Annotated in this window: 53 protein-coding genes (2 of these 53 only partly in view); 21 read left to right on the top strand and 32 right to left on the bottom strand. The window is 40.5% G+C overall.

The annotated features are described in order from the left end of the window. Positions 1-752, top strand: partial view of a YeiH family protein gene (locus C9J48_RS10800; protein WP_006229839.1) — the 3' portion only. The gene continues 229 nt to the left of window position 1, outside the view; only the last 752 of its 981 coding nucleotides appear in the window; the start codon falls outside the window, past its left edge; it ends in the stop codon at positions 750-752. Between the two features lie 48 nt (positions 753-800). Here the strand turns inward: C9J48_RS10800 and C9J48_RS27880 are convergent, their stop codons facing one another. The 3 genes from C9J48_RS27880 to C9J48_RS10785 all read right to left on the bottom strand — a co-directional run bounded on the left by C9J48_RS27880 (position 801) and on the right by C9J48_RS10785 (position 2,880). Further along, the gene (locus C9J48_RS27880) at positions 801-1,043 is read right to left on the bottom strand and encodes a hypothetical protein (RefSeq protein WP_036802694.1); all 243 of its coding nucleotides are present in this window, start codon (positions 1,041-1,043) and stop codon (positions 801-803) included. Between the two features lie 146 nt (positions 1,044-1,189). Then, positions 1,190-2,494 (bottom strand): Y-family DNA polymerase, encoded by a 1,305-nt coding sequence (locus C9J48_RS10790; protein ID WP_006229837.1) that lies wholly within the window; start codon positions 2,492-2,494, stop codon positions 1,190-1,192. Further along, positions 2,494-2,880, bottom strand: coding sequence for a LexA family protein (locus C9J48_RS10785; protein ID WP_006229836.1), 387 nt, complete (start codon positions 2,878-2,880; stop codon positions 2,494-2,496). The genes C9J48_RS10790 and C9J48_RS10785 overlap by 1 nt, the downstream gene beginning before the upstream one ends. 249 nt (positions 2,881-3,129) lie before the next feature. Between C9J48_RS10785 and C9J48_RS10780 the strand changes: the two genes are divergently transcribed. Beyond that, a complete protein-coding gene (locus C9J48_RS10780; RefSeq protein ID WP_006229835.1) occupies positions 3,130-3,546 on the top strand; it encodes an SPOR domain-containing protein in 417 nt (138 codons plus the stop codon). A gap of 122 nt (positions 3,547-3,668) precedes the next feature. Here C9J48_RS10780 and C9J48_RS10775 read toward each other — a convergent pair whose 3' ends face one another. From C9J48_RS10775 to C9J48_RS10750, 6 genes are all read right to left on the bottom strand, one after another. Further along, positions 3,669-4,238, bottom strand: a complete 570-nt coding sequence (locus C9J48_RS10775; RefSeq protein ID WP_006229834.1) for an Lcl C-terminal domain-containing protein — start codon at positions 4,236-4,238, stop codon at positions 3,669-3,671. 12 nt (positions 4,239-4,250) lie between these two features. Next, positions 4,251-5,729 carry an Lcl C-terminal domain-containing protein gene (locus tag C9J48_RS10770; RefSeq protein ID WP_107281115.1) on the bottom strand — a complete coding sequence of 493 codons (1,479 nt, stop codon included), beginning with the start codon at positions 5,727-5,729 and terminating at the stop codon, positions 4,251-4,253. Between the two features lie 14 nt (positions 5,730-5,743). Beyond that, a complete protein-coding gene (locus C9J48_RS10765; protein ID WP_006229830.1) occupies positions 5,744-8,056 on the bottom strand; it encodes a proprotein convertase P-domain-containing protein in 2,313 nt (770 codons plus the stop codon). Between the two features lie 11 nt (positions 8,057-8,067). Continuing rightward, positions 8,068-10,185 carry a TonB-dependent hemoglobin/transferrin/lactoferrin family receptor gene (locus C9J48_RS10760; RefSeq protein ID WP_006229829.1) on the bottom strand — a complete coding sequence of 706 codons (2,118 nt, stop codon included), beginning with the start codon at positions 10,183-10,185 and terminating at the stop codon, positions 8,068-8,070. Positions 10,186-10,202: 17 nt separating this feature from the next. Beyond that, a complete protein-coding gene (locus C9J48_RS10755) occupies positions 10,203-12,212 on the bottom strand; it encodes a prolyl oligopeptidase family serine peptidase (RefSeq protein ID WP_006229828.1) in 2,010 nt (669 codons plus the stop codon). A 207-nt stretch (positions 12,213-12,419) separates the two neighbouring features. Further along, positions 12,420-13,829 carry an MATE family efflux transporter gene (locus C9J48_RS10750; protein WP_006229827.1) on the bottom strand — a complete coding sequence of 470 codons (1,410 nt, stop codon included), beginning with the start codon at positions 13,827-13,829 and terminating at the stop codon, positions 12,420-12,422. A 169-nt stretch (positions 13,830-13,998) separates the two neighbouring features. On the opposite strand from C9J48_RS10750, the gene C9J48_RS10745 reads away from it, so the two are divergent. Further along, entirely contained in the window at positions 13,999-14,967 is a 969-nt protein-coding gene (locus tag C9J48_RS10745) for a LysR family transcriptional regulator (RefSeq protein WP_006229826.1), read from the top strand. Positions 14,968-15,095: 128 nt separating this feature from the next. Here C9J48_RS10745 and C9J48_RS10740 read toward each other — a convergent pair whose 3' ends face one another. Continuing rightward, the gene (locus C9J48_RS10740; protein WP_036802691.1) at positions 15,096-16,439 is read right to left on the bottom strand and encodes a DEAD/DEAH box helicase; all 1,344 of its coding nucleotides are present in this window, start codon (positions 16,437-16,439) and stop codon (positions 15,096-15,098) included. 287 nt (positions 16,440-16,726) lie between these two features. On the opposite strand from C9J48_RS10740, the gene C9J48_RS10735 reads away from it, so the two are divergent. Beyond that, positions 16,727-17,332, top strand: coding sequence for a DUF2238 domain-containing protein (locus C9J48_RS10735; RefSeq protein ID WP_006229824.1), 606 nt, complete (start codon positions 16,727-16,729; stop codon positions 17,330-17,332). A 117-nt stretch (positions 17,333-17,449) separates the two neighbouring features. On the opposite strand, the gene galE is transcribed toward C9J48_RS10735, so the two are convergent. Beyond that, on the bottom strand, positions 17,450-18,466 hold the full coding sequence (gene galE, locus C9J48_RS10730; protein WP_006229823.1) for a UDP-glucose 4-epimerase GalE: 1,017 nt from the start codon (positions 18,464-18,466) through the stop codon (positions 17,450-17,452). Positions 18,467-18,814: 348 nt separating this feature from the next. Between galE and C9J48_RS10725 the strand changes: the two genes are divergently transcribed. The 4 genes from C9J48_RS10725 to C9J48_RS10710 all read left to right on the top strand — a co-directional run bounded on the left by C9J48_RS10725 (position 18,815) and on the right by C9J48_RS10710 (position 22,429). Further along, entirely contained in the window at positions 18,815-19,735 is a 921-nt protein-coding gene (locus tag C9J48_RS10725; protein ID WP_006229822.1) for an alpha/beta fold hydrolase, read from the top strand. A gap of 126 nt (positions 19,736-19,861) precedes the next feature. After that, complete coding sequence (locus tag C9J48_RS10720) at positions 19,862-20,911, top strand: GGDEF domain-containing protein (RefSeq protein WP_006229821.1); 1,050 nt, start codon at positions 19,862-19,864, stop codon at positions 20,909-20,911. A gap of 159 nt (positions 20,912-21,070) precedes the next feature. Then, on the top strand, positions 21,071-21,598 hold the full coding sequence (locus C9J48_RS10715) for an NUDIX hydrolase (protein WP_006229820.1): 528 nt from the start codon (positions 21,071-21,073) through the stop codon (positions 21,596-21,598). Positions 21,599-21,856: 258 nt separating this feature from the next. Further along, positions 21,857-22,429 carry a hypothetical protein gene (locus tag C9J48_RS10710; RefSeq protein ID WP_006229819.1) on the top strand — a complete coding sequence of 191 codons (573 nt, stop codon included), beginning with the start codon at positions 21,857-21,859 and terminating at the stop codon, positions 22,427-22,429. Positions 22,430-22,578: 149 nt separating this feature from the next. On the opposite strand, the gene C9J48_RS10705 is transcribed toward C9J48_RS10710, so the two are convergent. Then, positions 22,579-23,130, bottom strand: a complete 552-nt coding sequence (locus C9J48_RS10705; protein ID WP_006229818.1) for a GNAT family N-acetyltransferase — start codon at positions 23,128-23,130, stop codon at positions 22,579-22,581. A 181-nt stretch (positions 23,131-23,311) separates the two neighbouring features. Here C9J48_RS10705 and C9J48_RS10700 point away from each other — a divergent pair, with 181 nt between their 5' ends. Beyond that, positions 23,312-24,415, top strand: a complete 1,104-nt coding sequence (locus C9J48_RS10700; protein WP_006229817.1) for a YdcF family protein — start codon at positions 23,312-23,314, stop codon at positions 24,413-24,415. 132 nt (positions 24,416-24,547) lie between these two features. On the opposite strand, the gene C9J48_RS10695 is transcribed toward C9J48_RS10700, so the two are convergent. The 3 genes from C9J48_RS10695 to cobU form a co-directional block, all read right to left on the bottom strand. Then, a complete protein-coding gene (locus C9J48_RS10695; RefSeq protein ID WP_006229816.1) occupies positions 24,548-26,026 on the bottom strand; it encodes a cobyric acid synthase in 1,479 nt (492 codons plus the stop codon). A gap of 104 nt (positions 26,027-26,130) precedes the next feature. Beyond that, on the bottom strand, positions 26,131-26,751 hold the full coding sequence (locus tag C9J48_RS10690; RefSeq protein ID WP_006229815.1) for a histidine phosphatase family protein: 621 nt from the start codon (positions 26,749-26,751) through the stop codon (positions 26,131-26,133). 58 nt (positions 26,752-26,809) lie between these two features. Beyond that, the gene (cobU, locus tag C9J48_RS10685; RefSeq protein ID WP_006229814.1) at positions 26,810-27,388 is read right to left on the bottom strand and encodes a bifunctional adenosylcobinamide kinase/adenosylcobinamide-phosphate guanylyltransferase; all 579 of its coding nucleotides are present in this window, start codon (positions 27,386-27,388) and stop codon (positions 26,810-26,812) included. A gap of 215 nt (positions 27,389-27,603) precedes the next feature. On the opposite strand from cobU, the gene C9J48_RS10680 reads away from it, so the two are divergent. After that, complete coding sequence (locus C9J48_RS10680) at positions 27,604-28,446, top strand: CPBP family intramembrane glutamic endopeptidase (protein ID WP_006229813.1); 843 nt, start codon at positions 27,604-27,606, stop codon at positions 28,444-28,446. A 95-nt stretch (positions 28,447-28,541) separates the two neighbouring features. Then, positions 28,542-28,934, top strand: a complete 393-nt coding sequence (locus C9J48_RS10675; protein ID WP_006229812.1) for a YgiW/YdeI family stress tolerance OB fold protein — start codon at positions 28,542-28,544, stop codon at positions 28,932-28,934. A gap of 139 nt (positions 28,935-29,073) precedes the next feature. On the opposite strand, the gene C9J48_RS10670 is transcribed toward C9J48_RS10675, so the two are convergent. Beyond that, on the bottom strand, positions 29,074-29,574 hold the full coding sequence (locus C9J48_RS10670) for a ComEA family DNA-binding protein (protein WP_006229811.1): 501 nt from the start codon (positions 29,572-29,574) through the stop codon (positions 29,074-29,076). 120 nt (positions 29,575-29,694) lie between these two features. Here C9J48_RS10670 and C9J48_RS10665 point away from each other — a divergent pair, with 120 nt between their 5' ends. Further along, positions 29,695-30,150, top strand: a complete 456-nt coding sequence (locus tag C9J48_RS10665) for an Mpo1 family 2-hydroxy fatty acid dioxygenase (RefSeq protein WP_006229810.1) — start codon at positions 29,695-29,697, stop codon at positions 30,148-30,150. A gap of 102 nt (positions 30,151-30,252) precedes the next feature. Here the strand turns inward: C9J48_RS10665 and C9J48_RS10660 are convergent, their stop codons facing one another. The 7 genes from C9J48_RS10660 to C9J48_RS10630 all read right to left on the bottom strand — a co-directional run bounded on the left by C9J48_RS10660 (position 30,253) and on the right by C9J48_RS10630 (position 37,211). Then, complete coding sequence (locus C9J48_RS10660; protein ID WP_006229809.1) at positions 30,253-31,068, bottom strand: alpha/beta fold hydrolase; 816 nt, start codon at positions 31,066-31,068, stop codon at positions 30,253-30,255. A 102-nt stretch (positions 31,069-31,170) separates the two neighbouring features. Then, positions 31,171-32,520 (bottom strand): MATE family efflux transporter, encoded by a 1,350-nt coding sequence (locus tag C9J48_RS10655; protein WP_006229808.1) that lies wholly within the window; start codon positions 32,518-32,520, stop codon positions 31,171-31,173. Positions 32,521-32,662: 142 nt separating this feature from the next. Further along, entirely contained in the window at positions 32,663-33,241 is a 579-nt protein-coding gene (locus C9J48_RS10650) for a nucleoside triphosphate pyrophosphohydrolase family protein (RefSeq protein ID WP_006229807.1), read from the bottom strand. 251 nt (positions 33,242-33,492) lie between these two features. Then, a complete protein-coding gene (locus C9J48_RS10645; RefSeq protein ID WP_006229806.1) occupies positions 33,493-34,284 on the bottom strand; it encodes an HAD-IIB family hydrolase in 792 nt (263 codons plus the stop codon). An 18-nt stretch (positions 34,285-34,302) separates the two neighbouring features. Beyond that, positions 34,303-35,586 (bottom strand): TRAP transporter large permease, encoded by a 1,284-nt coding sequence (locus tag C9J48_RS10640; protein WP_036802687.1) that lies wholly within the window; start codon positions 35,584-35,586, stop codon positions 34,303-34,305. A gap of 9 nt (positions 35,587-35,595) precedes the next feature. Next, entirely contained in the window at positions 35,596-36,075 is a 480-nt protein-coding gene (locus C9J48_RS10635; RefSeq protein ID WP_006229803.1) for a TRAP transporter small permease, read from the bottom strand. Between the two features lie 119 nt (positions 36,076-36,194). Continuing rightward, on the bottom strand, positions 36,195-37,211 hold the full coding sequence (locus C9J48_RS10630) for a C4-dicarboxylate TRAP transporter substrate-binding protein (protein WP_006229802.1): 1,017 nt from the start codon (positions 37,209-37,211) through the stop codon (positions 36,195-36,197). A 292-nt stretch (positions 37,212-37,503) separates the two neighbouring features. On the opposite strand from C9J48_RS10630, the gene C9J48_RS10625 reads away from it, so the two are divergent. The 4 genes from C9J48_RS10625 (at position 37,504) to C9J48_RS10610 (ending at position 42,438) form a co-directional block, all read left to right on the top strand. Further along, on the top strand, positions 37,504-38,208 hold the full coding sequence (locus C9J48_RS10625; RefSeq protein ID WP_006229801.1) for a glycerophosphoryl diester phosphodiesterase: 705 nt from the start codon (positions 37,504-37,506) through the stop codon (positions 38,206-38,208). 11 nt (positions 38,209-38,219) lie between these two features. Continuing rightward, positions 38,220-38,960: a DeoR/GlpR family DNA-binding transcription regulator gene (locus C9J48_RS10620; protein ID WP_006229800.1), complete on the top strand. Its 741-nt coding sequence runs from the start codon at positions 38,220-38,222 to the stop codon at positions 38,958-38,960. A 331-nt stretch (positions 38,961-39,291) separates the two neighbouring features. Then, positions 39,292-40,575, top strand: a complete 1,284-nt coding sequence (locus C9J48_RS10615; RefSeq protein WP_006229799.1) for a cation:proton antiporter — start codon at positions 39,292-39,294, stop codon at positions 40,573-40,575. Positions 40,576-41,142: 567 nt separating this feature from the next. Further along, positions 41,143-42,438 (top strand): DEAD/DEAH box helicase, encoded by a 1,296-nt coding sequence (locus C9J48_RS10610; RefSeq protein ID WP_006229797.1) that lies wholly within the window; start codon positions 41,143-41,145, stop codon positions 42,436-42,438. Positions 42,439-42,527: 89 nt separating this feature from the next. On the opposite strand, the gene C9J48_RS10605 is transcribed toward C9J48_RS10610, so the two are convergent. After that, a complete protein-coding gene (locus C9J48_RS10605) occupies positions 42,528-43,364 on the bottom strand; it encodes a carbohydrate kinase family protein (RefSeq protein ID WP_006229796.1) in 837 nt (278 codons plus the stop codon). Between the two features lie 198 nt (positions 43,365-43,562). Here C9J48_RS10605 and C9J48_RS10600 point away from each other — a divergent pair, with 198 nt between their 5' ends. Both C9J48_RS10600 and C9J48_RS10595 read left to right on the top strand, forming a co-directional pair. Continuing rightward, a complete protein-coding gene (locus C9J48_RS10600) occupies positions 43,563-44,402 on the top strand; it encodes a PhnD/SsuA/transferrin family substrate-binding protein (RefSeq protein WP_006229795.1) in 840 nt (279 codons plus the stop codon). An 8-nt stretch (positions 44,403-44,410) separates the two neighbouring features. Continuing rightward, complete coding sequence (locus tag C9J48_RS10595; RefSeq protein ID WP_107281141.1) at positions 44,411-46,264, top strand: response regulator; 1,854 nt, start codon at positions 44,411-44,413, stop codon at positions 46,262-46,264. Between the two features lie 110 nt (positions 46,265-46,374). Here C9J48_RS10595 and C9J48_RS10590 read toward each other — a convergent pair whose 3' ends face one another. Continuing rightward, positions 46,375-48,243: a beta-ketoacyl synthase gene (locus C9J48_RS10590; RefSeq protein ID WP_006229792.1), complete on the bottom strand. Its 1,869-nt coding sequence runs from the start codon at positions 48,241-48,243 to the stop codon at positions 46,375-46,377. Positions 48,244-48,413: 170 nt separating this feature from the next. On the opposite strand from C9J48_RS10590, the gene C9J48_RS10585 reads away from it, so the two are divergent. Continuing rightward, the gene (locus C9J48_RS10585; protein ID WP_006229791.1) at positions 48,414-49,394 is read left to right on the top strand and encodes a GlxA family transcriptional regulator; all 981 of its coding nucleotides are present in this window, start codon (positions 48,414-48,416) and stop codon (positions 49,392-49,394) included. Between the two features lie 164 nt (positions 49,395-49,558). Further along, the gene (locus C9J48_RS10580; protein ID WP_006229790.1) at positions 49,559-50,083 is read left to right on the top strand and encodes a hypothetical protein; all 525 of its coding nucleotides are present in this window, start codon (positions 49,559-49,561) and stop codon (positions 50,081-50,083) included. A gap of 28 nt (positions 50,084-50,111) precedes the next feature. On the opposite strand, the gene C9J48_RS10575 is transcribed toward C9J48_RS10580, so the two are convergent. After that, positions 50,112-50,609: a methylated-DNA--[protein]-cysteine S-methyltransferase gene (locus C9J48_RS10575; RefSeq protein ID WP_006229789.1), complete on the bottom strand. Its 498-nt coding sequence runs from the start codon at positions 50,607-50,609 to the stop codon at positions 50,112-50,114. Positions 50,610-51,071: 462 nt separating this feature from the next. On the opposite strand from C9J48_RS10575, the gene dcuC reads away from it, so the two are divergent. Continuing rightward, entirely contained in the window at positions 51,072-52,451 is a 1,380-nt protein-coding gene (gene dcuC, locus C9J48_RS10570) for a C4-dicarboxylate transporter DcuC (RefSeq protein WP_107281114.1), read from the top strand. A gap of 79 nt (positions 52,452-52,530) precedes the next feature. Here the strand turns inward: dcuC and eutH are convergent, their stop codons facing one another. From eutH to C9J48_RS10540, 6 genes are all read right to left on the bottom strand, one after another. Then, the gene (eutH, locus tag C9J48_RS10565; RefSeq protein WP_006229887.1) at positions 52,531-53,649 is read right to left on the bottom strand and encodes an ethanolamine utilization protein EutH; all 1,119 of its coding nucleotides are present in this window, start codon (positions 53,647-53,649) and stop codon (positions 52,531-52,533) included. Positions 53,650-53,877: 228 nt separating this feature from the next. Continuing rightward, complete coding sequence (locus C9J48_RS10560; protein WP_006229886.1) at positions 53,878-54,426, bottom strand: BMC domain-containing protein; 549 nt, start codon at positions 54,424-54,426, stop codon at positions 53,878-53,880. Between the two features lie 68 nt (positions 54,427-54,494). Further along, positions 54,495-55,826, bottom strand: coding sequence for a 4Fe-4S dicluster domain-containing protein (locus C9J48_RS10555; RefSeq protein WP_006229885.1), 1,332 nt, complete (start codon positions 55,824-55,826; stop codon positions 54,495-54,497). Positions 55,827-55,840: 14 nt separating this feature from the next. Then, on the bottom strand, positions 55,841-56,497 hold the full coding sequence (gene eutL, locus C9J48_RS10550) for an ethanolamine utilization microcompartment protein EutL (RefSeq protein WP_006229884.1): 657 nt from the start codon (positions 56,495-56,497) through the stop codon (positions 55,841-55,843). Positions 56,498-56,511: 14 nt separating this feature from the next. Further along, positions 56,512-57,414 (bottom strand): ethanolamine ammonia-lyase subunit EutC, encoded by a 903-nt coding sequence (gene eutC, locus C9J48_RS10545; protein ID WP_006229883.1) that lies wholly within the window; start codon positions 57,412-57,414, stop codon positions 56,512-56,514. Between the two features lie 10 nt (positions 57,415-57,424). Then, on the bottom strand, positions 57,425-57,671 hold the 3' end of the coding sequence (locus C9J48_RS10540; RefSeq protein ID WP_006229882.1) for an ethanolamine ammonia-lyase subunit EutB. 1,118 nt of this gene lie beyond the right edge of the window; the window shows 247 of its 1,365 coding nt (coding positions 1,119-1,365); its start codon lies beyond the right edge, outside the window — the gene reads right to left on this strand; its stop codon occupies positions 57,425-57,427.

The following is a 57,671-nucleotide window of genomic DNA, read 5'->3' as shown; positions in this document are numbered from 1 at the left end:
GTCTTGGCTTTGGTATTCATCTCGACCAAGCAATAGCAGCAAGTACACAAGGTTTTGGTTTAATTGTTGGCTCAATATTTTTCACTCTGACTTTCGGCTGGTTTCTTACAAAAGCGCTACGTTTAGACCAAAAGACCGGACACTTAATTGCTTCAGGTACGGCTATTTGTGGTGGTAGTGCCATTGCTGCAGTCGCCCCTGCGATTAATGCTCGAGACGATCAAACCTCTTTAGCATTAGCAACAGTATTTGTACTGAACTCCATTGCACTGTTCATCTTCCCTGCGATTGGTCATTTACTTGAAATGAGCCAACACGCTTTTGGCACTTGGGCTGCTATTGCTATTCACGATACATCATCTGTGGTGGGTGCTGCGGGCGCTTACGGTGATGAAGCATTACGAACGGCCACAACCATTAAGCTGGCACGTGCATTATGGATTGTACCCATTGCCTTTTTGAGTGCATTACTGTTCAAAGGTGACAACAAGAAAATTAGTATTCCTTACTTTATTTTGTTTTATTGCCTTGCGATTGTATTCGCGCACTTTGTTCCGTCTTTAGAAAGTATTTATAGCCATATCTTCGTTGCCTCTAAACGGCTATTAGTTGTGTGCTTATTCTTAATCGGTTCAGGCATTACCATTCAAAAGCTACGCGCTTCAGGGGTGAAGCCGCTGCTATTAGGCGTTTTACTCTGGGTGGCTATTGGCATGGGCTCTTTAAGCTATATCTTGCTCAATGTAGCCTAAATAAGCTACAAAAAGACAAAACAAAACGAGTGCAGCCGCACTCGTTTTTTATGGGGTAATATCGATATTTTTACTGTTGGTATAATCTGCTTTAAAAACGGGTGTGCTCTCGTTCCCATTATCACTTTCGTTATTCTGTTTCTTATCTGATGATTTAACAGCCCGAATCCACACCAAGGCTAATAAAACCAAAAAAGCGGTAAGATCTAATAATGCCGTAACTAAGCCTGATGTCATCAAAGACCCAAGTATCAACAATAAAACAACCACGGCACCAATCCATTTATACATAAATACTATCCTTCTTTTCTGTTCTATCATTATCGTTAAAGATCAGAGAGAAAGAAAAATACCGTTTACCTCTATGACATAAACAAAGGCTATAAGTGAAGCGGTCTTAATATCTGTTTTGATATAAGAATAACCAAAAAAAGACCCTAGCACTTCGCGATAGGCAATTCGTCAAGCCTCGTTGTCCAGCGGTTAGAGCGAAAAGCTTGCCGCATATGCCAGTTTGTTGACCCAATAACAGATGCTGGCTTAATACCGTTTTTAAATCGAGCATTCACTTGATCGGTAATTACCATAAGATCCCGCCGTTTATGTTCATCAAGTACACTGGTATCAAACATGTCCAATTGAAATCTATCGTTCTTCGCCTCTGTTAATTCATTAAGAATCACACCAATTTTTTGGTATTCATAGCCAGAACGATAGAGCTGCTTTAACTGCAACAAAGCAAGATCAAGAAACTTGTAAGTATCTTGGCTGGGGCACATTAATGGCATTGCGCTACTTCTATTATGCTGTGGTAGGCTTTTATGCTTATTCGTACGTAAAAACACACCCACAACATTGGCTTGGCTACCTTGCTTACGCAGTTTCTCTGCTGCGCGCTGACAATGAAAAGCTAATGCTGCTTTTAATTCATCAAAATTAGAAATACCCGATCCAAAACTTCGGCTCGATAAAATCTGCTTCCGCTTTTCGTCAATGTCTCCAGGATCGATACACGCAACGCCTTGCAGCTCCATAACTGTGCGCGCTAAACCAACATTCCACAGTCGACGCATATCTGCAGGGGTCTTGTTCGCCAGTTGCAGCGCGTTATCTATACCTGTTGCACGTAACCGTGACGCAGTTTTAGCACCTATCCCCCATATATCTTGTATATCTGTTCGTTCAAGAATCCATTGGCGACGTACATCCGAATCAATTTTAATGACACCTTCCACTCGACATTCAAATTGCTTCGCTGCCTGATTGCCTAATTTGGCCAAGGTCGGCGTTGCACCGATACCCACACGCACTGGCAAACCAATATTCTCGCGAATGGTTTTTCGTATTGTTGAACCGTATTGTTCAAGGGTATCAAGCCTGAAGCCATCTAAACGCACAAAGGCTTCATCTATTGAATATTGCTCTACATGAGGGGAAAAACGGTGTAGCTCTTCTATAAACCGCCGGCTCATATCTGCATACAAGGTGTAGTTAGAACTGCGAACTTGTACACCTAGCAGCCGTGCTTCTCGCTCAATTTTGAACCAAGGAGCCCCTCGCTGTATACCTAATGCTTTCGCTTGCTCTGAAACGGCGACACAACAACCATCATTATTCGACAATACCACCACGGGTTTATTAACTAACGAGGGATCAAAAAGCTGCTCACAAGAACAATAAAAGCTCTTTACATCGACCAGTGCCCATACCTGATTTTTATACCCATTAAGGTGATGTGCCATTATACTTTCAACAAGTCATGTATGTTACGTGTAACCACACCAAATATTTCAGCATCTTCTGGTATCGGAAAGGCTCTAAATGTTGGATTCTCAGCTTTTAACCACCATGCATCGTTGTAACGCATTAAACGTTTACAGGTAAATTCATCATAAATGCGCACAATCACAACTCGCCCTGCAACAGCCTGCTCTGCCCGATCAACCACCAGCAAATCCCCGTCAAAAATACCAGCACCGATCATCGATTCACCAGACGCCCTTAACAGAAACGTTGCATTCGGATTTCGAATTAAATATTCATCAAGTTCTAATTGTTCTTGATACCCATCGGCTGGTGATGGAAAACCGCATTTCACCGATTCCATAAATATAGGCAGCGTAAGCATAACGTCCTCGTGTACTTCTCTTGTGCTCGCATTACACGGCAACTGTATATATATACAGTTTAATATTAACTTCGTATAATAGTCACTTCTTGTGAGCCTTTTTTTCTTCACATGAGCAATATTTCACCTAAGCCATTGGTTCGTTTGTATTGGTTCCTTGGTTTTATCTCGATATTATTCGAGATTTGACTTTATTTTTTTAACCATTGGCCGTTATAAACACTATAAAGATCTGTATGGAGACAATTGATGCGTAATGTAATAATTCTTGTAGCGCTGCTATTTCTTTCTGGCTGTGCCACCAGCGAGGCTGAGAGTAATGCCTCAAAAGACTCTTCTCAATGCGTGGGGGTAATGACCACCACCGAAGCATATGGGCATATGGACCCAACACGCTTTACCATTCAAATACTCGCGATAAGCGAAGAACGTGATGTGCGAGGCTATATCAGCGAGATCAAAGGTCAAGATCCTATTTGGGTGAATTGGAAACAGAGCCGTGGTCAAAACTGGTACGCTGTTATTTATGGTGATTTCGCAACAAAAGATGAAGCAAAAAGCGTCATTGATGGTCTATCTTCTAGCATTCGTCAACAAGGCCCTTTCGTACGCAGTTTTGCCGATGTACAAAGTGATAAGAAAACAGACGTGTTCCGCATGCGTTAACTATTGTGGGCTAAGTATTTCTATAAGTACTTATAAGAACGGCAACTAACGAAACAGATACAAAAACGCCAACTCCTACACTGAGCTGGCGTTTTTATTTCAACTAATTTTTTAAACGGTTCTTATTTATTAGCCACTAATAACATTGAATATTCAGCCCAGGCAGAACTACCATCTCGTCGACTAACAGAGCCATCACCTACACCAAACACAAAGAGATCTTTCGACCAATGCGCCGGAGTTGATGACCATACCGTACTAGCATTCGAATAAATATCTTTACCTATATTAGGAAATGCATATTCATTGAGTGCTGGTTGGTAGCATGACGACTCATGAATACTTTGCAGCTCTTTAATATTCGGTAAACGCCACTCTGTAACCCCACCAAATTGATATAAATAATGCTTAGTATTGGTATTAATGTTTTTTACTGTTTGGAGGGCTGGCTGCCACGTTTGCAATAAAGGATCGTTAATACAGCTAGTGCCGTCCCATTTCATACCAACTAAACAACGCATCCATGTTAGATCTGTTTTCAAATCTTTCACTGTACCGTTTTGGCTTACTTCAAAACGGCCATCAGGTGCGGTACGAGGTGCTTGAATACAAATTTGAGCTTCTGTGGCCGCTTGTACATGGCTAGAGCACGCAGAAACAACCAATAATGCAGCCGTTAATATCTTATTCATTTTTCTTATCCCTTATTCTGTAACCAAGCGAACCAATAGCGCATTCTCGTAATAACAACCATCTTCATCAACGGCTTTATCGCTCTTACAAAGATCAATGCCGTAAGTCAGATCCCCAATGGTATCTCCTGCTTGATCTACACTGGTATAAATAAGCGCTTCGGGATCATCCGTTGTAAAACGGGTCGTATTCCAATACCAACCCAGATCATCATTACCACCATTTATATATGGGAAAAAATTCAAGTTCATCCCCGTTAATAAATCAGCATCGTGCAGTCTGCGCGATTCACTCAGATCCAGTAAATCAAATTGCTCGTTAGCGGTGGGTAAACGCCAATCACTGTTGCCACACAGCTTAATTGTATTGATGTGGTTAACATATTGCTCGGTGTTACAAAAATCACTATTTCCATCTGTACTGCACGTCGCAAGAGCGTGATCGTTTTTGTTAGGTGTATAGGTTGCCGTTTTCAGTTCATAGCTTCGGGCTTTATGGCGTGGGCTCGTTACATCATCAACCTTCACTTCCCACATCAAACCAGTATTAAGATCTTTTACACAATCCCAATTCTCGGCACTTTGTGTAAGTTCGTTACCTTTATTATCAATTTTAACCAAATTGAACCCTGACTCTCCATTGCTATCAAGACCATAATCGGCATCTTGCCCAGGAAACTCATCACTGGCTTGAGCTTGCATTTCACCATTTACAAAATGTTGAGTTACACCTGTATCATTAGAACCAAAGGCTTTAAGGGTATTATTTTTAATTTTACTTTTAACTATCGTGATCGCATCTTTATCATTGGCAGCAAAAGCTTTTACAACATATTCAGCTTCAGTACCGACTTTCAATAAGTTTGATTTAAACTCTCCGTTTGCATCAAGTTCTTTCATATACTGTACAAAATTGTCATTAAAATGATTGAGTTTCTGCTTTTCAGCCTCATCAGATAATTCGATTGCGAAAATGTTATCAATATCACTGCTGATATGTGTATTAAGAGATTGTTTAACGCTTTTCACTGCACCTGAAAACAGTAACGGGTTTATCGCATCATTCATTTTTGAAAAAACAAGGGATGATACGGCTGAAACCGTAATAACCTTACCTTCTCCAAACTCTTTCGATGCTGGGCTTACAAGCTTAAAATCATACCCATTAGATAACTTCACTGAATTTACGTTACTGCCATAAACCACGACAGGTTTGGTTAATAACGAAGAGCTGTCACTTTTTAGTGTAAAAGTGCCATCCGTAGATTCGATAACAATATCATTATTATCACACGTCAAATCACTATTAAGATCGACACAAGCCATTATGCCGTCACTGAAACCCTCGCTAATTTTACCTGTTAACGTATACGTTAATTTAGAGTCTGTGCCGCCAGTAGAAACACCATCTAAAACAGAGTCGGAAGATCCATTACAACCGGTTAGTGCAATGCTGACAATTGCACCAACGATGGAAAGTTTAAAATTCATTATTTCACCTATTATTACGGAGTATTTTTTCTTAATTTATTAATGACGACAAGCATAAACAACGACAACCAACCTAGGCTTCCTCCACCCGATCCGCTGTTATTGTCCGTCGCTCCGTTGTTTCCATTGTTATTGTTATTGTTATTATTTGTTTCATCTGTTGCTGTTTCTGGTTTGCTATAACCTGAAATATTCGCGATGCCCCAAGAAACCAGCTCGCCGCTTTCACCCACGACGCGATCAGTTACTTTTAACGTCCAAGTGCCTTCAAGTGATTCACCTTTCAAACGATTAACTTCCTGATTAAATCGGGACATCAATTGTTGATTAAAGTCATCTTGCTGAATGTTGTCATAAGCGAGCAAAGTAATTTCACGGTCGCCGACTGGTGGCGTTAGCGTGACTTTTAAATCAGATATGCGCTTATGTTTGATATGCAGCGAAACTGAAAAATCATTATCCAGCACGGCGGTATCAGTTAAGGTCAGTAAATACGATTTAACGCCAATTTTATTACCCCCAAGCCCCCCTACTGTAGAAGTTGCATCGCTCAAGGCTGAGTTTTCCACTTTTGGAGTGTGCGTCAGTTTAGGTGTACACACGACAAACGGAATGCTGTATTCACCTTGAGTAGGAATTTGCTGGTTATTAAAATCTGTAACCGTTTCAGCATTAAAGGGGAATGCTTCACCACACTGCGTACTATCAGGCACTTTTACTGTGACCGAGGTACGCGCAGCAGTATCAAACGAAGCAATACTACTAAGCGAAACGACATCATCAGACTGTTCAAAGCGGCCAGTAAATGTATGAATGTTTTTACCTGAGATATTAAATAGATCTAATGCAACCTTGGCTTTTCCATCTTTAACCATCAAAAACTGCGGCGCATAAAAAGCGACCGTATTCGTTAAAATATTATGCGCTTTAAACTGCTTAACAAATAAATCACTGTAATTGCTTTGAGGATAGAGCCGTTCTGCCGCTTTTACGATACTTAAAGCAGCGTCAGGCATTGTTACTCCGCCACCTAATGCCGCGATACCTTCCCAAATAATACGGTCGATATGTTCATGTGCGAGTTCACCGTGCTCAGCAACCGCAAGCTTCAATACTTGAAATAAAGGCGTTGACCATAACTGATCGACATTAGAACCATTTCTGACCACATGCGCAGGATACGACACACCGGGTACATAGCGTGCTTCAGCATCATTCAAAATACGCGTACTTGTTTTCGAGGTATTTACCCCATCCCAACTGAATACGATATCGGGTTGAAATGTTTTATTAGTGCGGTAGCGAGAAGAAGCCGCCCAATAATCTCCCAATCCTTCACCAATCGCCCCGGTATCACCGTCACGCCAGCGCTTAACTAAAGAGAAGTTAATCATATGACCCAGCTCATGCAGAATCACATCGGCATCTTCTGCATCTGCAGATACGCCATTGCCAAATACAATCACATTTTGGGCTAAGTACGCAGTTGAATTATCTTTATTACCAAAAAATGCATCAAATTGAACAGGTTCGCTGAAAATGTCGAAACCAAGTTGCTGTAAATACTGCACTGATTTATCAATGTGATAAAACGCCATAGTATCTAAGAACTGTGTATGCTTATTTTCATAATCCTTTATATCTCGCTCTATAGTAAAATCACTTGCCGACGTTATGATCCCTTGCTGGCTAACATCAGCTTCCAAGGCACCATCGCCATCAAGGTCAAAAGCACGTACATCGACAGCCCTAACACGGCTATTTTCTAAATACCGTGTACCAGCCACTTCTGTCACTTCAATATCGGAATACAGTGAATAGGCCGCATTTGATATCACATCGGAATATTCCAATGTTATATCTTCCAATGCCGTTAATGGATCAGGATCAAAAACATTAAGTGACGTGGTAACAATCTGTTTTGCGTTACCCGCAGCAACAAAAGGACCATAAGCTTGCTCTGGTGTATTAAGATCAATCGCTCGATTATCTTCTTTTGCAGATTGGCATTCACTTTCGTCTAAAAGGTGCGTGTAAATTTGCACCACTTCTTTGGTGTTTGTATCGACAGTAACAACCACCGAACTACTACACGCTACAGCGTTAGCAAAGCCTTGATAAAATCGATATTGCGTAGACAACAAGCTCGTTGAAACGCTTTCATTCACTAAGCCAGTTAATGTATAACGCTGCGCGAGTAATTGCTTGGCTTCATCGCTAGACGTTACATAAACAGGGTCTGACGGAAAGTCGATCATACTTGCTAACGGTGAAGAGCAGTAAGAGCCTACAATAGGGAGCAAGAGTGCTAAAAGGTGCTTTTTCATTACAACACCCCTTAAAAGTTATACTTCACGAAGACATTGAAATTACGTCCCGCTTCAGCATTGTATTTTGATTGCGCATCCGACATACCACCTACATCTTGGTAACGTACATATTCGCGATCAAAAAGGTTATTAAGGTTGCCACTAATGAATAGATCGGTAATAGGCTCATAACTTAGGCCTAAATCAACCGTTCCCCAGCCAGCTGTTGTTACACATTCACCATCAGAGCAAGTTGGTACTTTATTCATCGCTGCTGCGAAACTCCACCGCACAAACGCATCAAAATCTTGACTGTAATGAAGCGCTAAATTACCTTCCCATGGGGTCGATGTTTCAACATATGCGCCGTTCTCTTCTTCAGCGGTCACTACGCCAACACTACCAGAAGCGGTTACTGTTTCGCTTATGTCAGCACTTGCCCCCATCTCAAAACCGTATGACTTCACTTTGTCGAGATTCACATATTGAATGGTTAGACGACCATTATCACTGTTCATACCCGTTTGTTTCGTGCGAATGAAATTCTCAAAATCGCTGTAAAACACCGCCGCATTGACACTATAAATACCCATGCGAGATTTCACACCGATCTCAAAGTTGTCGCTGGTTTCAGCTTTCAGATTATAATTCGGTACTATCTCAAATGGCGGTACACCATCATGAGGTACATAGCCATAGACTTTGGCATAATTAGGTGAATTGAAGCCGTGGTTATAGCTAAAATACGTCTTCAGCTCATCGGTAAAGTTATAACCAATCGAAAATGACGGTGATATTTCACTTGATGTGGTATCACTAAGTGCGAAGTTATAGCCATTGCTGGCTAGTTGGTTTTTATCTTTCGGGGTTAACTGGTGAAAATCATATCGAACGCCGAAACCGATATCCCACGCATCCCACATAATGTCATCGTGCGCATACAGTCCAATATTAAACGTATTAGCATCAGCAAAAGGGTTCGTTTGGGAAGTAGATGTAGAGCCATCGCTAATAATGGCTTTTCCAAGCGTTCTTGAGTGTTCTTTAAAAACAGTATCAACACCCCATACTATATTTTGGTTATCAAGGTGACGTTGGAATTCTGTTTTCAACCCCACTTTTTCTTCATCAAACTGACCGTTCTCAAGTAACAGAAATTTGTAATTTATATTTTGAACTAGCTTAGTTTTATACCGTGTTTTATTATTGTTGCTTTTGGTAGATTGGTAGTAGCCTAGCACTTTCGCGTCATCAAATAATACAAAGTCAGCATCGTTGTACAAATACGTCGCTTGATATTTATTAGACGAGGTAACTGTGTTTTCGTTAAAATCACCAGACTTATAGTTATCATGATCATTACGATCCATTGTATCTTCGTAATAAGAAACTTTGGTTTTAATTTCTTGATGTTCACCAATATAAAAATTACTGGTTAAAGAAAGATCAAATCCGTCAACATCTCGATCATATACTTCGCCCGTATAATTCTCAGATTCACCGCCCATCCATTGGCTATAACGAATTAGATGTTCAGAAGAGCCAATACGCTGTGCAAAATTTACTGTGCCTTTTATTTTGTCACTTTCACCCACATAATTAGTGCTGACTTCAACCGCTGTATTTTTACTTGGCGTTAAATAGTCTGATGCATCTTTGGTCGTTATTACTATTAGACCACCAAGGGCACCAGAACCATAAAGGGAGGATCCTGCACCTTTTACTACTTCGAGCTGTTTCGCCGCAGACAGATCAAAACTATTGCGGCCCACTTTGTCGCTTAAATCATCAGCACCGTAACCGTCTCCCGTCTCAACACCATCTTCAATGATTTTAATACGGTTACCACGCATACCACGGATCGTAATATTCTGAGGGCGCCCCGCACCACCGCTTACACTGACACCAGGAATATTCTTCAAACTATCATAAAGTTCTGTTGCACCTTCGCGCTCCAGCTCGTCGGATGTAATAACCGTTACGGAGCCATTCACTTCATAAGGTTCTTTTTCAATTTTTTGAGCGGTTACCATCACGACATTTGTTTGAGAAACAGATGTATTTTGCGATTGTGTTGATGACATATCAGCAGCGTGTACATTTCCGCAGAGTGCAGAAACCGCTACAGCGAGCACTGTCTTATTCATGGGTATACTACTTATTATTATTTATTAAGGTTGGTCAGATTGAGCAAAAATGCGTAATCCATCGCTTGTTGGCGTAGTGCCTTAGTGCGGTCTGTACTGTGTCCAGACTGCAAATCTGTAACTAATAAATAAGGGTTATTAGCTGTCGATAATGCTTTAATACGGGCGGTATATTTAGCTGCTTCCCAGTAAGGTACGCGACTATCAAATAAGCCACTTCGCACCAACATCGCGGGATAGTCTTGTGCTGAAATATTGTCAAACGGACTGTAAGCACGCATCACATTACGTTCTTCAGGCTTATTCGGGTTTCCCCATTCTGCATATTGTTGGCGAGTTAATGGAATAGATTCATCAGACATACTACTTAGTACATCAACAAATGGCACCTGCAGTGCAGCTCCTTTAAATAATTCAGGATGCTGGTTGATTGCTGCAGCGACAAGCGTACCACCGGCACTACTACCTAGTGCTAAAATGTCTCGGTCCACGACCTTTGCGGATGATGACTCTATACGAAATTGCTTCATAACCTGAGCGACAGCAGTAAAATCTTGAATACTATTAAGTCGGTTTACGCCTTTGCCTGCCTGATACCAATCATCACCTTTAAATCCACCACCACGAACATGTGCAATGGCATACACTGCACCTCGATCGACTAATGAAATAATCTGCGGCATAAAATATGGACGCATGGTGACGCCATAAGCACCATAACCGTAAAGAAATACTGGTGAATCATCGGTAAGCATATCCTTGCGGTATACCAGAGATACAGGCACCTCTACACCTTGATGTTTTACACTTATTAATTCTGATACGTAATTATTCGTATCAAATTGGTTATATACATCAGCCTCTGAACTGACTGTTTCACCAGTCTCTATATCAAGCTTTGTCCATGCTGGTGGTTGGCTTAACCCCATGGTACGTACATTAATCGTCTGACTCGCTGGGTTCGTATTTCGAGCCATCCACCCAACAGATGCAGCTTTTGACTGATTATTACTGAATACTTTTTGGCCCTGAAGATCAAAACCTTCCAGTAATGTTATTCCTTGTTTTTTCTCTTCAATCACAATACGGCGACTAGCAAGATACCAACGGGTGAGATCCCCTTTAGGTTCGATAATAGGCGTCCATTCACGTTGCACATCCTGCGCAGTGTAAATTGCAAATTTCCCACCTTGATTCGACTTTATGTAATACTTTCCATCCAACACATCAACATAATATTCGACGCCATTTTTGCGAGGTTTAACTAATCGAAGCGCGGTCTTTGGATCAATACCCGGCTTTTCTTCTGATCGTAATAGGTATTGAACGCTCGTATTATGATTATTACTCTGAATAAGAATGCTTTTCGCATCGGATGCCGTATAAGCAGAAACTAACCAAGCAGGGTTTGTTTCTTGGTATAACATGACTGATGTGTTTGTCTTCATATTTTGCAATACTACTTTATATGGTCGATATGTATTGGCTTCATTTTCAACAACAATCACTTCATTATCTGATTTCCACACCAAGGTATCAGCATACTCACCCAAAAATTGAGTTACTATTTCACCTGATGCTATATCGATTATTGAAATACTATAATTATCATCACCTACCGTATTCTCTGCGATAGCAACTAAACGGTTATTGGGACTAACACTCCAATTCCCTAAACGATAATAAGCATGGTTTTCAGCACGCTGATTCATATTAATCACAACATCTTCACGTTGTTGATTTTTCCGAACCACTACGCCACGAACACCTTTATTAAAGGTTTTATAGTGGTATCCATTAATATCGAACCAAGGTTTTTCTGCTTTATTTCCAGCCATAGCTTCCCATTCATTGAGCAGCTTTTCCTGTGTGCCCATCAATGGTTTTAAATAGTATTCAGATGTCTTATTTTCATTTTTTAAATACGTCAATACCATCGCGTTTTTACGACTATCATCACGTAACCAACATACATCACAAAGAGGATTCTGTAGCATCGAAGCTAACAACACAGAACTTAACAACATAATAAACTTATAGAAGCGATTTTTTGCAAATAATACACATCAATACGAATGAGATCAAGAATGATTCTCATTTAAATTAATTAATGCCCCTTCACGCATTCACGTTAGATATGCTTAAGCAATAAAAAAACCGTTGCTTATCGAAGCAACGGTTTAATAAAAACAACAATATAAGTTACAGTGAACGTTTACTGCTTTTTGATGAAATTACAGTACTGTAATCGTTTGCGGGGTTATATTATCGTTCTTATTAAGGTTATACGCATCTTCATCATTTTGTTTTCTAATCTGGTTTTCAAAGCGTGTTAATGATTTAAATAGCAATATAACTAACATTAAGCCTGTTGCAGCTAAACCAATCGCAAAACCGGCCCATACACCTTTTACACCCATTAATTTCATGAGTAACCATGCCGCAGGTAAACCAATAAGCCAATAGCCGATCACAGTCGAAATCGTTGGCGCTATTACTACCTTCATACCGCGTAATACACTAATCGCTGTTAGCTGCCATGCATCAACAATAAAACACAATGCAACCATAATCATCACTGCAGGTAAGGCTGCAACTAACTCTTGCGCCATTACATCCCCTTCTATGCTGAATACTTGTGTTAAAAACTCAGGCCAAATAATCAAGAACAAACCAATGACGGCACTGGTCGCGGTTACAATAAATAGCCCTTGTTTAGCATACAGCCTTACCATATTTGGTTCACCACGACCAAAATGCTGGCTAACTAAAATAGAAGCCGCTTGTGAAAACCCAAAGGCAATATTCCATGATAAGTTCAAACACTGCATCGCTATCTGATGAATAGCTAATGAAACGGCACCCAACGTACCGGCTAATAATGCGCCACCAGAAAATAAGGCATGCTCAAGTAGTGTCGCGATCATAATCGGCACACCAATGGCCAATAATGGTTTGATGGTACCCAAACGGTATTCATGTAACTTGGAAAATGGATTAAATTGGCGATAACGAGGACGATTAAATACCCAATGCCCATAAACAGCCATAATAATCAACGACGCCAACGACGAACCATAACCTAAACCTGCAATTCCCATGTCCATTCTGAATGCGAGTACATAGCTAATAGGCACATTCAAAATAACCGTTGCAATCGACATCACCATTATCGAACGCGTATCACCAAACGCACTAACAAGGCTTCGTAATACTAACAACATTAAGGTTGGAAGCATTGACCACTTTAATGCATTTATGTAATCCATAGCCAAGGCAACAGCTTGTGGATCTTGATCGGCCATTAATAACCAATCTTTAAGCATGACAAAAAATGGCTGAAGTGTAACGGTAAGTAGTAAAGATAGCAGTATTCCGCCCTTTACTGCGGTGCGAATTTCAGTGTTACCCGCATCAGGTTGTCGTACTCGCTTACCATACGCGATAGCAATTAAATTCGCGACACACCCGACGGTACTACCCGCAATAATAAAGACAAATGAATAAACCGATGCGCCTAATCCGCCACCAGCAATCGCCAGTACGCTCATTTTTGCCATCATCCAGACATCGGTAAAGACCAGTAATTGCGCAACCAGTTGAGAAATAATAAGAGGTATAGCAAGGGTGAGCAGTTTTTTCATTTATTACCTAATCGAAGTAACTAACCATGCTTATTCATTAAGTGGTTATGCACTTACTATTTGAATCCAAGAAACATTATCAGCTAATGTAAAAAAAGTAGCCTTGCTTTTCAAACGACTTTTATGGCACTTTAGCATTCTAAAAACTCATGCGAAGAAATGATGACTAATGATTAAAAGACATACGCTACTACCTTCGTCATTAAATGGGCTACGCGTGTTCGAAGCAGCAGCGAGGCACCTTAGTTTTACCATTGCAGCCCAAGAGCTAAACGTGACACAAAGTGCGGTTAGCCGTCAGATACGTTTATTAGAAGAACAGCTTGGATTTTCACTCTTTATTCGTCAGCACCGTGCTTTAATACTGACAGAAGAAGGCAAAGAAATTGCCTTGCTACTAACTCGCCAATTTAGCGAGCTAAATAACACCATTCACCAGCTTAAACAGCAGGAAGATAACACCCTAAAATTAAATGTTTCAATGAGCTTTGCGGTACGTTGGTTGATCCCCCGTTTGCATTCCTTTAAAGAACAGAATCCCGATTTAGACATCATTATTTCATCAAATATTGGTAATAACGGTAATTATGGTGATCAACTGAATCTCGATTCTGATGATTACGATATTGCGATTTCAAACTACCAAGATCCCACAACAATCAAACAACCTATCGTCTTTTTACGTAAAGAATATTTAGCGCCTGTTTATTCAATGTTATTAGTAAAGGGTGATGCACAACTAACGATTGATGAATTACTAACGTACCCTCGCCTACATCCCACAAAAGATCGTTCTGATTGGCGGGCTTGGTTTGTACAAACGGGGATACAGCAGCCACTCGGTAAGACGGAACTCACTTTCGATACATTAGACATGGCGCTAACATCATGCTTATCAGGACAAGGGGCAACAATTACCGATCTGCTTTTTGTGACGAGCGAACTGAAACAAGGGTTCTTAAAACTGCCCCTTGAAGCAAAAATTATTTATAGCCCATGGAAATATTATTATTACTGCCGAACAAAAAGTGACAAGGTCACAAACTTTATCAATTGGTTAATCAAGGAAATAGACGAAGAAACTGAGCAGCTACTTAATCTTATCAACCAGTATAATTGGCATCCAGCAGAAAGGTGACCGCGTCACTTAATTACAACTCTAATCTTGATAAAAACCACGTACAAAAAAGGCGTCACTGTTAATAACAGTTAACGCCTTTCTTTATTACACGTTACACCGAGGTAGAAACGGGGTAATTAATGTATTTACGCGTCGTCTTTACTTACATCAGTATCACGCTTTTTCTTAGGCTTAAATACATTTTCGCCCACAGCAACGTTATCGTAAAAACGCTTATCAACTTTCTTCTTCGCTTTAGGCGCTGTTGATTTCTTAGCGGCAGATGCTTTTTGATCTGTTGGTTTCTTCTTAATGAACTTTTTCTTCGGTGCAGGTTTAAGACCTTTAAACTTACCCGTTAAACCTTCAAGTATACTGAAAGAAATAGATTGTTGTAAGTAGGCTTCAACACTTTTAAAGCTCTTCCAGTCTTTTGGGCCAACAAGTGAAATTGCGTCACCTTTGTTACCAGCACGACCAGTACGACCCACACGGTGAACATATTCTTCAGCGTGTTTTGGCATATCAAAGTTGATAACGTGCGATACACCATCGATATCTAGACCACGAGAAGCAACATCTGTTGTTACCAAAATCTTATGACATACACGTTCAAACTGACTCATGATGCTGTTACGTTGATTCTGATTTAAGTTGCCGCTTAGTGCGACAGCTTTCAGTTTACGTTCATTCAGCTCAGCCGTTAAACGATCAGTATCTGCACGGGTTGCCGTAAAGATAATAACCTGATTGTAATCTTCAGTCTCAAGCACTTTATCTAGTAGTGCTTGTTTATGATCTAGATGATCACACAAGTAGAAACGTTGTGTAATATCTGTATGTTCTTCGTTTGAATTACCAACAGAAAGACGCTTAGGTGCATTTAGCATCTCTGACGCCATTTCAATCACATCTTCATTATCCATTGTTGCAGAGAACATTAGAGTTTGACGACGACGGTGATTAGCCAATTCGTGAATACGGCGCAATTGAGGTGCGAAACCCAGATCAAGCATACGGTCTGCTTCATCAAGAATCAGCATTTCAAGACCATCAAGGCTTGTGCTACGGTGCTCAAGGTGATCGGCAAAACGACCTGGTGTTGCTACAACAAACATTGGGTCTTTACGGAATTCTTTCACTTGATCGTTGAAGTTTTCACCACCAACAATCAGCGCGCCATCATACGGTGTACCCGCATTTAACGTACGTAATTGAGCAAACACTTGTTTTGCTAACTCACGCGTTGGCGTTAAAATAAGTACACGTTGATCGCGACGAGTAAATGGCTTACCACGATACATACGCTGCATAGCAGGCAATAAAAACGCCAGTGTTTTACCAGAGCCTGTTTTCGACGAGGCTAGCACGTCTTTCCCCATAATAGCCACGGGGACGGCTGTTCGCTGAATTTCAGTTGCTCGATCAAACCCAAGGTGTGTCAGTTTCTTAAGAAGGCGTGGGTCTAATCCAAGATCTTTAAAATGCAAAATGATGCTCCGGTAAAAACGCTCTGATTCAGAGTTTACAATCAATAATATCTCGACCTTTATGTGATTAAGTTCACACAAAAGTGAAAAATGTTAGCTGCAGATTATAGCACAGTATTTCTAAGGTACATCTAAACCTCATGATATAAACTGCAATAAAACACGTAATTTCTGTAATTGCACACTATTTTGTTAATCGGTAGATTAGTGATACTGACCTGCTAAGCGATTAAGTAACAAAAGAAACACTTTATATTGCTTACTATTAACCAAGGAGCTGTTAACCGATGACATTGAATAGATCACTTTACGCTTGGGTGTTAATTTTCTTCACCGTGCTGATTTGGTCTGGTATTCAACCTAAAGACACCTTCACATGGTTTCTTGAGGTTGTACCTGCCATTATTGGATTTATCATATTAGCACTCACCTATCGCTCTTTTCGGCTCACACCATTGGTGTATCAATTGATTTTGATACACTGCGTTATTTTGATGGTAGGTGGACATTACACCTATGCTGAAGTCCCACTTTTTGATTACATTAAAGATGCGTTTGAATTAAGCCGCAACAATTACGACAAAGTTGGGCATTTTGCTCAAGGGGTAATTCCTGCACTAATCTGTCGAGAAATTGTTATTCGAAACAATGTTATCAATGGTCGCTGGTGGCAGTTTTTCTTCGTTGTCTGCTTTTGTTTAGCATTCAGTGCTTTTTACGAATTGATTGAATGGTGGGTTGCTGCGGCTTCAGGGGAAGATGCCGAAGCTTTCTTGGGCACACAAGGTTATGTGTGGGATACCCAATCAGATATGATGCTAGCCTTGATCGGTGCAGTAACAGGCTTACTCACATTACGTCGATGGCATGATAAACAGCTATCGACAATCTAATTCAGTTATTACTCGTGCCAACGAGTTCTAATCATTAAAAAGCCGCTATTCAATCTGTTTTCACAATTGATATAGCGGCTTACTTATTCTAATGTAGTTAACGCATCAATAGACTCGTTATACGTCAGGGTAACCGTTCGGGTTATTTGACTGCCAACGCCATGTATCTGTCGTCATGTCTTCAATCGAAAGCTTTGCTTCCCAATGAAGTTCTACCTTTGCTTTTGCAGGATCTGCCCAACATTCAGCAATATCACCAGGACGACGTGGTGCGACTTTATAGGCAACTTCAACACCTGATGCTTTTGAGAATGCATCAACCATTTGGATTACGCTGCTGCCATTACCAGTACCAAGGTTGTAGATATGCAAACCGGCTTCTGAACCTTTGTAGTTCAATGCCGCTAAATGGCCATCAGCCAAATCAACAACGTGAATATAATCACGCACACCGGTACCATCAACAGTTGGGTAGTCATCACCAAATACAGATAAGAATTCACGACGGCCAACTGCAACCTGAGAGATAAACGGCATTAAGTTGTTTGGAATACCTTGCGGATCTTCACCCATTGTGCCCGATTTATGAGAGCCAACTGGGTTAAAGTAACGTAGGAGCGTAATACTCATTTCTGGATAAGCCAACTGAATATCGGTTAGGCACTCTTCAACCATTAACTTACTGCGACCATACGGGTTGGTGGCACTCGTTGGGAAACCTTCAGTAATAGGCACAGAGGCAGGATCACCATACACCGTTGCAGAAGAACTAAAGATAAGGCTATTAACACCAGCAGCACGCATTGCTTCAACTAGTACCAAGGTACCGTGCACGTTGTTATCATAGTATTCTAAAGGCTTAACAACAGATTCACCTACCGCTTTTAAGCCAGCGAAATGAATAACAGCATCGATTTCATTTTCAGAGAGAACTTTATCTAAAAAAGCACGGTCACGAATATCACCTTGAAAAAACGCAGGCATAACACCCGTTAATGCTTCAATGCGAGCCAATACTGTTTCTTTACTGTTATATAGGTTATCAACGATAATTGGAGTCATTCCTGCTTCAATCATTTGAACACAAGTATGGCTACCGATATAACCCATTCCTCCAGTAACTAAAACACGCATGTTCTCTCCCTAAGTTTTGATTATTAATGAATTTTAAATAACACGCTATTTATAAACAATCTGTCACAAAAAGACATTCAAAAAAACTTTATAGCATGTTATTTAAAACTGACAAGATACGGTTCATATTCTATATGAATATGGCTTAGTATATCTAAAAACAAATGCTTTAAGAATGATACTAGCAATTATAAAGCCATTTTTTTACACATAAAATGACCATTACTTACGTTTATGTGTGATTTGAATATAAAATGTCCATATCAAAATATTACGTTAATGAATAACGTTAAAAACACTGTATAATACACTTTACCAGTTTATGCCATCACCCAAAAGGAATCTTTGATGCCAAGACTATTTCGACATGTTATGCTTTTTTTTGTGCTTATATTTACCCTTTCAGGATGTGAAATTGTTAAATGGAAAGCCACACAAGACGGAGAGTCATTAGTCAGCGCGGGTTACTCTGAGCAGTTTTTACCCTTGAAAGAAGGTGGCAATATAAAGTACTGGATTGGTGGTACGGGTAAACCATTATTGTTACTTCATGGGTTTGGTGGTACAGCAATTTCTACATGGCAAAAAGAAATGATGGCTCTAAGCCAAGACTATCAAGTTATCGCCCCTGATCTTGCTTGGTTTGGTGATTCACACAGTAAAGGTCTCCCCAATTTAACCACCCAAACAAATGCCATTTGGCAACTTATGGATCATTTGAAAATAGACAAAGTGAATGTCGCAGGCATTTCATATGGCGGATTTGTAACCTACAACATGATGACCACACCTGAACGCATTGATAAATCGATCATCATTGCCAGCCCTGGACCGCTATTTTCAGAGAAAGATCTTGACGATTTATGCCTACGCGCAGGGGTTGATAAACCCGAAAACTTATTTGTGCCTCAAAATAGTGATGAAGTAAGACGACTATTTGACAACGTTTTTTATGAAAAGAAATACATACCCGACTTCATTGCCGATCAAATTTACACCAGCTACTTCTCGCCTTGGCAAACAGAAAGAACGTCATTAATTCAGACGCTCATAAAAGATAGAGATCGTATTGCAGAATTCCCCCCTAAAAATCTACCCAATAGCATGGTAATTTGGGGAGACAGTGATCAGATCTTTCCGCTTGAAAGTGGTATTCAGCTCAGTGGGTATTTAAATGCACCAATTGTCGTTATTCCTGAGACTGGCCATGGAGTTACGAACGAGCAACCTGACGTTGTCGTTAAATTAATAAAATCATTTTTGTCTTAAATCAATAGATTACATTTGTTTCTAGAAATAATTAGACATACTCGACATTACTGTTATTCTACAACCGTCAATGCACCACGTTGCGCATTGACGGTTTTTTGTATAACAAGGATGTAAGACCGTATTATGGCAACAGTTATAAAAAGTACTCAACTTGAATCCTCTAATTTTGCATACATAGAATTAAGTGAGAAAACGCTTCAAAAACAACTAACTATTCTCTTCCCATTTTCAGGCATGATTTGCGCTATCATTGCTTTCACCTATTTTGTCTCTAACGTTCCTGTTAACTTCACCTTTTCTGCCGTTATCGGCATGGTCATTTGTTATACACTTTCAGTCATTAATAGATATAAAATAAACCCCTATTTACTTATTTGGGTTTTCATCTTTTCAACAACAGCAGCCTGTGCACTAGGGTTTTATGCCGACAGCTCTCGCCATATCAGCAATACCATTGGTCTGACTATTCCATTATTGTGCTTCTTTGCGTTACAACAGAAATACGCTTGGTGGTATAGCTCATTATTTGGTTGTTTCTACATTGTACTGGGCGTCGCTGAAGTCTCTGATAAACAACTTCAAATAACGGAAGCATTACAAAACATCAGCGCATATTCTATTGTTGTAATTATGGCTTATTTACTTGCTCGTCATCGTAATGAAGCGATAGCACGAGTAAAACAAACAGCAACTACCGATTTTTTAACCGGCTTACACAATCGTTCTGGGCTATTGCCGATTTATCAAAGTGAATCAGCACGTAGTCAACGTTATTTACGTGATTTCTCTATGCTCGTTCTAGACATTGATGGCTTTAAAGCTGTTAATGACCGCTACGGTTTACATGCCGGCGATCAAGTATTGATGATGCTCGCTAAGTGCTTACGCGAGAATACCCGTAAAGGCGATCACCTCGCTCGAATCGGTGGTGAAGAGTTTTGTTTACTGCTGCCCGAAACTGACATAATAGCCGCTGAAGAATTCGCATCTCACTTAAAAGATGAAATTGCCAGTTGGTCTTTAGAATTAGAGTCGGGGCATAACGTCAGTATTACCGTTAGCATTGGTATTACGCCTATCGAGTTTCAGGAATATAGCTTTGATTACATGAAAGCAGACAGCGCCCTACATCGTGCAAAAAGCTGGGGACGCAGCCAAATTGCAATTAGCTAGAAGTGGTTCATTCTGGTTTTCACTCAATGCTCATGACTTATAGATAAGCTTGGCAGTATCAAAAAGCGATTTCATCAGGTTTATCACCTACAATGAAATCGCTTTTTTTATATTATATATGCCCAAGCTACTGGCTTGTTAAATGTAACGGAGTTGCCAATGTCTACCAAAACGTCTGCCAAAACACTTTATCAATGGAAATGCTTTTCAATAGAGCAAGAGCATCACCAACTACCTGATGGTCGAAACATTGAATTCACCACAGTAAAACATCCAGGGGCAGTTATCATTGTGCCGATTAATCACTCAGGCGATCTTGTTTTGGTACATCAGTATCGCCCAGCGATTAAGCAATGGATTCTTGAATTTCCAGCAGGTACGTTAGAAAGCAAAGAAGACATTCTAAATTGCGCAAAAAGAGAGCTCGCAGAAGAAGTAAACCTGAAAGCTGAAAGTTGGCAAAGCCTTGGTGAACTTCTGCCTGTACCAGGGTTTTGTGATGAGATTCAGTACTTATTTCTCGCTCAAGAATTATCAGAAACGGCTGGAGAATTAGATGACGATGAAGTAATTGAAGTCGTCACCATGTCTGTTAATGAGTTTGAACAAAAAGTATTAAATAATGAGATTCAAGATGGCAAAACATTAGCGACCTATCTTAAACTAAAGATGATGGGCATTGTTTAATATCCTTTGAATAATCAAATACTCTATAAATTAATCAATGGTCATCATCTTTCGCAGCCAAAAGTGCTGATACTGGTATCAATTGGCATGAAATGTTCAACTTTTATGAGCTTTAATAGACATCTCGAAACTTATCAGTATCATTCCCCTGATGATCCAATTTCGTTCATGTAAATGGTTCATAATAAAGTACGTAATTTGTACACCAAATATGTGAATATGCTTCAATAAGCTTATTCTTGCAAAAAAGGTTAGCTCGTGATTAGAGAAAATACATTTACACCAATCAACAATTGGACCAAGCCTTTCGTTTCTGAAGTTGCAGAGGTTTTAGCATTACTACGCGAATACGGTTATGAATCAGCTAAGTTAGTTAAACTTACTGGCATTTCTGAACGCAGATTTTGTGATTGGACTGCTGGCTATAAGAAAGAACCGTACGAGGTTTCATACATTCCATATACTTGCTGGTGTTTTCTTGTTGCTTTAGTAGGCAAGCCTAATATAAATAATCGCGGTAATGCGCTTTCTGTCGATGTACGTAAAGTATTATCTGCATTTGATCGCAATGCTTTTTTACCTGCTAATAAATTTGTTTCCCCTTCACGTTTACAGCTTAATCGCGTTGTCGGTGAAGGCGTATTCACTGGTTTGACGTTTACTGATTTAGCTGAATCATTCAACTGGAAACTAGACCACTTTGAAGACAACTTAGAAAAGAACAATATTCCTTTTCTAAATTGGTGTCTGATTTTGATGTATCTTGGCTTAGATATTCAAAAAATGATTTTAACGGATCTTGATGAAGAGCTGATCATCGGACAAAGCTAAGTGCCATAGAGTATGAATTGATTCATCTCTAACAATGCTTGAATACAGATTTAAAATGAAAGGTCTTAGATACTTGTCGTATTCACAGCGACAGTACTAAGACCTTTTTTGTCAGTACAAACACGTGTACGCATCAGCTTAATTATAATTCAACATTTACTAAATGAACGTTCATAAAAAACAACCCCATCAGGTGAATCGCCTGTTGCTTCCTTGAACCCATTATTTTGTAATAACTTAATTGATTGAGCATTACCCACATCAACGCCACCAAGTAACTTAGAGACTAACTGAGAACGATTGCACCATTCAATTAGCCCTTCCATGAATTCATTCGCATAACCTTTGCCCCAAAACCGCTCATCAAGAAGATAACCAATATGCACATTGGAACCAGACTCTTTTGGACTGGATACATAGAAAAAAATGAAACCAATAATTTGATGACTCTCTGATTGCTGGATAATGAGGAAATGGCTGTTAGTTACCATCTCATTTATCCATTTGCTTGCAGATTCAACACACTGAACTGATTGAAACTCGGGAGGAAGAGATTGAGTTACATTTGGTGTTAATATTTTAAAAGCAACACCCGATAATTCTGCTTCAGAAATAGACTGATTTAAAACACTCAGTACATTACTCACCTTCAGCCGTTCAGTGTTAAAAGAGCACGTTCGAAAACTATATTCTTGAGTCATGCATCACCTTGTTGTCTTTTAGCCTAGCGTTTCGTTTAACTGAACATACATCAAAGCGGAGCTTGATTCCAATTTCACATATTCCTGCAAAATAACTGTAATTTTTGATCATCAATCACAAATTTTTCTTCGAGAATTATCTATATTGCAGTCCAAACTGTGAACTTAAGTGACTAATATAATGAAAAAGACAATTCTTGCTTTTACTCTTGGTAGCCTATTAACCCTTTCTTCTTCCACACTTTTTGCTGCAAATCAAACAGATACTCAGCAAAGCATTCAGGCAACTGTCGAATATAGTCAGTTCACTACAAAGCGTCAGGTTGTTGACCAATTACTCATTGATGCGGCAACTGCATTCAAATCACCCGCTCGTATCTCACATGCTGGCTTTACCGCAAAAATGCCAAGCAACATGGAGATAGTGACTAATCGCCTGCTAGAAGCCTACGACTTAGAACCTTATCGTACCGATTTGTTAATTTCTGCCGCGAATGCACAGATCTATAACAAGAACGCTGACCGCGCAATTGAGCTTTTTGAAAAAGTATTAAGTGTTGCACCTGAAGATGTAGATGCACATTCTTACCTTGCCGTGTGGCAGCACTTTACAGGCAACGATACAGAATCAGCAAAACATATGAAGGTACTGGAATCACTTAATCCAGGACGTGCCGCAGACATGCAACGTATTTTTGATACAGTGAATCGCATAGTGGAAACCCCACTTAAAACCACGTTTGATAAAGCACAAGACGGCAATACCGCTATCATCACATTAGGCTATGCCCTAAACCCAGATGGCAGCATGCATGACATACTCATTCAACGTTTAGAAATGACATTAGCCTTTGCTAAAGAACAACCTAAGTCGTTAATCGTACTAACTGGTGGTGTGCCGAAAAACCATAAAACTGAAGGTAAGTTAATGGCAGATTGGCTGGTAGAAAAAGGGATAGACCGCAGTCGTATTATTGAAGATAACTATGCACGCAGTACGGTAGAGAACGCGCTGTACAGCAGCTATGCCCTAGCCCGTCACGATATTGATCATGCCACTATTATTAGCTCTGCAAGCCATGTACGCCGCGGACAAACATTGTTTGAAATCGCAAGCTGGCAGACTGGTCCTAAAGACATTACGTTTGATACTGTTTCAGCCGCAGACAAACCACTCGACGAATTAAAAGTACCTACAGATGGTGAGCTTCTAGGTATCTACCGCGATGCACTTCGTACGTATGGCATGTGGAGCTACCGTTCGTACCCATTAGAGCAACGTTAATTTCGACGTTTCCTCTAAAAGAACAATGTAGTAATACATAAAACAAAAGCCCGTGTCACATTGCGATAATATCGGATGTTACACGGGCTTTTTTAGTTCTCTGAATAATGTGCGTTAAGGTTTTATCGCATATTACTTAGTAAACTTATCAGCCCATTCAGGCCACAATTTATCAAGCTTCATATATTCTTCAAGTGTATCGGCAACACGATCAATGCCCTGCTCGCGTATTAGATCAAAATCAGGGGTTTGCGTAGCTTCTAGCCCCGCCCAAGATAAAATGGCATTGCATGCTTCAGTCTGTTCAAAAATACCATGTAGGTATGTTCCGAACACTTGATTATCAATGCCGAGTTGGCCATCTGGTCCGTCTTGAAGTTGCACTGGGGCATTAGCCTTAATGCCCGATGTAATACCAGCGTGAATTTCATAACCACGTACAGGTACAGCTGGTTGTTCAGGTAATTGAAGTGTACCAACGGTTTGCTTAAGCTGCTTTTCAGGTGCAAGTATGGTCGACGTTTGTAAGTAACCAAGACCTTGGCTTGTACCAGCATCCCCCTCAATTCCATCAGGATCGGCAATATTTTCACCCAACATTTGATAACCACCACAAATACCCATCACTTTGCCCCCTAAGCGCAAATGACGTTCGATCTGCTTATCCCAGCCTTGCTCGCGTAAGAAGGCTAAATCGCTTCGCACACTTTTGGTGCCAGGAATAATAATAAGATCAGTAGGAGGAATTTGTTGCCCTTTACCTACGAATTGTAAATTCACTTGTGGGTGCATACGCAACGGATCAAAATCTGTATGGTTGCTTACCCGTGTTAATATCGGCACAACCACATTGAGTTGCTCATCAGCCGCTTCGACTTGCTGAACATTGATCGCATCTTCCGCTTCTAACATCAAACCATGCAAGTACGGTAAAACACCCAAGACTGGTTTACCGGTTTTGTCTTCAAGCCAATCAAGACCAGACTCAAGTAACTTTATATCGCCGCGAAAACGATTAATAACAAAGCCAATCACACGTGCCTGTTCTGATTCCGACAATAACGCCAATGTGCCGTACAAATGCGCAAAAACACCACCGCGATCAATATCTGCAATAATGATGACTGGCACATCTGCATTTTCAGCAAAACCCATATTTGCGACATCGTTTTCACGTAAATTAATCTCTGCAGGGCTACCTGCACCTTCTATGATCACAGTTTGGTATTCATCTTGTAAAATACCAAAAGATTCCATGATAGGTCCCATCACGACTTTTTTATAACCGTTGTAGCCTATCGCATCCATATCTGCGATAGCTTTACCTTGAACGATAATTTGAGCACCAACATCGGTATTAGGCTTCAGCAATACAGGGTTCATGTGTACTGTTGGTTCGATACATGCAGCTTGTGCTTGAACCGCTTGTGCACGACCAATTTCACCACCATCTTTTGTTACTGCACTATTGAGTGCCATATTTTGAGATTTGAAGGGAGCAACTTGAATCCCTTTTCGCGCAAGTACTCGGCATAAACCCGCTGTAAGTACGCTTTTACCTGCGTCTGATGTTGTTCCCTGAACCATTAATGCTTGTGTGGTTAATTGCATCTTTTTCTCATTCTATATTCGTTTAGTATTTGAGTTTTATTTCAGCATATATAATGAAAGCGCTCGTTAATACGAGTAGTAAGTTGGTCTGTAATGCTGAAAATCTAAAATTGTTGCTGAGTCGGCCATTGGATCTGAGGCCAATCTTTTCCTTGTTCATCATGAAAAACAGTGACACGGTAACGTGCAGCATAAGGCAGTTGAATACGGTGTAGATAACTCGCATTCTCTGGCATTTCTAATAGAATACGCATCAGTTGTCGCATTACGCCTGAATGCGATACCAATAGTATTTTCTTACCTTTGTGCTGTTCAACTAAATCTAACCAAGCTTGATGAATCCGTTTGTCAAAATCCACTAATGCTTCGCCACCGTGTGGGGTTTCTAACCAAGGGTTTTGCCAATAGCGAGTTAAGACTTCCTTATGTTCTTGCCATAACGTTTTCTGTAATTGTCCGTCCCAGTCACCAAAATCCATTTCTTTCCAGCAATCGAGCTGATGAAGAGGAACAGAGTGCTGATTGGCCGTTAATTGAGCAAAATTACTACACCGTTGCAACGAAGAAGTAACGACCACATCTACACTATCAAGATCAGCGATTGCCGTCGCCATTTGACTTAAACCTGTCGAGGTAATTGGAAAATCTGTATGCCCTCTTAGGCAGCCATCTCCTTCTGGCAACCCATGACGTAATATATCAATCCGTGTCTGTTGTGTTGTCATGTTCTACATCTCCTTGACGGCTATAATTACTGGCACAAACTCAGTAAATACAAGAAAGCTAATTTAACGCAGGACCTTTCAACACTTGAGGTAAACCAGCAGTCACGAATACAACACGTCCAGCTTGTTTTGCGATGGCTTGATGTAACCAGCCACTCTCATCGACAAAGCGCCTTGATACTTCACCAAGTGGCACTATACCTTGTCCTACTTCATTACTAACCAGAATAACACGCCCTTCAGCTTCAATCAGTGCCTTTAAAAAATCTGCCTTTCGATCAGACCAGCTGGCGATCTTATGCTGATCGTTATGTTCAGATTGTTCAACAACGCCAAATAGGCAATTCGTTAACCAGAGTGTTAAACAATCGATTAATAAACATGTGCCCTTTTTACTGTGGGTACGAATAACCTCAGCCAAATATAATGGCTCTTCTATTACTGGCCATTGATGGGGGCGCTGCTCTTTATGCTGTTCAATTCGAGCCGTCATTTCATCATCACCCGCAGTTGCTGTCGCAACATAAGTAACAGTGAGGCCTGATGATTCCGCAAGAGCCTCAGCAAGGCTACTTTTGCCCGACCTAGCACCGCCTAATATAAGTTCTATTCCTTGAAAATTATCTTGAATACTCACTGGTATATTGTCTCATTGCTAAACGCATCAATATATTATCTGTTTAGCTCAAAAATGTATGCTCTGTTAGCTGCGAACCTCGTTATTAAATGACCCTATTTTTCTAAAGCGGAGATTTTGATTCAAACAATTCAACGGTTTATCGGCACTAAACGCTTCACATCAGACATAAAATTGTTATCATTTGTATTCTTACACTAACACATTGATTAACTATGACTTTTCCCAACAACTTATTACCAGAAGCTATAACTTGGTTGCTGCTTGGAGCAACGGTTATTACTGCATTTATTCAACCTCGATACTGGCTACATCTTCTTGTTATCACTTTTGCCAGTGCCTTATATTTCAATAACGTAAATTTCGTGGGTGTATTAGCCATTAGCGCTGGTTTAATAGTTTCTGCACTAGCAAAAGAAGCTAAGGGAAAATGGAAAGTAGCATGCCACTGCTTGGTTGTTATGTGGTGTCTAACCTTGGTATTACACCTAATACCTGGCTTCAACAATCTATTAGTACTTGATAAAGTGATTACTGGCCCCAAAAGTATTCCCTTCACGCTTTATTTAAACTTAGATAAACCAATCATCTTCTTTGGTTTATTACTGTTAGTACCAACTATGTTGGGAAAACGAAACATACTTTCTTCAAAACAAATATCGATATTAGCTATTAGCTTCATTTTGTTGCCAGTGGTTCCACTCGTATTAAGTTTAGTAAAACCTGAATTATCAGTGCCTAGTTGGTGGTGGGTATTTGCATTAAACAACCTGCTATTCACTTGTGTTGCAGAAGAAGCACTCTTTCGTGGCTACATTCAGCGATTACTGACTCAACGTTTCAATCCTCTTGTTGGTATTGGCATCGCAAGCCTCTTATTTGGTGCTGCACATTTCGCAGGTGGCCCACTATTCATTGTTGTCGCGAGTTTAGCAGGTCTTCTTTATGGTTTGACCTATTACTGGTCAGGAAAGTTAAGTTACGCGATTGCTATTCACTTTGGTTTTAACATGGTTCATTTATTATTTTTCACCTACCCATTAGCAAATAATATCTAAATAATGAGTATATGAACGAAATCTGAATAACCGCCTCACGAATGGTTCAGTTGAAGTGTTGTTTAATAGCAACATCAAAACAAGGAGACGAACTCATGACTAAATTAATTTCTGTAAAAAATACTGTTATCGCAATCGCATCTGCAATGATCTTAGTTCCAACACTCGCTTTTGCAGGCGATCATAATGAACAGAAAGGCGCTGTTATTTCTTACTCAGGCCCGATTGATACGGTAACAGTTGCCGAACTACTCGACAGCACAAGCATGTTTACAGAGCGAAATGCAGTTGTTGAAGGTAAGTTGATTAAGCAAATCAATGCCGATACATTCATTTTCAGTGATGGCACGAAAGAAATTCAAGTTGAACTAGATGATGATATTCATTTACCACAAGCAATTGATGCAACGACAAAAGTACGATTGTTTGGTGAATACGAAGGTGGAAATACCCCTGAAATCGAAGTAGACCGTGTGCAAGTATTATAAAGACACGTATACAAGAAAATTAAAGGTAGCCACGTAATATCGTATGCACCCAATACGGCTCCGCTTAGCTAATTGAATGAAACGCATTAGGTTACTTATAATCTGATGCGTTTTTCATTCTAAACTACTATACCCAGTATTAGTACTTCAGATATTTCTTCATATTACCCACGCTTTTATCACCTAACCCTGGTACTTTGGCTAAATCACTTGCTGATTTAAACTTCCCATTCTTTTTACGATAATCAACAATTGCTTTCGCTTTCGCATCTCCAATGCCGGGTAGTGAAGCCGCCAGATCTTCCGCAGATGCCGAATTAACATTAACGGCTTTTAAGTTTTTGGTTACTGCACTTTTTTTCTGTGCATCTTCTAATTGGCGGCTTTCAGTATTACCGTGCATCTTGGTACTGGTGTTTTGCCTTGAATCATTATTAGCCGTTTTGTGTTTGGTTACATCGTCTTTTTTTGCGGTCTCTTTCGCTTTTTTCTTTACGCTATTAATACAATCAGTTTTCTTTTTTGTATCTGATTTGTATTTCGTTTCACATTTTTCAATTTGAGCCTTAGTACTGCTTGTTGTCGCTTGCGTTGTAAAAGGTAGTAAAAACAGTAAGGTGATAAATAATGCCCGTATCATTGTCGCTCTCCCAGAAAAAGCCTTCCTCTAATTAAAGACCACTAACCAGAAACATCCACCTTTCGATAACTTGGGTATATAATCTCGTTATATGCGAATAGCTTGCTAAATAGGGAATGAATGAAAACACTTGAACAATGGTTCACTGAATATGGCGCAAGTCATCAGAACAAAACGAACCAACGCATTCATAAAGTTGCGGTACCGGGCATTTATTTTTCAATTGTAGGGTTAATCTGGTGCTTACCGTCATTCCGGTTTTCTGGCGTAGACATTGAGTGGCTATGGTTAATACTGATGCCTGTTCTTTTCTTCTACTACGGATTATCACGGAAAGTATTTACCATTATGTCTTTGTTTACTCTTGCTTGCGTGATCGGTATAGAGATACTTTTCCAACTGAACATCAATATATTAAGCCTTAGCTTAGGCCTATTTATTGCCTTGTGGGTTTTACAGTTTATTGGGCACAAAATTGAAGGGAAAAAGCCGTCGTTTTTCGAAGATTTACAATTTCTATTAATTGGTCCAGCGTGGGTCTTTGCCTTCTTTATCCCGCTTTCTGATTCGAAATAAACCTAATTACACCCAATCAGCATAACCAGAATGAAAAACGCAGCGATAACTAGTCGCTGCGCTTGCTTATCTCTTATATGTGCTTTAGACGTTTATAGAAAACTAGGCGTGCACATCATTCATAAAGCTTAATAGCTTCTCAGTAACAACAGCTGGCTGTTCTAAGTTACAAATATGCCCCGCATCTTGTACAACAAAGAACTGGCTGCCATCAATCGCATCATGCATAAGCTGAGCTTCTAGTGGAGGACGTGGCATATCTTGTACACCAACCACAACAAGCGTTGGTAAGGTTAATTGCTCAACATCATCAAACGTATCACGACGGCCAAACACCATACGACCAATATTGGTTACATCAACAGCCTGTTGACCTTTGATTGATGATAAGTGCTCTCGGAATTTTGCCACCAGCGCTGGATTTGCTTGTTCAGCATTACGTGCAAAAAACATTGGCGTAATTACATCGATCATTGGTTCTGGAACATGTTGAACCTGAGCAATAGTATCTAACATAGCGAAATATTTCGCGTGCATCACTTCTGGCTCAAAACCAATAAAAGTATCCATTAATACTAATGACTTGGTACGCTCTGGTGCAATAAGCGCTAATTCTGCCCCCCACATACCGCCAACAGACAAGCCTATAATTGAAAATGAATCAATCTGAAGGTGATCAAGTAAACTTAATACATCACGGGCATAATCTTGTAAGTTTTGTGTTTTTTGTGGTGCTGCATCTGAGCGACCATGGCTCCATAGATCTGGAACAATGCAACGATAATGCAGGCTCAATACCTCTAACTGAGGTGCCCACATTTCGTTATCCCACAAATAACTATGACCTAAAACCAGAACAGGACCTTCACCTATATCCACATAATGCATGGTTTGGGTGTCAATAGTGAACGTATTCATTAGCTAATCCTTTTTCTTGTCATTTTGTTATTTATTTTAAGCACATACTAGCAGCTCAACAGTAAAAAACTCATCGGCTCTCTAATAAATAATCTTCAAACATTATTCTGTACAGTACTTACGTATAGCGACATTAATACCTTGTTGGTAAAGAACCCATGCCATAATGCCAGCAGCAAAGTTGCCCACCATAGCACCGATGAATAAGCCATTAAGCCCCAACAATTGCGTTCCAAGCCACAGTAAGGGTAAGAAACAAACAAATAGGCGTAAACCAGATATCAATAAAGCACGCATTGGCAATGCAAGTGCATTACAAATCGATACCATCAACATACAAATACCCAATGAGCCTAAACTGATAGGCACCCAAGTCAGATGTATGAGCAACACACTTCTCACTGATTCCTCACTTGTAAGCAGTTCAGCTAAATAAGGTGAAGCAATAAACAATACCGCTGCAACGGCCAACTGCCAGCCCAATAGAAACTTAATACTAATGTTAACCAACGCTTTTATACGGTGTATGTCTTTTTCGCCGAGCATTCGACCGACCATTGGGGGCATCGACATAGTGAGAGCTAACACTACAACAATGGAAAAGAATTCTAACCGCGAGCCTAGTGCCCATGCAGCAACCGTTGCCGCGCCAAAGCTGGCGACTAATTTCGTTGCAAACATCGAAGACAGTGGTGGTAATAGCTGACTTAACATTGCAGGTGCCATTATATTACCCAGCTCTTTTATTGATGCGGGAATATCGAGCCCTTCAAATTGAAAGCTCATCCAATGCCGTTTAATGACTAAGGGGAAAACGGCCAGCATTCCGATACCAAATGCGACAATCGTAGCCCATGCAGCCCCCACTAAACCCATATCAAAGGTGAATATAAACAGAGGATCCAGCAGCATATTCAAAATACTGGTTACCACCATCATTATGCCAGGTAGCATGGTATTGCCATTAGCACGGCACAGACTGTAAGCAAAATAAAGCATCGCCCCAGTCCAAGAGCTGCCTAGCCATACTGGCCAATAAGCATCAATAACAGGGTAAACATTCAAAGGAGCATCAAGCAGGTTTAGTACTGGACCACGAAGTAACCAAATAAGCCAGCAGATGGCAAATACACCAATACCACCCGTTATCACAACTAACCCACCAAGTTGTTTGGCTCGTTCTGGTTCATTGGCTCCTAACACCCGAGAAATCAGTGAAGTTGTTGCAATACCTAAACCGACTTGAAGACCAATAATCACCATTTGCATCGGTAAGGTAAACCCTTGAGCTGCAAGAGGTAGTACACCGAGCTGACCGATAAACGCACTATCAACAAGCTGAAAACTCAACAACGAAAGTACGCCAAATAGCATTGGCCATGTCATTTTAAATAGCTGACGAGCAAGTTCAGACTGAGAGATTGGCGCTGATGATACCGTTTGTGAATACATGGTTTTATTACTGGGGAAGAATTAGCTGGATAGTTTACGGGGTTTGAAGAAATACCTAAAGAAGAAATAAAAGAGAAACGCCTTCTACTTATCATCAAAATGAGTAAGTAGAAGGAAATAGCAGCGTTATTTAATTGTTGAATTAACGAACAACTAACTTAACGAGATCCGCTGGGCGATAGTAAACAGATTTTAATACTTTACCCTGACGAATGATTTTACCATTTAAATCAATATCTTTTGCACATTTAGCTATGATGTAAGCGCCTTTCTGGCTACCCGTAATCTCTACACCTTGCGTCGCGTAATGTTTTTGGGTATCTGTAAATTCAGATTCATTCCGGCACACTTTGCTCATGTTGCTTGAATGCACTTCATCCCAACATGCGACAAAATCGATCTCTAAACGTTCTGCAACTTGAAGAAGTAAATCAATAAGGTAGCTAATACCAATATTGTCTTCTACTTTCTTTTCGCCAAGATGAACTAAACGCCCCATTAATACATAGATTGAATCAACAATCGCATCTGCTTGCTCAACCAATGAATCAGCTTCTGCTAATTCAGTTAGCTCTTCAACGGCCAATGATGTGTGCAAGGTATCGCTTTTGTCGTTCATTGTTTCTGGCGATTCAATATCTAAATCGAAAGTACTGCGAAACTCATGAATGTCACGGTAAAGGTGGTCATAAAGGGGTTGTTCAAGCACAGAGAGTTTCATTCAAGGTTCCTTGTTTCAAAGATAAGCGTAGCTGCCATTGAAATGAGCTCAATAGACAATAAAAGCTAGACTGACAATTCAACATCTAACTCGCTAACAAGAAGGGAATACTAATGGAATCTGCCTTCATATACAAAGCCTATTGGCATAGAAATACAGCGCTAGCGGTCACTTAAATAACAAAGAGCAATAAAAACGGATAGCGTATTTTGCTATCCGTTTATAGTTCGTACAATTTGCGCAATTGTCGGTTAACGACGTTTCATATCAAGTAACTGCTTGGCAAACTCGGCAAAACCAAAACCACCAGGTTGGTTCATGACTATAGAAGGGTGATGACTCAGCTTATCCCAATAATGTTGTATATTGGCAACCCCTACTGTTTTAGGCAATGCCTCAAACATAAGTTGATCATTCATTGAATCACCCACATAACAAGACAGGTTTAGTATCTCGTATTTTGATAATCCCTTCTCTGCTAGATATTGTAACGAAGTCGCTTTTTTCGAATGCTCGCCATACCACGCATTAATATGAATCGAGCTGGCTGTTGCATGTGCGCCTAACGCATGAATTTTAGCAACCACTTCTTCAATAATCGTATCATCAACACGCGGGCGATTCTGCCCTATATCAATTGCGACTTCGCATAAACGGTATGACTGATCGAGTGTTAAATTAAGATCTGGATAGTCAGCTAAAATCGCAAGCACTTGTTGCTTCAGTTTCGCTTGCTGTTGCTCTATTTCATTCATTGTACGGTCGGCACGGAGGGTTAAATAGCCATCCTGCTTTTCCATAATGAAAGCGCCATTTTCGCCCAAAACTGCATCAACAGGCCATAGCTGAGCAATATGATCACACCACCCAGCACAAGCCCCCGTAACAGCTACCACTTTTATACCGGCTTGCTGTAATTCAGCCAACGCAATCAAGGTTTCTGGCGGTAATTTACCTTGCCACGTTAGCGTGTCATCCACATCGGTTAATACCCATTCCACATTACTCCAGTCAGGAGTTAATTCGTTTTGTACCGAATTCATATCATACACCTCTAATACTTAAAGCAAATTCGGCAAAAACATCACCAAGCTTTCTGAGTAAGTTAAAATCATTAACACCGTTAATAGCGCAAATAGTAATGGTAAAACTTCACGAACAAAGTCGACCATTTTCACTTTTAGAATAGAGCAAACTGTAAACATCATCGAACCGAATGGCGGGGTTACACCACCTATCATGATATTCACAATTACAATTATGCCGAAATGAACCGGGTTCACACCAAGGTTAAGAACTGCAGGCAATAACAATGGCGTCAGAATGATCATCGCTGCCCCACCTTCAATAAACATACCCACCACTAATAGCAATACGTTTATTAATAACAATAAAACTAACTTATTATCGGTGAGTTCTATCAAAGCAGATGCCACGCTTTGTGGTATCTGCTCTAACGTCATGTAGTAGCCAAAGACCATCGCACCAATAATGATGAACATTACACTACCAGTGCCCTGCACCGTTTCTTTCAAAATATACTTAAAGTGATAAGGCTTTAATTCTCGATAAATAAAGAAACCGATAATTGAACATAGTAGTACCGCTATAGCCCCTGCTTCTGTGGGAGTAAACAAGCCAAATCGCATTCCCAAAATAATGCCAAAGGGAATAAATAGCGCAGGAATGGCTTGAGCAAAATAACGAAAGCGCTCTTTGCCAGAAGCCGGTTCAGATCGTGACGGCTTGTAGTTACGACGTTTAGCAATAAAAGCAATGGTTACCATTAGTGATAACGCCATCATGAATGCTGGCACATAACCTGCGATAAACATCTGGTGAACAGAAACATTGGCTAATAGAGCGTATATGATCAAGTTAATGCCTGGTGGGATCACAGGACTAATACTGGATGATGCCGCTGTTACTGCCGCAGTAAACGGTAAATCATAACCGCGCTTGGTCATTTCTGGGGCTAATATTTTAGACTGCATGGCAGCATCTGCATTCGCAGAACCAGAAATACCCCCCATTAATGTACTTAAAGCGACGTTAACATGGGCTAAACCACCGGTTTTATGCCCAATCAGTGAATCGGCAAACGCCAATAAACTTCGGCTAATTCCCGCGTAATTCATGACGGAGCCAACCATTATAAAAAATGGGATCGCCAATAACGGAAAAGATTCAGCCGACGAAATAAAACGTTGCATCACCAAGCTGACAGGTATGGAATCATTTATGAATAAGAAATACACCATTGCTGATGATATTAGTGAGAAGGCAATGGGTACATTCAATAAGAATAATACAAACAAAATAATAATAGGAATATAGCTTTCCACAATTGTCACCTATTTATGCGTATCTAACCGCTTCTCTCGAAGCTGTACAACATCATCTTTAATAAAGTTCACGGTGTGAATTGCCATTAAAGAAAAACAAAGAAATAGCACACCATTTATCGTGAAATAAGACATTCCCATCACCGGTGTTACCTTGTTAGATAGCATCATGTAGTCATAGCTTAGATAAGCCATTAGCACGTTGACCATCAGCAAAAAGCTAGATACAACAAGCCTAAATGGACGCTTTGCAGCTTGTGGCAATAATGAAACCACCACATCAACGCCCATGTGTAATTTGTGCTTATAACATGAGCTAATGCCAAAATAGACAGCCCAAATAAAGCAAATAACGGAGAGCTCTTCGCTCCACGGAACAACGAAACCAAAGCCATATCGTAAGATCACATTGATAATCACGACCAATACCGTGATAGAAATAGCAATTGAGGCCAATATTTCTTCAATATTTTTTAATATAAAACGCATTACTTCTCCTGCGACTTACTCAAACGACGAGTAAACCAACAATAAACGAGGCTTCTCAACAATCAACTGAGAAGCCACGTGATAACTCTTTCTAATTTTTACACTTACATTTTTCGCAATTATTGTGCTGCGCGAATTGCCTCTAGCTCTTTCATTATCGTGCTGTGAATATCGCTGCTCCACGTTGGGAACTGGTTATAAACATCAGCCGTTAACTTGCTAAATTCAGCCGTATCAACTTCATTAAAGGTTACCCCTAATTCTTCAAGTTTCTTTGTATATTCAGCATCTAACTTTATTAGCTCTGCGGTATTCGACACTGCACCAGCATCAAGCTCTTCTGTTACGATTTGCTGTTGTTCAGGGGTAAACTTATCCCACAATGTAGGTGAAATATAGATACCTACTGTACCCAAGAAGTGCTTAGTCAGTGACATATTCTTCGCAACTTCATAAATTTTAGTTGAATACATTGTTAGGATTGAGCCTTCTAGCCCATCGACAACACCTTGCTGAACCCCCGCATAGGTTTCAGGGAAAGGTAATGAAGCTGGCGATGCTCCCATAGAAGACAATGTGCTAATGAATAGCTGACTACCAGGAACGCGAATACGCATGCCTTTCATGTCTGCTGATTTTTTAATTTCTTTGTTTGTGATCATGTGGCGGAAACCAAACATATAATCAGCGTTAAGTACTTTAATGCCTTTTTGTTCAACTTGATCTTTTAAACCCGCAACAAATTCGGTATCCATCATTGCAAGGTATTCATCGTATGAGTTGTAAAGCATTGGACCCGCTAGTGCTGCAAAGTCAGGTACATAGTCGCCAAGATAGCTAAGGTCTTCAACTGCAATCCAATTGGCACCATTAACAACTTGCTCAAGGTTATCTTTGTAAACGGGAAGCTGGCCGCCAGGGAACACTTTAATATTTATCGAACCATCAGTACGTTCTCGAATTTTATCGCTAACTTTAATCAATTCTTGTGTGAGAAGTTCGTTTTGAGTGAAAACGAGGCTCATATTGATATCAATTGGCTTAATTGTTTCAGCCGTTACCGTTTCATCACCTTTTTCACCACAACCGACAAGAAGTGCAGCCGCTGTTAGAACTGTTCCTATTAGCTTTTTCATTCATTAAACCCTTAATAGTACGATTAGACTTTATTGTTAAAGACCGTACATTCATGATGGAAAGTAGACGTTCTTCTATACTAGCCTTTAATTGTTGTAGGAGTATGAGCGTAAAATATTACACTCATATGAACATTGAAATTCACCATGTGAAAATTGTGATACTACGACCTCTAAATAAGATAAACACTGATATTTATTGCATAAGTTCACAAAATCAGCTTTCATATTTCTGTAACCTTCAACTTCTAGAGTTGTTAAATATTCAAATGAACATTTACTGGATAACATTATGATTACTGGTCACCGTGGCGCGGCAGCACTCGCGCCAGAAAATACGCTTGCAGGCATTCAAAAGGCAGTCGAATCAGGTATTCAATGGATCGAAATAGATACGCAGCTTAGTGCCGATAACATTCCTGTTATCATTCACGACAAAACAGTGAAACGTTGCACCAATGGCAAAGGTCGCGTAGGTGAATTGACACTTGCTGAACTAAAGGTATTAGATGCAGGCAGCTGGTTTTCAAATGAATTCAAGGGCGAAACTATACCAACACTGGAAGAAGCCCTTCTCGCATGCCAAGAAAATGATTTAAATATGAATCTTGAAATAAAAATTCATAACGAACATGAAGTAAAGCCTTTGGTTGAAAAGGTAGTCGAAACAATTAAACATCTGAACTTCCCGATCGAAAAGCTATTATTTTCAAGTTTTTCGCAAACGGCATTAGCACACTGTCAAGCTTTATACCCTGAAGTACGTCGAGGCTTTATTACAGAGCACAAACCATCAAATATGCTAGATACGATTAAGCCGCTCGATCTTTATAGCCTTCATATTGATCACCGTATACTCAATGCAAAACTGGCTAAATCGATCAAAGAAATAGGGTTAACATTAATGATTTGGACGTTAAACGACCCAAAGAAAGTCGATAAATTCACAGCATGGGGCGTTGATAACATCATTACAGATAAACCCAACGTATTTTAATAGGCTGCCTCATGGAACTAAATCAACGTCAGCAACAAATATTATTGCGTTTAAAGCAAGCTGAAGGCATTCAAATTGATGAACTAGCGGCTTATTTTGATGTAACCACGCAAACTATACGCCGTGACGTAAATCAATTATGCGAACAAGGATTAGCGCGACGAATACACGGTGGTGTAAGCCTACCAGCCTTACTTACCAATACGACATATCAATTTCGTGCAGACGTTGAATCAAGCATCAAAGATAAACTCGCTAAAGACATCGCCCACTCTATTCCTGATGGCTCAACCGTCATGATGGGAATTGGAACAACAGTTACACATATTGCGCATTATCTTCTTCACAAAAAACCATTGCGTATTATTACCAATAACCTACAAGTGGCAAGAATTTTAGAAGCCAATCAATATGCTGAAGTCTATATGACGGGGGGGTTATTTAGGCGTAAACATCAAGATATTGTAGGCAATAGCGTTTTAACATTCTTCAGTAGCTTTGAGGCCGATATTGGTATTGTAGGCTGTGGCTCTATCACTCAAAGCCATTCAGCCATGGAGCATGAAACACAAGAAGCTGAAATTTCACGTTGTATTCTTGATAATTCTCGCCAAAATTGGTTGGTTGTCGATGCAAGTAAATGGTCTCGCTTTGCCTCAGTCAAAGTCAGAAAACTCAAAGAATTTGACCGAATATACACCAATAAAACAGGGCTACCCGCCGAGTTACCCGCTCATGTTATACAAGACTAATCATCTTATATCTAACCTAGATTGCACCATATAAAATAAAAAAGAGGTTAGCCATCTAATCTCTTTTGATCAGCCCCTTTTATCTTTCTATAACGGATTTTACATTACACATGAAGCACCTACCACTTTAGGGTAAAAGATGTGCTTCTACATCACATCTAGCACGTCATCAACACTCATTTATGCATCATTACTTTACAAAATCATGATGATGGTAATTATTCAGAATTGCCTATTATATGCACCCACACCTCAATGCTCATATGTTTCACCACTATTGAGGTAAATAATAATTCACGAAAAGCCTAAGAGTATTAGGAGCACATAATACATGTCAGTTTACGACACCATCTGCATTATCGCTGCAGTTGCCGTCTTCATCTCGATGTTCAACCACCGTGTGGGGAAGTTTCAAACTACCATCGCTATTACAGGCTGGTCTGTCATCATCTCACTTGCGTTACTGTTTTTAAGTAATATGAATTACATTCCGCTCAATGAAGAACACGAGCTGATTAACATAATTCAAAACATTCAATTTGATGACTTCTTGTTAAAAGGTGTTCTTGGATTTCTACTTTTTGGCGGTGCATTAAATATAAAGTTATCACACCTTAAAGATCAAAAATTCGAAATTACTATTCTTGCACTTGCCAGTACCCTTTTTTCAACATTTTTCATTGGTACGGTGTTATGGCTGATCTTCTCGTTAGTCGGCATCAACATGGCCTTTATTCATTGTTGTTTATTTGGTGCACTTATTTCACCTACCGACCCAATCGCTGTATTAGCCATTGTCAAAAAGATGAATGCACCACAACGCATTTCAACTCAAATCGAAGGCGAATCATTATTTAATGATGGTATTGGCTTAGTCATTTTTGTGACCTTGTTTGAAGTCGCTTTTGGGGAAAGTGCCCCCACGGTATCTAGCACAATTGCACTTTTCACTCATGAAGCATTAGGCGGTATCGCTTTCGGCTTAGTACTGGGTTTAGTTTTTCATTACTTAATCAAGCATTCACACGACGGAATGATGCGCTTGATCCTCACCATGCTAATTCCAACAAGTGGTTATGTTGTAGGTCAACACTTAGGGGTGTCTGCACCGCTTGCTATGGTTGTTTCTGGCATCATGATTGGAAACTGGACACGTAACAGTATTGCTGAAGATGAATCACACCAACTCAATCACCTATGGGAACTGGCAGACGAAACTCTAAACGCCATTCTGTTCCTGTTAATCGGTTTAATTATGCTGACATTCAGTTTTCATTATATCGATATTGTTGCAGTCGCTATCGCGATTCCACTAGTGCTGTGCAGTCGCTACCTCAGTGTAAAAATAGCTTATCTAGGCTTTAATCGATACCGCACGTATAACCCAGAATCTGTCAAAATTCTTACTTGGGGTGGCTTACGTGGTGGTTTAGCACTAGCGATGGCGATGGCAATTCCATCAGGCATTGCAACAGGGTACAGCCCAGAAATAGATGTTAAAGAAATAATAGTATTAATGACTTATGCCGTGGTTGTATTCTCGATTATTGTTCAAGGCTCAACCATTACCCCTATGATCCACAAAGCGAAAGAACTTGAAAAAACAGGTTACTAAGGAGCAAATATGTACTGGATTCACCATCACCATATGATCATCGCCTTTATTGGCCTGTTAGCCGCTTTCGGCGTTGGCTTACTAGGAATATCCAAACAAGGTAAAAGCACGAAATAAAACAAAAAACCGATGCCCACCAAATTTACCTATTTGGCGGGTATCGGCTTTATTATTTAGATTGAGAGTTAAACCACATCAACAAATCCTATCAAACCCAAATTCCAAGATTCAGTCCCTTCTTAATACAATCTGATACTCAATTGAATTATCAACGAGAGTAATTCTTAATCGCACAATACAGGCTTTCATTACCGGTCACAGGGCAAGAAGTAAACAAAACTGTTTTTATCTTTGAAAAACAATAATATTTGGCAAGAATTTTACACTTTAAATACTTTAAAGACGCCATTTAGGTTAAATAATCAACGATGATAGAAAATTAGTCCCCACAGGCTACAATTAATAATCTATAATATGCGACCAATTTTTTTTGGCTAATGGGTTACATTCATAAGCGTTGAGGCTTATGAATGTAATCGGCATCAGCCGACTGTTTAGGAACAAAGAATGTCATTTGCATCACAAAATTTTTCTCCAGAAATTGTACGCGCACTTACTGAGTGTGGTTACGAGAAATTAACACCGATTCAACAACAAGCAATCCCTCACGCACGTCGTGGGTCGGATATTCTTGCCAATGCGCAAACAGGCACGGGTAAAACGGCAGCATTCTCTTTGCCGATTATTCAACAAATTCTTGATAAGCCAAAATCACGTGGTCGCTTTAATGTTCGCGCACTGATTCTTGCACCAACACGTGAATTAGCCGCTCAAATTGCTCAGAACATTGCAGAATACACGAAATACACCGATCTTAAGACTGCTGCAATTTACGGTGGCACTAAAATGTCATCTCAAGAAAGAACGCTAGAAAAAGGCGTTGATATTCTTGTTGCCACACCCGGACGTCTCATTGAACACGTTGATCTAAAAAATGTATCACTGACTAACATTGAATTCCTTGTTTTCGATGAAGCTGACCGCATGCTAGATATGGGCTTTATTACTGACATGCGTAAAGTGATGGGTGAAGTGAATAGCAACCCTCAAATCATGATGTTCTCTGCAACGTCTTCAAAACAAATGAATGCGCTGGCAAGCGATATTCTTCGTAAACCTAAGCGCATCATGGTCGATCGCGAGAATACAACGGCAGATACTGTTGCTCACGTTGTTTACCCAGTAGATCAAGAACGTAAGCGTGAGCTACTGTCTGAACTTATTGGTAAGAAAAACTGGAAGCAAGTACTTGTCTTCGTTAACTACAAAGAAACGGCTAACGAACTTGTAAAAGAACTTAAAAAAGACGGTATCAAAGCTGTTCTTTGCCATGGTGATAAAGCACAAAGTGCTCGTCGTCGTGCACTTGATGAATTCAAAGAAGGTAAAGCACGTGTAATGGTTGCAACTGAAGTTGCGGCTCGTGGTCTTGATATTCAAGCCCTGCCACACGTTGTCAATTTCGACATGCCATTCCTAGCTGAAGATTATGTTCACCGTATTGGTCGTACTGGTCGTGCAGGTCTGAAAGGTCATGCCATCTCTTTCGTTAGTAAAGAAGAAGAATTGACACTGGTTCAAGTTGAACAACTTATTGGCCAACGTATTCACCGTGTGCAGCTTCTTGGCTATGAACCAACAAATCGTGATGCTTTCGTTCAGAAAATGAACACCAAGGCTGCATTTAAGGATCGTAAAAGTCGTACAAACAACCCTAGTGAGCAGCAAAGTTCATCAGAGCGTCGTGTACGTCTTCGCCAAGCAATCAAAAGCAAAGCAAAAATCACGACACTTAAAAAGTAATTCGTCATTCAACCAATGACAAAAGGCGCTGTTGTAACTTTCTCATCATCGAAAAGTTATCAGCGCCTTTTTTATGTTTTATTAAGAGTCTATTCCAAATAATCTTTTAACGCTTTCCCCGGTATCGAACTCTGCGTCGACACAGCAAAAGATGCCCACTGCGCGCCCTGCTTCATGGCCTCAGTGATAAAAGCATTATGCAATAACCCGTTAATTAGACCCGAGGCGAATGCATCTCCCGCCCCCGTTGTATCAACGACGTCTGCTTTCAGCGCTGGAATATAAAATTGCTCGTGTGCGGTATAAGCCGTTGCACCGTTATCACCATCGGTAATAATGAAGTAGCGCAATTGGTTTCCTGCGATCTTTTGTCCGTATTCCCACGCAGATAATAATGTTCTGCCAGCCATATCAGACTTAGATGAAATCAAAATATGACACGGCCTAACGCGTTCATCTTTCGCTAATTGTGCTATAACCAATGTTTCGTTTAATGCAACCTCAGCCCAACGTTCTGCGCCGACGGCTGATGAGTTAATGTATAATGCATCCCATTTTGCAAAAGCTGGTGGCACTCCTAACTCAAAAATAGGCCTCTGAGGTCGAATAATGGTTCTTTCACCGTCAGGGGTCATAATCAATAATAATTCAGGAGTTGCGACATCGTTACGCTGTAACAGGTGGCAATCTAAACCTTGTAAACTCGCTTCAGCCAATAACCAATCAGCTGTTTCATCTCGACCTACTTGACTTACCAGCGCAACATGGTGCCCAGCCCACACTAAACCTAGTCCGGTGTTTGCTCCACCGCCGCCAAGACGTCTTCCACTGTCTTGATAATGGTGCCTCCCACCCATCACTAATGGTTTATCAAGCTGCAAAACACGATCACAATTTAAGTTTGCAAGCAGTAAAATATTCGACATAAATTTTCGATTATCCAAAGTCAGTTAGGTACTCACAAGTATCACGGTACTCATAAACAAAACACATAAAAATAAACTAAATAGATACAGCAATTTAGATTAAATAACCGGTAATCTTAACGCTTAAAGTCCAACATATCATACATATTGGTCTAGTTATTGCTTCTTCTATACTATCAATGTAATGGAGAAAGCATCATGAAAAAATATTGCTTAGGATTATTACTTACATTTTGTGTACAGCAGCCCGCTTTAGCTGATGTTGAACTGGTGTTTGGTATCTACACCTCCGACAAAGCCACGGCGATGGTTAAGCAGTTTCGTCCAATGCTTAATGTCATTGAATCGAAAATGACAGTGAAATTAGGAGAACCTGTGCAAATTAGGATGCAAATTTCAAAAAATTACCAAGAAGGATTAAATGACCTTGTCGACGGAAAAATTGATTTTGCTCGATTTGGCCCCGCATCGTACATTTTAGCAAAAGAAGCAGCCCCTAAAATTACACTGTTAGCAATGGAAAGCAATCATGGCAGTAAAACATTTAATGGCGTAATTTGCGTACACAGTGACAGTATAATTGAATCAGTCAGTGACTTAAAAGGTAAGAGCTTCGCTTTTGGTGACCAGAATTCAACCATTGGTCGCTATCTCTCCCAAGCTTACCTCGCTCAACATTCTATTACCTCAAAACAATTAGAGCATTACAGCTATCTTGGTCGCCATGATAAAGTCGGAACGGCCGTTGCCACAGAACAATTTGATGCCGGCGCCTTAAAAGAAAATACATTCAAGAAACTGGTTAAAAAAGGCGCACCATTAAAAGCAATCGCTTATTTTGAAAATGTAACAAAACCCTGGATTGCCAGTGCAACTCTCAATGAAAAGATCACGACGTCCCTGAAAGAAACGTTATTAAGCATCACCGATCCTAATGCTTTAAAAGCAATAAAAAAAGATGGATTTCTTTTAGCGACAGATAGCGATTATCAAAAAATCCGTATGGCAATGGCTAATACTCAATTCTTTAATGAATAGGTATGCTTATGATTTCTAACCTTCGTAGACTACCTTTGTGGCTAAAATATGCGGTAATGATTTCATTCATTACCCTCATCCTTTGTCTTATCTCTGGCGAAATTGTTCGTTTTTATGAAAAGAATTACCTTGAAGAAAAAGTTGAACGTCAACTACAACAATATTTTACTATTTTAACAGCTGCAACCATTGAGGATGTCTTAACGGAAGATATTCCTCATCTTGACACCATTCTCGAATACGTTGCTTCAGATATACCTGACTTAAGCTATGTTGCCATTAAAAATGATCAAGACAAGGTACTTGCTACGTGGGGAGTCCAGCCCTTAAAAAACAGTACAGAAAGTTCTCAAATATATAAAACGATTTCAGTAGAAGGCGAAGTCTTTGGTTCAATGTCGATTGCAATAAGTAGAAACAACCTTGTTAAGGGTATTGATCATCATGTTGGGCAAATGCGTTTTTTCTCTGCAATTTCACTATTACTTCTTGGTGTGCTTAGTTATTTCATTTGCCAGTATTTACTACTATCGCCACTAACAAAAATTAATAACAAACTATTATCACTAAAATGCCTCCACAAAGAGCCACAGGAACCACTCGCTGAACAATCTGAGCTTGATCGCTTAAACACATCAGTAGACACTCTTGAGAACGTATTAAAACAACAAGCAGAGCGCGAGCAACAGCTTAATAAAGCGAGACTAGATGCAGAAACCGCGAATAAATCTAAAGCCGAATTCATTGCCACAATGAGCCATGAAATCCGCACACCTCTAAATGTAATTTTAGGGGCGCTTGAAATTTTAGAAGAAGAACCCCTAACCCAACATGGTCAAAAATTCACAGTTAGTGCGCATAATGCTGCCAAAATATTATTAAGCCAACTAAATGATATTTTGGATTATTCAAAATTAGATTCAGGCAAAGCAATCTTAAATAACACCAGCTTTTCACCATTCCAAATGGCACAGTCAATTATCGCAATATTTGCCGACCAAGCACAACAAAAGGGCATTACATTACAGCTCAACTCAACCCTATCTACAAATAATTATGTATTAGGTGATGAGGGGAAGTCATCCCAAATACTCACAAACTTACTAGGTAACGCGATTAAATTCACAGATAGTGGATCTATTTCCATTAATCTAAAATCAAATATTTACAAAGGAAAACAAGCAATTACTTTTTCTGTTACCGATACTGGTATTGGTATCGACAACAATAAAATTCAATCGATACTGTCCCCTTTTGTTCAGAGTGATGCTTCATTTTCCCGACGCTATGGCGGAGCTGGAATGGGGCTAGCCATTAGCCAGGCTTTAGTCCATTTAATTGGCGGAGAGCTTGAAATTACCAGCGAACTACACCAAGGTTCAACATTTAGCTTTACACTTCAACTTGAATCTACATCCGCGCCTCTTAAAATAAGCGATGAGCACAAGTTGAACAATACCAAACACCAAGCAGCGACTATTTTGCTCGTCGAAGATAGTCCATCTAACCAAATGATTGCTAAAGCAATATTGGCTAAAAATGGCTTCAATGTTGCTACAGCGAATAATGGGAAAGAAGCAGTAGCTGCATTGGAGAACACAAGCTACGATCTCATTTTAATGGATTTACAAATGCCTGAAATGAACGGTTTTGAAGCTTGTACTTATATACGTGACCTTCATAATAATAAAAGTGACATACCGATCATTGCGATGACAGCCAATGTTAGCCAACAAGACCAAGTTCAATGCCTATCTGTAGGGATGGATGATTTTCTCACTAAGCCTATTAACAAAATAAAAATGTTAGAGGTGCTACATCATTGGTTGGGACGAAATCACTCCCACAAAACTGTCTCATAAAAACGCGAGGCTGTTATAGCCATTCAGAAAGAATTAGCTGATAACAAGACTCGCGTTTTTATCTTTTTACGTACCTAACCACTGTTGATTAAGTTTATATAACGTTGGCTTTAGCTGTAATCTGAATATGGATTCGTCATTGCTAACGGTATCGCCTGCTCAAATTCAGATAAACGAATTTCATTTTGTGTCATAGAAACCGACGTTTCATCCATCACATTCTCACCAAACTTATAACGGATTTTTTCATTACCCAAACATGTTTGTTGATCGTTCTCTAGACTATTCGCTTGAATTGCTACGTTCTTCTCATGATAAGCGGTAATAACATCTGCACCATATTTTGACTGCAGCATCGATAAAGTTTGGCTAGGTGATAGAACAAGCCCTGTTGCATTATTACCACCAAAACCTTTTGCATTCAAAATAACGGCTTTATAATCTTCACCGCGTTGACCAGCAAAAGCATGCTCAGTCAATATATTCAAATTAGATTGGTGCACGTCATCAGCAATATGATCAATGGTTGTAATACCCGGAACCCAACCGTATTGCCACACGCCGAGTGACGCCATTAACTGATCACCGGCAGCAACACTCATTGAATGACCAACATACGATTTAATTGCAGTTACAGCCCAACTATCAATATCAAATGTTTTAGCAACTTCATTTAAAATATGACTTTCAGTAACACGGTTTTGGGGTGTACCTGTACCATGTGCTTGAACAAATGTTTGCTTAACACCGTCTTCGCCTAAAATCGCTTTTGCCAATGCTGTCGCTTTAGCAACGGTAACATAGTTACCTACACCCGGTGCCGAGATAGATTTCTTATTCGCATCAGCATTAATGAATACATCGGCTACTGAACCATAGATATTAACACCCAACTTAAGAGCTAACTCATCATCCATCAATACTGCAAACTGTGCCGATTCTGCCATCGTAAAACCAGCATTAGATGAGAATGGACGGCATGCACGGCGATTATTCACTTCATCACTGTTATCGAGAGCTTTAAGTTGCTCATCTTCAGCTAACGCCCCCATTACGCGGAAGCCTTCCATAATTTCAGTCAAGACTGGTGCTTCAGCATTACCGACGATAGCAATCTTCGATTTACCTTGCTGAATATCATGCATGCCTTGGCGTAGGTTATAGAGGAAAGTGGCACACGCCCCCATATTTGTACCCGTTGTACCAATGCTGTTAATCACATAGCCATTAATGAAGTCGGCTGGCATTTCTGCAAACGATAACGCCATCATTTTAGTACTAACACGGCCACCCGTTAATGGCGCAGCTAACATACCCGCAATTGATTGATCGTCGATTTGTGCTAAACCAGAACCTGCATACACAGATACTTCGTCTGGTTTTATGTGTGTTAGCACTTCAGACCAATCTATACCTAACGAATTTAGCGCATCAGATGCACCGTAAACAGTAAGTTTTAGACCTCGAGGATGAAAACGAGAGTTATACATTTTACCGGGATCAAACCCAGTAGGAATATTACCACCACTTGATACAGGGAATATGACACGATCTTCTAATAACGCATCAAGGCTACCACTAACTATTACCTTCGCCTTGCTGCCTTGTAAGTCAACAGTCCAGTTATCTGGAATCACATTCGGCAGCTTTGATTTACGCAGCGTAAATGTGATTTGATCATTCAATTCTGTATGCGTTTCAGCATTCAGAGTCGCTTTATATTGGTATAAGACGTTATCTGGATCGAATGTTTCAACACGACGTACCAATGTGCCTGCTTTAATCGCTTCAATGATTTCTTCATTGATAGGCTCTTCATCAGTAATTAATCCCATACGACGGGCTAAATCTTGCCACGTTGTTTTCATCTCATCATCGGTTAAAACATCAGAAACCATACGCTTATAACTGTGAAAACCAGAAGTACGACCGGCAGCATTTATACCGCCTAAGCCAACGATAAGAGGTAACTTTGTCATTTCGAACCTATATCAAACATTGTTTTAAACAAGATAATATCAACTTGGGCTGGTTAATCACCCTACATCTATGCCAAAATCACTGCCATTAGTGCCACCGTGACATTTTAATATCTATTTTGTATGAAAACGGTGAAATTAGCACCGTATAACAAATGCTTGGAGGGAAAATGAAGGTCGGATTTGTTCTCTATAACCGTGCGTTAATAACTGGCGTTTCTTTAGCAGCTGAAATGTTAAGCAGTGCTGCCAGCTTACGAGATAGAAAAACACAACGTGCATACCCTTTTGAGATTAAATTGGTTGCACCTTCTTTAAGCCCACCCAAGTTAGCTGCAGGTATTCGATTACAGCCAGATATCACCTTTGAAGATGAAGACAATTTTGACATTGTGGTTTTACCTCCGATGTGGGGTAATCCTTTTTCTTCCATAAGCCAATCTCCCACGATAATTCCTTGGCTAATAAAACAATATCAACATGGCGCACAGTTAGTCGCGACTGGCACAGGTGTGTCTTGGTTAGCAGAAACAGGGCTATTAGATAATCAAGTGGCAACGACACATTGGTATTTCTATGAAAAATTCGCATCTCGCTATCCACAAGTGACACTTAACCGCCAAGCTTCGATTACTGCTGCAAATGGACTTTTTTGTACCGGTAGTATCAACTCCCAATCAGAGATGATTTTATATCTGATTGCAGAAAACTATGGTCAAAAAATAGCTGATACTATCGAAACGCATTATGGACATGAAATATCGAAAACCAGTCAACAACCCTTCTATCAAATTGGCGGACAGATGCAATTTGATGAATCAATTGCACTTGCTCAAGACTGGATGAAGCGACACCTTGCACAACCGATTACAGCCCAACGCGTTGCACAGGAATGCAAGCTACCTTTAAGAACCTTCAATCGAAAATTTAAGGACCAAGTGGGCCAACCTCCGCATCAATACCTTCAAAAAATCCGAATGGAAGCCGCACAACATTTATTACGTGATTTTGGTATGTCGGTACAAGATGTCGCAGAGCAAGTGGGATATAAAGATGCTTATCACTTTTCTACGCGTTTTCAACAACAATTTAGCATCACCGCAAGCCAGTATCGGAAAATGGTAAAAGCCAAAATTTATAATGCAGAATAATTCTACTTCATGATCAAGCACTGAGAACATAAACAAGCAATATTTGTTACGGTGAAATAAGCATACGTTAAGTATATCTATGATAATTAAGTCTATGCTTAGAGTGAAAATGCCCAAATCATTTATACAGCATTTTCAATATCATCAGCTATAGAGGCGGAATAATGCTTATGGGTTTACGTTCTCAGTTTAAATATTTTATCAGTATTAGTGTATTTTTAACGCCAGGGTTACTGAGTGCAGAGGTACTCCCCACCAGCTCAACGAAGCTAACAAATAATGGCTGCCAACTGAATTTCTTTCACCTAGAGAAAGGTGCAGACGGTAAGTATAAAGAAGGATTAAGGGTCTCTCTTGTTACTGATAATATTTATCAGCACCGATATGTCGCAATGAAAGCAGACATCAACCGTCCGTTAGGGTTTGAAAACATTAACTACAATCGCGCAGGAAAGCCCACCGAAGTGTTCAGCGTGAATTGGCGTAAACAAAAAGAACAGTTTACCTATGGACGGCTTATGTTGTTAGCAGGCACCAGTGATCGACAAGCCTTTGATGACTTAAAAAAACTTATCACACAAGACAAAGGACACTTTGAATTAGAAGCATCAAAACAGCGTTATAGATTTAATGCCAACGCCACTCATTTAGATGACTTTTTAGCATGCGAACAAAAACGCACTAAATAAAAATTTTTTACTTTGCATACCTCGATGCTTATTCATCACAACTAACAATGCCTTCTAATTTAAGCAAGAAGGCTTTGTGCTCTATCCCACCAGCGTAACCTGTTAATTTGCCATTAGTACCAATAACACGGTGACAAGGCACTATTATTGCGATAGGGTTTTTACCATTAGCTGCACCGACCGCTCGTACAGCTTTAGGGTTTCCGATACTATCGGCTATAGCTTTATAACTGCATGTTTCACCATAAGGTACACGGCATAAAGCATCCCACACTTGTTTCTGAAATATAGTACCCACAGCTGCGAGTGGCACTGTAAATTCTGTTAGCTCACCAGAAAAATAATCATCAAGCTGGTGGCAACACGTTAAGAGAATATCAGCACCATAGATCCAATTAGAATCAATGTGATCATCAATTCGTTGGCTTGGTATCGTCAAAGAAATTAAGCCTTCATCGGTTGCTAATAGGCGAATTTTACCTAACGGTGAATCATAAAAATGAAAATACGTACGTGTGTTGTTCATATTGCCCTATCTAATATTTCTTCATTTCATGCTTGATACTAAATGGCTTCACTGCAGTATGCTAGTCTCACTGAGCATTTGACATCTAAAACTAGATTCGACATGTACACAAAGCCTTATAAAGAGTCTTAACTTGCTGTTAAGTAGAACTTAAATCATAATTTATTGAATTTTTATCAACCAAAAGTGCAATTACTTTCAACGAGTAAATGCTGCCTTATCGGTTCTAGTTTATTAAGTATCGGCCTGCGCTCATATTTTGTTACAAATATAGATATGAAATACGTAGCACAATGTAATATCAATGTTTAAATATTTTATCTATCAATTCATTTTTAGCGATATAAGCCACAATAAAAACCAATAGGCAGTGTTTAATTTTGAATTTAAACCGAAGATCAATAAATAACACTTTATAGTTAGGCGGTATGTTTTAACTTACTAATCTATCGAACTTTATTTATGCAATATTTATTTACACTTGCCATCGTAGGCCTTGTCGCCTATTCAATGCTCAAAAAATTCAATCCACAAGCAACACTTATTACAGCTGGTTTATTGTTATTGGCATTCGCCCAGCTCTATGATATTTCGCCTGTTCTTTCTGACGGTAAAACACAAGGTGCGTTGTTCTTTGATTTATGGCAACGTTTTGCTGAAATCACGAACAGCCGATTGGGTAAGGTAGGGTTAACGCTTGTATCTATTGCCGGTGTATCAACCTACCTAAATCACATTGGTGCCTCTCAAGCGCTTGTTAAGTCAACATCTCGACCTGTCATGGCAGTGAAAAGCCCCTATGTATTATTGGCACTGGTGCTCATTTTTGTTTCCATTATGTATGTATTCATTACTGGTGCAACATCACTCTCGTTATTGCTGATGGGCACATTGTACCCCGTACTTCGTAATGCTGGAGTTAGTGCCAAAACAGCCGTGGCTACTATTGTTATTCCAACGGCATGGGAGTACGGTCCGGGGCAAATAAATGCAGTTATTGGTGCCAACGCAATTAACGTTGAAATCATGGATTTTGTAGTTAATCACCAAACTATATTCCAAGTACTATTGCTTGCCACTATCCCGTTTGTAAATATTGCTTGGCAACGTTATTGCGATAAGAAAGAAGGCTATGACCCAGCCCAAGATCGCGGTAAGTACCTTAAAACACTAGAAGAAAAACATGACAAAAATGACACAGTGCCGGGCTTCTATGCATTATTGCCGGTACTGCCTTTTGTGTTTTTATTTGGTTTCTCAAGCATGGTGATGGAATCTATCACTATGACAATTCCAATTGCAATGATGTCTACCATTACGATTTGTATTGTTATTGAAGCGATCCGCTTTCGTTCAATTCAACGTGCTTTTGACAACTTTGAAGCATGGCTAAAAGGTACGGGGATGATCTTTGCCAGCGTATTAACATTGATGATCGCAGCTGAATTTTTCTCGGCGGGTTTAACTAATGTTGGCGCTATTACAGCACTGATCGATACGGCTAAATCATTCGACCTTGGACCAAGTGGCATCGTAATCGTGTTCTCTGGTTTTATTCTTCTAACAGCATTTATTACCGGCTCTGGTAATGCTCCTGTTATGGCGTTCATTCCAATTGTTCCTCAGATCGCGACTAATTTTGGGGTTAACCCATTATTACCACTAGTCCCTATTCTGTTTGCTGCAGGTATAGGACGTACAATATCTCCAGTTGCTGGCGTTATTATTACAGTATCTGGCATTGCGAACATTACACCAATAGACGTTATTAAACGTACATCAGTACCTATGCTGAGCAGTATGTTTGTCGTATTAGTATTAGCTGTTATCAAATACTCGTAAGGGTATTAGCAACATAACAGAAAAACAAATAAGCCCGCAACCGCGGGCTTATTCATCATAGTATAAAGCCAACAAGCATTTAGTGAGCAGCAGCTTCTGTATGTTCTTCTTCCACTTCTGGCTCGTCAAACGACATATTGCGAGTAACATATACCGCTAGAATCAATGCGCTAAATCCACCGACCAATTTACCGGCAACAACCGCTGAAATCATGTCGCTGTTAACTGCAGCAGTAAAGCCTAGGTGGTCACCAAACACGAAAGAACCACACACAGCAAATGCCACGTTTATCACTTTGCCGCGATTATCCATTTCTTTAAAGATGTTAAACATCGCAATATTGTTTGCCATTGTGGCAACAAGACCAGCTGCGGCTTTTTCCCCCATCCCCATCGCACTTCCCATTTTAATCAGAGGTTTGTTCAAGTGCTTGGTAATAAAGTGCACCATTGGGAATGCACCAGCCAGTACAATCGCGATTGCACCTACAATTTCAATACCATCTGAAATTGGTGCCATACCTGGAATTAGAACCACACCCGTTAGCGTTTCAACCACAATAGCAGCCAGTGCTAATGTAATTACCGCAATAACACCTTTGCCGAACACTTCGAAACCGCGAATCATTGCATCTGGTTTGAGCCATAGACCGACGGCAATCAATGCAGCAACGATAACAATCGGAACAAGGTTACTCAGAATCATAGTGAACTCAAAACCAGCAACCAAGCCACCAACAAGACAGCCGACAGGAATCGTCGTTAGACCAATCAATACACCACGAGCAAGGTATTTAGTGTCTTCCTTTTCAATAATTCCCAGCGCAACTGGAATGGTAAATACCAACGTTGGCCCCATCATTGCACCAAGAATCAAGCCGGAAAATATCCCTGCTTCTTGTGTATTAGCCATGCTCTGTGCCAGAGGATAAGCTCCCATATCGTTAGCCAATAACGTACCTGCAAACATAGAAGGATCGGCACCAAGCGCAGTATAAATAGGAACTACAATTGGGCTTAACAAATTAGCCAATACCGGTGCCAAACTAACAACACCAACCATTGCGAGTGCTAATGCCCCCATAGCCATGAAACCTTCGTCAAATTGCTCTCCATAGCCCCAACGATTACCCAGTACTTTATCAATCGCACCGAGCACCATAAAGCCCACCATAATATATAAAATAATGTCATTCATGATGTTTCTACCTTCCTGATAATTCATCAATAATCGCAAGTTCAGAAGGTCCACCTAAATTTAGGACGAACAAGCCCTGCCCTATGCGACCACATATGGCTAAAATTAAATTTCAATAACGCGAACTGTTAACTACCGCTAATAAGCAATAATAAAATTAATTACTGTTATTGCACCGGAATTCGAGTACTTAACTCCCCGAACTCCATCACATTGACAATAATGATCCTAAACTTTACCTTCCAAAATTTCTTTTCTTGGTTGCGCAATTACAACTTTGTCGACCAGTACACCCTTAGTGCGAATTCTTTCTACTGCAGCATCAACTGCAGCCTGTACTGCTGCAACATCTCCGGTCATTGTGACGAATCCCTTACCGCCAATTGCCATCGCCATATGCACTTCCAGCAATTCAATATTGGCTGCTTTTACAGCTGCATCGGCAGCTTCTACAATCGCAGCCACCGAAAATGTTTCAACAATACCCAATGCAGAAGTCTGCTCGACAACTCGTGTTCCTGCTATTGCCGGAAAAACATCGGGATGAACATTGGCAATCACCAAATCATCCACTACTTCTCCTCCACCAACACGAAGGCCAGTTTCTACTGCTGCATTAATTGCCGCAACATCACCACCTACCATGACCATAAATTTGCCAGGACAAATCGTTCTATTAAATAGAATCTCGACATTGGCCGCTTTTAACATGGCATCAGCCACCAAATAACCACGGGCAATCGAATTTAGCTCAATACAACCTATCGCATTTACCATTACTTGCTCTTTTTATTGTTCTATTGCTGTTTGGGGTTCAATTCATTTTTGATGGCACATCTGCACTGTTAGTGCTGGCAATCAATAACGATACTCTCGCCTACTTCTACAACAATTCCATCACGGCTAGCATGCACAGCAACGCTCAATGCATCTGGTGCAGGCTGGCCTATGAGTTGTCCTTTGCTAACCCGATCACCGACCTTTACTACAGCAACGGCAGGTCGACCAATATGTTGAGAAAGCGGAATATAAAGGCGATTAACATTCAGTTCACACTCACGAAATTCAGCTTTTGTCTGCGCATAATCGGCTAACTCAAGACGACGTACCAAACGCTTTGTCGGCACACCTCGGTAATCTCGTAACGGGTGAACCTCGGTGGTATTCGCTTGCAACTGCGCCGGTGATAATAATTTCTGCTCATCACGCAGTGCCCGCTTAGTGGTCGCGCATACTCGGCTTGGGTCTAACCCTTCGGGGCATGACCACATGGTGCATAAGTTACACTCACAACACGCCTGAGCAGCCAATGCATAACTCAGATTATTGGCACCAGAAACCTGTAGCGAACGCATAGCCAAGTGAGGCTTCACAGGGTAACCCAACAAATTACGCGGACACATTGACGTACACATACTGCATTGATCACAGGCAGCCTTGCCGATCCGACGAAGGTTTTGCTCACTGCGCATTTTTATCGTGGCGATCCGCGAACTACGTGGCAACACCAGTAATCCACTGGAAATTTTTGTAATCGGCTTATCAAGATTATCCGTCACTGAGCCCATCATTGGTCCACCTTCGACCACAATGAAATCACGACTTGTTATATCACCAGCTAATTCAATTGCCTCACGGTAGGACAAGCCAATAGGCAGCCAGGCAGTATATGGTTGACGAACCTCGCCATGTACAGTGATCATGGTTTCCGTTACCGGAATTCCCTGCGCCGCATGGAAGACGTTAATGAACGATTCGATATTGTTCACCATCACGCCAATTTCTTTGGGTAAACCACCCGAAGGTATCCGCTTCCCCGTTGCCTGATAAACCAGTTCAACTTCGTCTCCAGCAGGATAAACATCTTCCATTAGCAGCAATTCAATACCGGACGGTAACTGCGCTTGTAAACAAGCAATGGTGTCGGCATTTTTTTTCTTAATACCAATCACTCCCCGCGCGGCACCAACCTGCTTCATGGCAATCAACATCCCGCCACAAAGCTCTTTGCCCCAACGCTGCATGAGCACCTGATCTTTGTACAACAGCGGCTCACATTCAGCGCCATTAGCCAAAACCAATTCGACCTGGCAGTCGAGCTTAACGTAGGTGGGAAAGCCTGCCCCACCTGCGCCAATCACGCCGCCATGCTGAATCTGTTGTAATAACGGATTCACAACTGCACTCCTACCTAGTTCGCAATTGGGTTGCGTGCGACTTCAAGCACTGCTGCCTCAAAAGCATCACACGCGGCACGACAAGCGGCCTGTGAACCAGTTAAGTGCCCACCACCAAAGTTAGTCTCTGATGGTGGTGCGAACAGGTTCACCAACTTAACATCTGCGGCTTTCAAGGCTGCATCAAGTGCAAACATTGCCTCTAATGGCGGTGCAATAACATAAGCCAAAGCTTCGCCCTGTTCGACACCAGCTTCTTCAGACAAATAACTGCCTGTTGAAGATACAAGATGAGCAAAATACGCAATGTCACCGTTTTCATCTGCACATTGGAATGCCGCTTCATCTTCAATGAATGCTTTGGCTCGATCCAATCCGGCAATCACGTCGGCAGGACATGCCGCAGCCAAGATACCGATCACCTCTCCCGATGTCGGACCCGATGAATGTGCGGCACCCGCATAGAAAGAACGCGCGTAAACCACATCTACATTTGCCGCTTTGGTCGCTTCATCCAGTGCACAATACGTTACATCGTCACAATCAGCGGTGATAATACCAATACTGTGGTGATGAGGCTTCAAGCCCATTTTTTCTTTATAAACAGGATCAACGGAAGCAATCACTCGCGTCGCTAAAACTGCTGGTTGGATTTTGTCTAAAATAGCCATGATTATTCCCTATATCAGCGCTTTAATTTGATGCCACTGGCTTTCTTTTCAAGCATATTCTTCACTAAATCGACAATCACAGCAGCCGCTTCAACTGGTGGCGTCCCGCCTGCGTGAATATTGGAAATCACGGTACGGTCAGATTCTACTGTCTCGCTTGTTGGCTTGTAGATAGCGTAACAACTTAATGACTCAGACTGCCCTAACCCAGGGCGCTCACCGATCAGTAACAAGTTAACTTCAGCGTTCAACAGCATGCCGATTTCATCTTGTGCCTTTACACGGCCATAACGAAGGAAGAAAGGTGTACCCACATCTAAGCCGGCATTTTTCAATCCATTTAGTAATGGTGGTAAGATTTCATCGTGGTTCACGGTTACCGCATCAAGACTCAGACCATCAGACAAAACAACCTGCACCTGCGGTGCTTTCTTACAGTTACTTTGAATCAATGCTTTTCCTGCATCATTCAGCTTTCGGCCCAAATCAGGACGAGTTAGGTATTCATCTTTATCTGATGCGCACGATTGAACTTCCATCAAGTTGCGTTCCTGCAACCATGAAGATTCAACGTTTTTGATCACGGTATCTTTTGATCGAGAGTGATCTGCAAGGAAACGTAGCAACGCTGTAGTACGTGGGCGTGGTCCAGTTCTTCCTGTTCCTACGCGGGCATCAGTTTGCGACATCAGGTCTTCAACCACTTTTTTGTCGACCGCATTCTGAATACCGTTCCACTTCTTAAACTGAATATCCCCCAAGTCAGGCAGTGACTCAGCACTTACCTGTGGTACATATCCCCCCGCAGCTGGCGTTACTGCATTCACAACCTTAGTTATATCTGAAGCAGCTACGTTTGTTTCGCCAAGTTGGGCGAGCACTGTTGCTACGATGTCTTGAATTTTTTGTTCGTTCATTGCCACACCCTTACTTGAAGAAGATTGATGGGTCGCCTGCTTTACGCGTTAGACGTCCATTTTCCATCAGACCCATAGTTTCCATCCAAGCTTCAAACTCCGGCGCAGGACGAAGATTCAGTAACTGACGAACCGAGGCCGTATCATGGAAAGAAGTGGTTTGGTAATTCAACATGATATCGTCACCCATTGGCATCCCGATAACAAAGTTAACCCCCGCAGCCGCCAACAATGTCACCAAGTTTTCATTCGAATTT

The organism is Photobacterium profundum (assembly GCF_003026285.1).
In the GTDB taxonomy this organism is placed as follows: domain Bacteria; phylum Pseudomonadota; class Gammaproteobacteria; order Enterobacterales; family Vibrionaceae; genus Photobacterium; species Photobacterium profundum.
Note: the sequence above shows the minus strand (reverse complement) of the source record. Positions and strands in the feature narration are given on the sequence as shown.

Excerpts from the sequence above, each read along its gene's own strand:
- C9J48_RS27880 (WP_036802694.1), bottom strand. The coding sequence starts at position 1,043 with ATGTATAAATGGATTGGTGCCGTGGTTGTTTTATTGTTGATACTTGGG.
- C9J48_RS10580 (WP_006229790.1), top strand. The coding sequence starts at position 49,559 with ATGCTTATGGGTTTACGTTCTCAGTTTAAATATTTTATCAGTATTAGT.
- C9J48_RS10760 (WP_006229829.1), bottom strand. The coding sequence starts at position 10,185 with ATGAATAAGACAGTGCTCGCTGTAGCGGTTTCTGCACTCTGCGGAAAT.
- C9J48_RS10650 (WP_006229807.1), bottom strand. The coding sequence starts at position 33,241 with ATGAAACTCTCTGTGCTTGAACAACCCCTTTATGACCACCTTTACCGT.
- C9J48_RS10790 (WP_006229837.1), bottom strand. The coding sequence starts at position 2,494 with ATGGCACATCACCTTAATGGGTATAAAAATCAGGTATGGGCACTGGTC.
- C9J48_RS10700 (WP_006229817.1), top strand. The coding sequence starts at position 23,312 with ATGAAAAAGACAATTCTTGCTTTTACTCTTGGTAGCCTATTAACCCTT.
- C9J48_RS10635 (WP_006229803.1), bottom strand. The coding sequence starts at position 36,075 with ATGCGTTTTATATTAAAAAATATTGAAGAAATATTGGCCTCAATTGCT.
- C9J48_RS10595 (WP_107281141.1), top strand. The coding sequence starts at position 44,411 with ATGATTTCTAACCTTCGTAGACTACCTTTGTGGCTAAAATATGCGGTA.
- C9J48_RS10765 (WP_006229830.1), bottom strand. The coding sequence starts at position 8,056 with ATGAAAAAGCACCTTTTAGCACTCTTGCTCCCTATTGTAGGCTCTTAC.
- C9J48_RS10670 (WP_006229811.1), bottom strand. The coding sequence starts at position 29,574 with ATGATACGGGCATTATTTATCACCTTACTGTTTTTACTACCTTTTACA.
- C9J48_RS10680 (WP_006229813.1), top strand. The coding sequence starts at position 27,604 with ATGACTTTTCCCAACAACTTATTACCAGAAGCTATAACTTGGTTGCTG.
- C9J48_RS10720 (WP_006229821.1), top strand. The coding sequence starts at position 19,862 with ATGGCAACAGTTATAAAAAGTACTCAACTTGAATCCTCTAATTTTGCA.
- C9J48_RS10660 (WP_006229809.1), bottom strand. The coding sequence starts at position 31,068 with ATGAATACGTTCACTATTGACACCCAAACCATGCATTATGTGGATATA.
- galE (WP_006229823.1), bottom strand. The coding sequence starts at position 18,466 with ATGCGTGTTTTAGTTACTGGAGGAATGGGTTATATCGGTAGCCATACT.
- C9J48_RS10745 (WP_006229826.1), top strand. The coding sequence starts at position 13,999 with ATGATTAAAAGACATACGCTACTACCTTCGTCATTAAATGGGCTACGC.
- C9J48_RS10615 (WP_006229799.1), top strand. The coding sequence starts at position 39,292 with ATGTCAGTTTACGACACCATCTGCATTATCGCTGCAGTTGCCGTCTTC.
- C9J48_RS10630 (WP_006229802.1), bottom strand. The coding sequence starts at position 37,211 with ATGAAAAAGCTAATAGGAACAGTTCTAACAGCGGCTGCACTTCTTGTC.
- eutH (WP_006229887.1), bottom strand. The coding sequence starts at position 53,649 with ATGAATGACATTATTTTATATATTATGGTGGGCTTTATGGTGCTCGGT.
- dcuC (WP_107281114.1), top strand. The coding sequence starts at position 51,072 with ATGCAATATTTATTTACACTTGCCATCGTAGGCCTTGTCGCCTATTCA.
- C9J48_RS10605 (WP_006229796.1), bottom strand. The coding sequence starts at position 43,364 with ATGTCGAATATTTTACTGCTTGCAAACTTAAATTGTGATCGTGTTTTG.
- C9J48_RS10780 (WP_006229835.1), top strand. The coding sequence starts at position 3,130 with ATGCGTAATGTAATAATTCTTGTAGCGCTGCTATTTCTTTCTGGCTGT.
- C9J48_RS10770 (WP_107281115.1), bottom strand. The coding sequence starts at position 5,729 with ATGAATTTTAAACTTTCCATCGTTGGTGCAATTGTCAGCATTGCACTA.
- C9J48_RS10755 (WP_006229828.1), bottom strand. The coding sequence starts at position 12,212 with ATGTTGTTAAGTTCTGTGTTGTTAGCTTCGATGCTACAGAATCCTCTT.
- C9J48_RS10750 (WP_006229827.1), bottom strand. The coding sequence starts at position 13,829 with ATGAAAAAACTGCTCACCCTTGCTATACCTCTTATTATTTCTCAACTG.
- C9J48_RS10690 (WP_006229815.1), bottom strand. The coding sequence starts at position 26,751 with ATGACAACACAACAGACACGGATTGATATATTACGTCATGGGTTGCCA.
- C9J48_RS10705 (WP_006229818.1), bottom strand. The coding sequence starts at position 23,130 with ATGACTCAAGAATATAGTTTTCGAACGTGCTCTTTTAACACTGAACGG.
- C9J48_RS10665 (WP_006229810.1), top strand. The coding sequence starts at position 29,695 with ATGAAAACACTTGAACAATGGTTCACTGAATATGGCGCAAGTCATCAG.
- C9J48_RS10610 (WP_006229797.1), top strand. The coding sequence starts at position 41,143 with ATGTCATTTGCATCACAAAATTTTTCTCCAGAAATTGTACGCGCACTT.
- C9J48_RS10620 (WP_006229800.1), top strand. The coding sequence starts at position 38,220 with ATGGAACTAAATCAACGTCAGCAACAAATATTATTGCGTTTAAAGCAA.
- C9J48_RS10735 (WP_006229824.1), top strand. The coding sequence starts at position 16,727 with ATGACATTGAATAGATCACTTTACGCTTGGGTGTTAATTTTCTTCACC.
- C9J48_RS10725 (WP_006229822.1), top strand. The coding sequence starts at position 18,815 with ATGCCAAGACTATTTCGACATGTTATGCTTTTTTTTGTGCTTATATTT.
- C9J48_RS10585 (WP_006229791.1), top strand. The coding sequence starts at position 48,414 with ATGAAGGTCGGATTTGTTCTCTATAACCGTGCGTTAATAACTGGCGTT.
- eutC (WP_006229883.1), bottom strand. The coding sequence starts at position 57,414 with ATGAACGAACAAAAAATTCAAGACATCGTAGCAACAGTGCTCGCCCAA.
- C9J48_RS10560 (WP_006229886.1), bottom strand. The coding sequence starts at position 54,426 with ATGGTAAATGCGATAGGTTGTATTGAGCTAAATTCGATTGCCCGTGGT.
- C9J48_RS10625 (WP_006229801.1), top strand. The coding sequence starts at position 37,504 with ATGATTACTGGTCACCGTGGCGCGGCAGCACTCGCGCCAGAAAATACG.
- C9J48_RS10655 (WP_006229808.1), bottom strand. The coding sequence starts at position 32,520 with ATGTATTCACAAACGGTATCATCAGCGCCAATCTCTCAGTCTGAACTT.
- C9J48_RS10785 (WP_006229836.1), bottom strand. The coding sequence starts at position 2,880 with ATGCTTACGCTGCCTATATTTATGGAATCGGTGAAATGCGGTTTTCCA.
- C9J48_RS10645 (WP_006229806.1), bottom strand. The coding sequence starts at position 34,284 with ATGAATTCGGTACAAAACGAATTAACTCCTGACTGGAGTAATGTGGAA.
- C9J48_RS10715 (WP_006229820.1), top strand. The coding sequence starts at position 21,071 with ATGTCTACCAAAACGTCTGCCAAAACACTTTATCAATGGAAATGCTTT.
- C9J48_RS10590 (WP_006229792.1), bottom strand. The coding sequence starts at position 48,243 with ATGACAAAGTTACCTCTTATCGTTGGCTTAGGCGGTATAAATGCTGCC.
- C9J48_RS10675 (WP_006229812.1), top strand. The coding sequence starts at position 28,542 with ATGACTAAATTAATTTCTGTAAAAAATACTGTTATCGCAATCGCATCT.
- C9J48_RS10775 (WP_006229834.1), bottom strand. The coding sequence starts at position 4,238 with ATGAATAAGATATTAACGGCTGCATTATTGGTTGTTTCTGCGTGCTCT.
- C9J48_RS10600 (WP_006229795.1), top strand. The coding sequence starts at position 43,563 with ATGAAAAAATATTGCTTAGGATTATTACTTACATTTTGTGTACAGCAG.
- C9J48_RS10695 (WP_006229816.1), bottom strand. The coding sequence starts at position 26,026 with ATGCAATTAACCACACAAGCATTAATGGTTCAGGGAACAACATCAGAC.
- C9J48_RS10575 (WP_006229789.1), bottom strand. The coding sequence starts at position 50,609 with ATGAACAACACACGTACGTATTTTCATTTTTATGATTCACCGTTAGGT.
- eutL (WP_006229884.1), bottom strand. The coding sequence starts at position 56,497 with ATGGCTATTTTAGACAAAATCCAACCAGCAGTTTTAGCGACGCGAGTG.